Origin of the sequence: Flavobacterium sp. 9AF (assembly GCF_902506265.1) — a bacterium.
Lineage (GTDB): Bacteria > Bacteroidota > Bacteroidia > Flavobacteriales > Flavobacteriaceae > Flavobacterium.
In genome coordinates, this window is the sequence record NZ_LR733556.1 from 814,581 (window position 1) to 872,251 (window position 57,671).

At 29.4% G+C, this 57,671-nt stretch carries 63 protein-coding genes (1 of these 63 only partly in view); 26 read left to right on the forward strand and 37 right to left on the reverse strand.

Annotated elements, in window-relative coordinates; genetic code table 11:
- Positions 1-203: 203 nt before the first annotated feature.
- Genes HALO113_RS03810 through HALO113_RS03820 form a run of 3 tightly spaced genes read left to right on the forward strand, consistent with a single transcriptional unit; the run spans position 204 to position 1,409 of the window.
- Complete coding sequence (locus tag HALO113_RS03810) at positions 204-530, forward strand: pentapeptide repeat-containing protein (RefSeq protein WP_159777759.1); 327 nt, start codon at positions 204-206, stop codon at positions 528-530.
- 50 nt (positions 531-580) lie between these two features.
- A complete protein-coding gene (locus HALO113_RS03815) occupies positions 581-1,138 on the forward strand; it encodes a DUF4256 domain-containing protein (protein ID WP_159777760.1) in 558 nt (185 codons plus the stop codon).
- Positions 1,139-1,160: 22 nt separating this feature from the next.
- On the forward strand, positions 1,161-1,409 hold the full coding sequence (locus tag HALO113_RS03820; RefSeq protein ID WP_159777761.1) for a hypothetical protein: 249 nt from the start codon (positions 1,161-1,163) through the stop codon (positions 1,407-1,409).
- A 291-nt stretch (positions 1,410-1,700) separates the two neighbouring features.
- Here the strand turns inward: HALO113_RS03820 and fabV are convergent, their stop codons facing one another.
- The 9 genes from fabV to HALO113_RS03865 form a co-directional block, all read right to left on the reverse strand.
- Positions 1,701-2,891, reverse strand: coding sequence for an enoyl-ACP reductase FabV (fabV, locus tag HALO113_RS03825; protein ID WP_159777762.1), 1,191 nt, complete (start codon positions 2,889-2,891; stop codon positions 1,701-1,703).
- Between the two features lie 2 nt (positions 2,892-2,893).
- Entirely contained in the window at positions 2,894-3,424 is a 531-nt protein-coding gene (locus HALO113_RS03830) for a tetratricopeptide repeat protein (protein ID WP_159777763.1), read from the reverse strand.
- Between the two features lie 7 nt (positions 3,425-3,431).
- On the reverse strand, positions 3,432-5,084 hold the full coding sequence (gene recN, locus HALO113_RS03835; RefSeq protein WP_159777764.1) for a DNA repair protein RecN: 1,653 nt from the start codon (positions 5,082-5,084) through the stop codon (positions 3,432-3,434).
- 26 nt (positions 5,085-5,110) lie between these two features.
- Positions 5,111-6,004, reverse strand: coding sequence for a DUF4835 family protein (locus HALO113_RS03840; RefSeq protein ID WP_159777765.1), 894 nt, complete (start codon positions 6,002-6,004; stop codon positions 5,111-5,113).
- On the reverse strand, positions 5,994-7,211 hold the full coding sequence (gene coaBC / locus HALO113_RS03845; protein ID WP_159777766.1) for a bifunctional phosphopantothenoylcysteine decarboxylase/phosphopantothenate--cysteine ligase CoaBC: 1,218 nt from the start codon (positions 7,209-7,211) through the stop codon (positions 5,994-5,996). Before coaBC ends, HALO113_RS03840 begins: the two co-directional genes overlap by 11 nt.
- A gap of 3 nt (positions 7,212-7,214) precedes the next feature.
- Positions 7,215-7,529: a DNA-directed RNA polymerase subunit omega gene (locus HALO113_RS03850; RefSeq protein ID WP_159777767.1), complete on the reverse strand. Its 315-nt coding sequence runs from the start codon at positions 7,527-7,529 to the stop codon at positions 7,215-7,217.
- A 7-nt stretch (positions 7,530-7,536) separates the two neighbouring features.
- Positions 7,537-8,343, reverse strand: coding sequence for an outer membrane protein assembly factor BamD (locus HALO113_RS03855; protein WP_159777768.1), 807 nt, complete (start codon positions 8,341-8,343; stop codon positions 7,537-7,539).
- Positions 8,344-8,436: 93 nt separating this feature from the next.
- On the reverse strand, positions 8,437-9,315 hold the full coding sequence (gene dapA, locus HALO113_RS03860; protein ID WP_159777769.1) for a 4-hydroxy-tetrahydrodipicolinate synthase: 879 nt from the start codon (positions 9,313-9,315) through the stop codon (positions 8,437-8,439).
- A gap of 2 nt (positions 9,316-9,317) precedes the next feature.
- A complete protein-coding gene (locus HALO113_RS03865; RefSeq protein ID WP_159777770.1) occupies positions 9,318-9,833 on the reverse strand; it encodes a hypothetical protein in 516 nt (171 codons plus the stop codon).
- A gap of 49 nt (positions 9,834-9,882) precedes the next feature.
- Between HALO113_RS03865 and HALO113_RS03870 the strand changes: the two genes are divergently transcribed.
- Complete coding sequence (locus HALO113_RS03870) at positions 9,883-10,665, forward strand: 5'-nucleotidase C-terminal domain-containing protein (RefSeq protein ID WP_159777771.1); 783 nt, start codon at positions 9,883-9,885, stop codon at positions 10,663-10,665.
- 11 nt (positions 10,666-10,676) lie between these two features.
- Positions 10,677-11,594, forward strand: coding sequence for a bifunctional UDP-sugar hydrolase/5'-nucleotidase (locus tag HALO113_RS03875; protein ID WP_159777772.1), 918 nt, complete (start codon positions 10,677-10,679; stop codon positions 11,592-11,594).
- 4 nt (positions 11,595-11,598) lie between these two features.
- Here the strand turns inward: HALO113_RS03875 and HALO113_RS03880 are convergent, their stop codons facing one another.
- From HALO113_RS03880 to rpsF, 6 genes are all read right to left on the reverse strand, one after another.
- Positions 11,599-12,294, reverse strand: a complete 696-nt coding sequence (locus HALO113_RS03880) for a hypothetical protein (RefSeq protein ID WP_159777773.1) — start codon at positions 12,292-12,294, stop codon at positions 11,599-11,601.
- Positions 12,281-14,287, reverse strand: coding sequence for an NAD-dependent DNA ligase LigA (gene ligA, locus HALO113_RS03885; RefSeq protein ID WP_159777774.1), 2,007 nt, complete (start codon positions 14,285-14,287; stop codon positions 12,281-12,283). The genes HALO113_RS03880 and ligA overlap by 14 nt, the downstream gene beginning before the upstream one ends.
- A gap of 6 nt (positions 14,288-14,293) precedes the next feature.
- Positions 14,294-14,767 carry a DUF6495 family protein gene (locus HALO113_RS03890; protein ID WP_159777775.1) on the reverse strand — a complete coding sequence of 158 codons (474 nt, stop codon included), beginning with the start codon at positions 14,765-14,767 and terminating at the stop codon, positions 14,294-14,296.
- 62 nt (positions 14,768-14,829) lie between these two features.
- Complete coding sequence (gene rplI / locus HALO113_RS03895; RefSeq protein WP_159777776.1) at positions 14,830-15,273, reverse strand: 50S ribosomal protein L9; 444 nt, start codon at positions 15,271-15,273, stop codon at positions 14,830-14,832.
- Positions 15,274-15,337: 64 nt separating this feature from the next.
- Entirely contained in the window at positions 15,338-15,634 is a 297-nt protein-coding gene (gene rpsR / locus HALO113_RS03900; protein WP_159777777.1) for a 30S ribosomal protein S18, read from the reverse strand.
- 2 nt (positions 15,635-15,636) lie between these two features.
- On the reverse strand, positions 15,637-15,978 hold the full coding sequence (rpsF, locus tag HALO113_RS03905) for a 30S ribosomal protein S6 (RefSeq protein WP_159777778.1): 342 nt from the start codon (positions 15,976-15,978) through the stop codon (positions 15,637-15,639).
- Between the two features lie 149 nt (positions 15,979-16,127).
- Between rpsF and HALO113_RS03910 the strand changes: the two genes are divergently transcribed.
- Positions 16,128-16,823: a LytTR family DNA-binding domain-containing protein gene (locus HALO113_RS03910; RefSeq protein ID WP_159777779.1), complete on the forward strand. Its 696-nt coding sequence runs from the start codon at positions 16,128-16,130 to the stop codon at positions 16,821-16,823.
- On the opposite strand, the gene priA is transcribed toward HALO113_RS03910, so the two are convergent.
- The 3 genes from priA to gap all read right to left on the reverse strand — a co-directional run bounded on the left by priA (position 16,820) and on the right by gap (position 21,937).
- On the reverse strand, positions 16,820-19,270 hold the full coding sequence (gene priA, locus HALO113_RS03915) for a primosomal protein N' (RefSeq protein WP_159777780.1): 2,451 nt from the start codon (positions 19,268-19,270) through the stop codon (positions 16,820-16,822). The genes HALO113_RS03910 and priA overlap by 4 nt on opposite strands.
- Positions 19,271-19,456: 186 nt before the next feature.
- Entirely contained in the window at positions 19,457-20,836 is a 1,380-nt protein-coding gene (locus HALO113_RS03920) for a tetratricopeptide repeat protein (protein WP_159777781.1), read from the reverse strand.
- A 90-nt stretch (positions 20,837-20,926) separates the two neighbouring features.
- On the reverse strand, positions 20,927-21,937 hold the full coding sequence (gene gap / locus HALO113_RS03925) for a type I glyceraldehyde-3-phosphate dehydrogenase (protein WP_159777782.1): 1,011 nt from the start codon (positions 21,935-21,937) through the stop codon (positions 20,927-20,929).
- A 101-nt stretch (positions 21,938-22,038) separates the two neighbouring features.
- Between gap and HALO113_RS03930 the strand changes: the two genes are divergently transcribed.
- From HALO113_RS03930 to HALO113_RS03955, 6 genes are all read left to right on the forward strand, one after another.
- Positions 22,039-23,901: a DUF4139 domain-containing protein gene (locus HALO113_RS03930; RefSeq protein WP_159777783.1), complete on the forward strand. Its 1,863-nt coding sequence runs from the start codon at positions 22,039-22,041 to the stop codon at positions 23,899-23,901.
- An 87-nt stretch (positions 23,902-23,988) separates the two neighbouring features.
- A complete protein-coding gene (locus HALO113_RS03935) occupies positions 23,989-24,522 on the forward strand; it encodes an RNA polymerase sigma factor (RefSeq protein WP_159777784.1) in 534 nt (177 codons plus the stop codon).
- Between the two features lie 2 nt (positions 24,523-24,524).
- Entirely contained in the window at positions 24,525-25,442 is a 918-nt protein-coding gene (locus tag HALO113_RS03940) for a hypothetical protein (protein ID WP_159777785.1), read from the forward strand.
- A gap of 2 nt (positions 25,443-25,444) precedes the next feature.
- Positions 25,445-26,623 (forward strand): hypothetical protein, encoded by a 1,179-nt coding sequence (locus HALO113_RS03945; RefSeq protein ID WP_159777786.1) that lies wholly within the window; start codon positions 25,445-25,447, stop codon positions 26,621-26,623.
- Positions 26,613-26,960: a hypothetical protein gene (locus HALO113_RS03950; RefSeq protein WP_159777787.1), complete on the forward strand. Its 348-nt coding sequence runs from the start codon at positions 26,613-26,615 to the stop codon at positions 26,958-26,960. Before HALO113_RS03945 ends, HALO113_RS03950 begins: the two co-directional genes overlap by 11 nt.
- 44 nt (positions 26,961-27,004) lie before the next feature.
- Positions 27,005-27,457: a heme-binding domain-containing protein gene (locus tag HALO113_RS03955; RefSeq protein ID WP_159777788.1), complete on the forward strand. Its 453-nt coding sequence runs from the start codon at positions 27,005-27,007 to the stop codon at positions 27,455-27,457.
- A gap of 101 nt (positions 27,458-27,558) precedes the next feature.
- Here HALO113_RS03955 and HALO113_RS03960 read toward each other — a convergent pair whose 3' ends face one another.
- On the reverse strand, positions 27,559-29,193 hold the full coding sequence (locus tag HALO113_RS03960; protein ID WP_159777789.1) for an ABC-F family ATP-binding cassette domain-containing protein: 1,635 nt from the start codon (positions 29,191-29,193) through the stop codon (positions 27,559-27,561).
- A gap of 221 nt (positions 29,194-29,414) precedes the next feature.
- Here HALO113_RS03960 and HALO113_RS03965 point away from each other — a divergent pair, with 221 nt between their 5' ends.
- Positions 29,415-30,659, forward strand: a complete 1,245-nt coding sequence (locus tag HALO113_RS03965) for an MFS transporter (RefSeq protein WP_236554585.1) — start codon at positions 29,415-29,417, stop codon at positions 30,657-30,659.
- Between the two features lie 93 nt (positions 30,660-30,752).
- Positions 30,753-31,412 carry a YceI family protein gene (locus HALO113_RS03970; RefSeq protein WP_159777791.1) on the forward strand — a complete coding sequence of 220 codons (660 nt, stop codon included), beginning with the start codon at positions 30,753-30,755 and terminating at the stop codon, positions 31,410-31,412.
- Between the two features lie 70 nt (positions 31,413-31,482).
- On the opposite strand, the gene HALO113_RS03975 is transcribed toward HALO113_RS03970, so the two are convergent.
- From HALO113_RS03975 to HALO113_RS04025, 11 genes are all read right to left on the reverse strand, one after another.
- Positions 31,483-32,097, reverse strand: a complete 615-nt coding sequence (locus HALO113_RS03975; protein ID WP_159777792.1) for a DEAD/DEAH box helicase — start codon at positions 32,095-32,097, stop codon at positions 31,483-31,485.
- Between the two features lie 50 nt (positions 32,098-32,147).
- The gene (locus HALO113_RS03980; protein WP_159777793.1) at positions 32,148-33,311 is read right to left on the reverse strand and encodes a sigma-54 dependent transcriptional regulator; all 1,164 of its coding nucleotides are present in this window, start codon (positions 33,309-33,311) and stop codon (positions 32,148-32,150) included.
- Positions 33,312-33,515: 204 nt separating this feature from the next.
- Complete coding sequence (locus HALO113_RS03985; protein WP_159777794.1) at positions 33,516-34,343, reverse strand: mechanosensitive ion channel family protein; 828 nt, start codon at positions 34,341-34,343, stop codon at positions 33,516-33,518.
- A 1-nt stretch (position 34,344) separates the two neighbouring features.
- The gene (locus tag HALO113_RS03990) at positions 34,345-34,734 is read right to left on the reverse strand and encodes a hypothetical protein (RefSeq protein ID WP_159777795.1); all 390 of its coding nucleotides are present in this window, start codon (positions 34,732-34,734) and stop codon (positions 34,345-34,347) included.
- A gap of 3 nt (positions 34,735-34,737) precedes the next feature.
- Positions 34,738-36,045 (reverse strand): ABC transporter permease, encoded by a 1,308-nt coding sequence (locus HALO113_RS03995; RefSeq protein WP_159777796.1) that lies wholly within the window; start codon positions 36,043-36,045, stop codon positions 34,738-34,740.
- A gap of 26 nt (positions 36,046-36,071) precedes the next feature.
- Positions 36,072-36,995, reverse strand: coding sequence for an ABC transporter ATP-binding protein (locus HALO113_RS04000; RefSeq protein ID WP_159777797.1), 924 nt, complete (start codon positions 36,993-36,995; stop codon positions 36,072-36,074).
- A 10-nt stretch (positions 36,996-37,005) separates the two neighbouring features.
- A complete protein-coding gene (locus HALO113_RS04005) occupies positions 37,006-37,503 on the reverse strand; it encodes a hypothetical protein (protein WP_159777798.1) in 498 nt (165 codons plus the stop codon).
- Between the two features lie 153 nt (positions 37,504-37,656).
- Positions 37,657-38,772, reverse strand: a complete 1,116-nt coding sequence (dnaJ, locus tag HALO113_RS04010) for a molecular chaperone DnaJ (RefSeq protein ID WP_159777799.1) — start codon at positions 38,770-38,772, stop codon at positions 37,657-37,659.
- Between the two features lie 64 nt (positions 38,773-38,836).
- The gene (locus HALO113_RS04015) at positions 38,837-39,370 is read right to left on the reverse strand and encodes a nucleotide exchange factor GrpE (RefSeq protein WP_159777800.1); all 534 of its coding nucleotides are present in this window, start codon (positions 39,368-39,370) and stop codon (positions 38,837-38,839) included.
- Positions 39,371-39,587: 217 nt separating this feature from the next.
- Entirely contained in the window at positions 39,588-40,496 is a 909-nt protein-coding gene (locus tag HALO113_RS04020; RefSeq protein ID WP_159777801.1) for a TIGR01777 family oxidoreductase, read from the reverse strand.
- 88 nt (positions 40,497-40,584) lie between these two features.
- Positions 40,585-41,040 (reverse strand): DUF4442 domain-containing protein, encoded by a 456-nt coding sequence (locus HALO113_RS04025; protein ID WP_159777802.1) that lies wholly within the window; start codon positions 41,038-41,040, stop codon positions 40,585-40,587.
- Between the two features lie 187 nt (positions 41,041-41,227).
- Here HALO113_RS04025 and HALO113_RS04030 point away from each other — a divergent pair, with 187 nt between their 5' ends.
- The 5 genes from HALO113_RS04030 (at position 41,228) to HALO113_RS04050 (ending at position 45,559) form a co-directional block, all read left to right on the forward strand.
- Complete coding sequence (locus tag HALO113_RS04030) at positions 41,228-41,683, forward strand: DUF4870 domain-containing protein (protein WP_159777803.1); 456 nt, start codon at positions 41,228-41,230, stop codon at positions 41,681-41,683.
- A 104-nt stretch (positions 41,684-41,787) separates the two neighbouring features.
- Positions 41,788-42,126 carry a PadR family transcriptional regulator gene (locus HALO113_RS04035; RefSeq protein WP_159777804.1) on the forward strand — a complete coding sequence of 113 codons (339 nt, stop codon included), beginning with the start codon at positions 41,788-41,790 and terminating at the stop codon, positions 42,124-42,126.
- 2 nt (positions 42,127-42,128) lie between these two features.
- Positions 42,129-43,826, forward strand: a complete 1,698-nt coding sequence (locus HALO113_RS04040) for a PspC domain-containing protein (RefSeq protein ID WP_159777805.1) — start codon at positions 42,129-42,131, stop codon at positions 43,824-43,826.
- 35 nt (positions 43,827-43,861) lie between these two features.
- Positions 43,862-44,602: a head GIN domain-containing protein gene (locus tag HALO113_RS04045; protein ID WP_159777806.1), complete on the forward strand. Its 741-nt coding sequence runs from the start codon at positions 43,862-43,864 to the stop codon at positions 44,600-44,602.
- Between the two features lie 123 nt (positions 44,603-44,725).
- Positions 44,726-45,559 carry a GIN domain-containing protein gene (locus HALO113_RS04050; RefSeq protein ID WP_159777807.1) on the forward strand — a complete coding sequence of 278 codons (834 nt, stop codon included), beginning with the start codon at positions 44,726-44,728 and terminating at the stop codon, positions 45,557-45,559.
- A gap of 8 nt (positions 45,560-45,567) precedes the next feature.
- Here the strand turns inward: HALO113_RS04050 and HALO113_RS04055 are convergent, their stop codons facing one another.
- Together HALO113_RS04055 and HALO113_RS04060 are read right to left on the reverse strand one after the other, a co-directional pair.
- A complete protein-coding gene (locus HALO113_RS04055) occupies positions 45,568-46,368 on the reverse strand; it encodes a glutaminyl-peptide cyclotransferase (RefSeq protein ID WP_159777808.1) in 801 nt (266 codons plus the stop codon).
- Between the two features lie 65 nt (positions 46,369-46,433).
- Complete coding sequence (locus HALO113_RS04060; protein ID WP_159777809.1) at positions 46,434-46,667, reverse strand: hypothetical protein; 234 nt, start codon at positions 46,665-46,667, stop codon at positions 46,434-46,436.
- A gap of 222 nt (positions 46,668-46,889) precedes the next feature.
- Between HALO113_RS04060 and HALO113_RS04065 the strand changes: the two genes are divergently transcribed.
- Positions 46,890-47,114 carry a helix-turn-helix domain-containing protein gene (locus HALO113_RS04065; protein ID WP_159777810.1) on the forward strand — a complete coding sequence of 75 codons (225 nt, stop codon included), beginning with the start codon at positions 46,890-46,892 and terminating at the stop codon, positions 47,112-47,114.
- 54 nt (positions 47,115-47,168) lie between these two features.
- On the opposite strand, the gene trxB is transcribed toward HALO113_RS04065, so the two are convergent.
- Together trxB and hisS are read right to left on the reverse strand one after the other, a co-directional pair.
- Entirely contained in the window at positions 47,169-48,119 is a 951-nt protein-coding gene (gene trxB / locus HALO113_RS04070; RefSeq protein WP_159777811.1) for a thioredoxin-disulfide reductase, read from the reverse strand.
- Positions 48,120-48,209: 90 nt separating this feature from the next.
- Positions 48,210-49,883, reverse strand: a complete 1,674-nt coding sequence (hisS, locus tag HALO113_RS04075; RefSeq protein WP_159779550.1) for a histidine--tRNA ligase — start codon at positions 49,881-49,883, stop codon at positions 48,210-48,212.
- Positions 49,884-50,090: 207 nt separating this feature from the next.
- Here hisS and HALO113_RS04080 point away from each other — a divergent pair, with 207 nt between their 5' ends.
- Positions 50,091-51,332 carry an ABC transporter permease gene (locus HALO113_RS04080; protein WP_159777812.1) on the forward strand — a complete coding sequence of 414 codons (1,242 nt, stop codon included), beginning with the start codon at positions 50,091-50,093 and terminating at the stop codon, positions 51,330-51,332.
- Positions 51,333-51,336: 4 nt separating this feature from the next.
- On the opposite strand, the gene prmC is transcribed toward HALO113_RS04080, so the two are convergent.
- Positions 51,337-52,188 carry a peptide chain release factor N(5)-glutamine methyltransferase gene (gene prmC / locus HALO113_RS04085; RefSeq protein ID WP_159777813.1) on the reverse strand — a complete coding sequence of 284 codons (852 nt, stop codon included), beginning with the start codon at positions 52,186-52,188 and terminating at the stop codon, positions 51,337-51,339.
- Between the two features lie 11 nt (positions 52,189-52,199).
- Positions 52,200-52,682 (reverse strand): GNAT family N-acetyltransferase, encoded by a 483-nt coding sequence (locus tag HALO113_RS04090; protein ID WP_159777814.1) that lies wholly within the window; start codon positions 52,680-52,682, stop codon positions 52,200-52,202.
- A gap of 81 nt (positions 52,683-52,763) precedes the next feature.
- On the opposite strand from HALO113_RS04090, the gene ribD reads away from it, so the two are divergent.
- Genes ribD through HALO113_RS04110 form a run of 4 tightly spaced genes read left to right on the forward strand, consistent with a single transcriptional unit; the run spans position 52,764 to position 55,897 of the window.
- A complete protein-coding gene (ribD, locus tag HALO113_RS04095; protein WP_159777815.1) occupies positions 52,764-53,825 on the forward strand; it encodes a bifunctional diaminohydroxyphosphoribosylaminopyrimidine deaminase/5-amino-6-(5-phosphoribosylamino)uracil reductase RibD in 1,062 nt (353 codons plus the stop codon).
- On the forward strand, positions 53,818-54,423 hold the full coding sequence (locus tag HALO113_RS04100; RefSeq protein WP_159777816.1) for an HAD family phosphatase: 606 nt from the start codon (positions 53,818-53,820) through the stop codon (positions 54,421-54,423). The genes ribD and HALO113_RS04100 overlap by 8 nt, the downstream gene beginning before the upstream one ends.
- Entirely contained in the window at positions 54,423-55,280 is an 858-nt protein-coding gene (locus tag HALO113_RS04105; RefSeq protein ID WP_159777817.1) for an EamA family transporter, read from the forward strand. Before HALO113_RS04100 ends, HALO113_RS04105 begins: the two co-directional genes overlap by 1 nt.
- Positions 55,280-55,897 (forward strand): YigZ family protein, encoded by a 618-nt coding sequence (locus HALO113_RS04110; RefSeq protein ID WP_159777818.1) that lies wholly within the window; start codon positions 55,280-55,282, stop codon positions 55,895-55,897. The genes HALO113_RS04105 and HALO113_RS04110 overlap by 1 nt, the downstream gene beginning before the upstream one ends.
- Before the next feature lie 14 nt (positions 55,898-55,911).
- Here the strand turns inward: HALO113_RS04110 and HALO113_RS04115 are convergent, their stop codons facing one another.
- Positions 55,912-56,313, reverse strand: coding sequence for a thioesterase family protein (locus HALO113_RS04115; RefSeq protein ID WP_159777819.1), 402 nt, complete (start codon positions 56,311-56,313; stop codon positions 55,912-55,914).
- A 199-nt stretch (positions 56,314-56,512) separates the two neighbouring features.
- On the opposite strand from HALO113_RS04115, the gene dnaA reads away from it, so the two are divergent.
- Positions 56,513-57,671, forward strand: the 5' portion of a protein-coding gene (dnaA, locus tag HALO113_RS04120; protein WP_159777820.1) for a chromosomal replication initiator protein DnaA. The gene runs 269 nt beyond the window's last position; the window shows 1,159 of its 1,428 coding nt (coding positions 1-1,159); its start codon is at positions 56,513-56,515; its stop codon lies beyond the right edge, outside the window.

Below are 57,671 nucleotides of genomic sequence, written 5' to 3' on the forward strand. Positions count from 1 at the left end.
CAACATTGCATATACTCAATAGCGGCTTTCGGGCATAACTAAAAGTCGCTATTGTACTTGAAAAGTTTAGTGATTAATCATTTTTTTGGTAAATTTTACCGCTACTGCTACAAGCTGCCTAACGTTAGCCGTCAGTATGCAGAACCGTAAAAAACCGATAGGCAAACCTACAAAAAACAGAAATTAAAAACGTAAATTTTGCTATGACTGATCAAGTGATTTATAATTTTAATTTTACAAATTGTCTTCTAGATTACACCAAATTTTATGCATTAAAATTAAAACAAATTCAATTTACAGGATGTAGCTTAGTCGCTGCCGATTTCATGCAAACCGATTTAACAGAAGCCTTATTTGACAATTGCGATTTAAGAAGAACTGTTTTTATACAAACTAATTTAACCAAAGCTGATTTTACTACAAGCTTTAATTATGCTTTTGATCCAGAAGCAAACAAAATAAAAAAAGCGAAATTTTCTTTAGAAGGCCTACCTGGTTTATTATCAAAATATAACATCATTATAAAATAAGACTCCTACAAATTAATTATCTTTATTCTTGAAAAAACACTTTTGTATTTATGATAAAAAATAAAGAAAAATATAATGAAAGAGAATTTATAAGTATTTTAAAACAACGATTTGAAAATAACATTTCTCGTCATAAAGATATGGAATGGAGATTAATACAAGAAAGACTGGAAAGCAACCCAGAAAAACTGTATGGCTTATATCAAATGGAAATTTCAGGTGGTGAACCAGATGTAGTTGCTTTTGACATTTCAACTAACGAGTATAGTTTCTTTGACTGTTCGGAAGAGAGTCCTAAAGGCAGAAGAAGCCTTTGTTATGATCAGGAAGCATTAGATGAAAGAAAAGAAAATAAACCAAAAGATAGCGCTATGAATAGGGCTAAAGCGTTGGGAATTGAAATATTAGATGAAAAACAATATCATTTTTTACAAAAATTAGGCAATTTTGACCAAAAAACTTCTAGTTGGTTAAAGACTCCAAAAGAAATCAGAAAATTAGGAGGAGCTATTTTTGCCGATTTTCGTTATAACCAAGTATTCATTTACCATAATGGCGCCCAATCATATTATGCAGTAAGGGGTTTTAGAGGTTGCTTAAAAATATAATTAAATTTTAATCAATATATAAATGACATTAACCGATTGGATTGGGTTTACAGGCGTTAGCATCCTATTAATTGCCTATTTTTTAAATCTTAAAAATCTTCTTAAAAAAGAAAGTATAATCTACTTATCGTTAAACTTTCTAGGTGCAAGTTTAGCTTGTTTAGCCTCTATATTTTTACAGTATGTTCCATTTATAATTTTAGAAGCCTCTTGGATGTTAGTTTCGCTTTTAGGTATATATCAGTATTTTCAAAAGCTGAAAAAAATATAATCAATCCTATCAAAATGTATTAGCTTTTGCTTTTTAAACACAAAATCCCAAGTAAAATACTTAGGATTCATGTTTCTCATTACTGTACTGTCTGTTTGTTTATAATGAAAATGAAATTTTAGATATAACTAACTCTCTAAAATAATATTTTTCAGTTTTTGTTTCATATAATATTTTATAACGTAATAAAACATAAAATATTTTATAAAATTTAAAAAAAAGAGTTTACTAAGCAATAAAAAAGAGTTACAAGAAATATCCTGCAACTCCTTAAACATTATTATATATAATTTATTCTATACTAGGCACTTGAACCATTTCATCAACATCAGCAAGATAATCAACTCCATCAAATCCGAATCCAAATAAATTTAAAAAATCTTGTTTATAGCCAGCTAAATCACCTAATTCGACTAAAGTTTCTGTTGTAGATTCATCCCATAGTTTAGCAATTTGAGATTGAACGTCCTCTCTCATTTCCCAGTCATCAATACGAATTCTTCCTTTATCATCTGTAGGTATGGTTTCACCACTATATAATCTATCTGCATACAAACGTTGAATTTGTTCAATACAACCTTCATGAATACCCTCAGCTTTCATTATTTTGTATAAAAGAGAAATATACAAAGGAATAACCGGTATAGCAGAACTTGCTTGAGTTACCAATGCTTTATTTACAGAAACATATGCTTTACCGTGAATATCTTTTAACTTATCCGATATTTCAAAAGCAGTAGCTTCTAAATGATCTTTTGCACGACCAATAGTTCCTTTTCTATAAACTGCTTCAGTCACTTCTGGACCAATGTATGAATAAGCGATAGTCTTTGCATTTTCAGCTAAAACATCTGCCTTTTTTAAAGCATCCATCCACATAGACCAATCTTCACCACCCATTACAACTACGGTATTAGCAATATCTTCTTCATTTGCAGGTTCGATAGACACTTCACTCACTTTCCCAGTGTGGAAATCTACAGTTTTATTAGTAAATTTATTTCCAATAGGCTTTAAGGTAGAACGATGTAAAACACCTGTTTCGGGATGCAATCTTACTGGAGAAGCTAAGCTATAAATAATTAAATCAACTTGACCTAAATCGGATTTAATCATATCGACAACTTGTTGTTTTACTTCGTTAGAAAACGCATCTCCGTTTATACTTTTTGCATATAATCCAGCTTTATGAGCTTCCTTTTCGAAAGCGGCAGAATTATACCAACCTGGAGAAGCCGTTTTACCTTCCATAGGTGGTTTTTCAAAAAAAACACCAATTGTAGAAGCATTTGAACCAAATGCACTTGTTATTCTTGAAGCCAAACCAAAGCCTGTAGATGCCCCAATAACCAATACTCTTTTTGGACCGTTTATTTCACCTTTAGATTTTACATAAGCAATTTGATTTTTCACATTTTGTTCACAGCCTACTGGATGAGCTGTCAAACAAATGAATCCTCTCATTCTAGGTTCTATTACCATTTTTATATTTTTTTTTTGAATTTAATTTTTATTTTATCAAAAATAGACATTTTATTAGAAAGTCTTTGTGTGTTGATCTTCATATTTTCAATAAACTGCGGATTGAAAGCTAGTTTACTTGCTTTTTGATAATAGGTATAAGCTACAACATAATCCGATTCTAATTCGTAAATTCGTCCTAACTCACTGTAAAAATTACAATAATCAATATTTTCTAAGGTTTTAAAAGTAAAATCGATATGTTCTTTAGCTTCTTTAAATCTGTTCAAATCTACTAATAAATAAGCATAATTAAGATAAGTAGCAGGATAATTGGGATCAAACTTTATAGCTAATTTATAATGATAAATTGCTTTTTCATGATTACTTAATTTGTTATAATGTATCCAACCCAAATGATTATGAGCTTTTCCAAAATCGGGACATTGTTCTAAAATTTCCTCTAATAACTCTTTGGCTTCAGAAACTTTGCCTTCTCCAATTAAACCATCTGCTTTAATGAAGAGATTTTCATATAAGCTTAAATTTTCCATAAGAATTTTAATTTAATAATTCCTTAGCATGACTTATAGCCGAATCGGAAATATTTTTACCAGATAGCATTTCTGCAATTTCAACTATTCTTTCTTGCTCATTAAGTAATTTCAACTCAGAAAGTGTATCATTAGCTACATTATATTTAAAAACTTTATAATGTTGATTTCCTTTAGCTGCAATTTGAGGCAAATGAGTAATGGCAAAGACCTGCATATTTTGGCTCATATCTTTCATTATTTCTCCCATCTTTATGGCTATTTCTCCAGAAACACCTGTATCAATCTCATCAAAGATAATAGATGGTAATTTGGAATAATTTGCCAATACCGCTTTTACAGCTAACATAATTCTCGACATTTCTCCTCCAGAAGCCATTTTTTTTATGGGGCCAATTTGCATTCCTTTATTAGCAGAAAACAAAAGTGAAACCAAATCTTTACCGAATTTAGTAAAGTTATCGGTAGGCTGAACATCAAAAACAATTTGAGCATCAGGCATACCCAATTGTGCTAATATATTTTGGATTTGTTTCGTTAATAAAGGTATTGCTTCTAAACGGGCATTTGTAATTAAAGTCGCAACTTGATTTACTTTTTCAATTATATCTAGTTGTTCTTTTTGTTTATTCGTTATTTCATTATCTAAATCATCAAAACGCACTGATTTACCATCAAGTACATTTTGAATCTGCAAAAGTTCTTCTACAGTTGCAACATTATGTTTCTTTTGCAAATTATAAATACTTTGTAACTTAGTATTTACAAATTCTAATCGCTCTGGATCATTTACAATTTTTTCAGCGTTCGAAAAACATTCGTTACTGATATCTTGCAATTCAATAGCAACACTTACAAGTCTTTCATAAAAACTAGAATAATCTTTTGAAAAAGGAGCAATTTTCTGTAACGTTTGTTTCATCTCATTTAGAGTGACCAATGTTCCTAATTGCTCTTCATTAGCAATACTTAAAACTTTATCTAGATTCTCTTTTATAAACTCAACATTACTTAACTGATCTAATTCGGTTTCTAACTCAATTTGTTCACCTTCTTTTAATTTAGCAGTTAATAATTCTTCTAAAAGATAATTATTATATTCTTGTTCTTTCGCTAGCGTTTCTTTTTCCGTTAGCAGTTTAGCTAACTCTTTTTTAGATTTATTTAAAATTTCTAACCCTTTTCTGTAGCTTTCAAGACGTTTGTTGTTTTTTGCAACGGCATCAATTATTTCAAATTGATATTCTTCATTTAATAATTCTCTTGTTTCATGTTGAGAATGAATATCAATTAAAAAAACACCTAATTGTTGTAATTCATTTAGATTAACTGGACTATCATTAATAAAAGCTCTCGATTTACCAGAAGGCAAGATTTCTCTTCTAATAATGGTTTGAACTTCATAATCAAGATCATTCTCAGTAAAAAAAACTTCAAGATTATAATTAGCCAATGAAAAACTTGCTTCAATGACACATTTTTGTTCTTTATCTTTTAATACATTTAAATCGGCTCTATTACCTAGAACAAGTCCAAGTGCTCCTAATAGAATAGATTTACCAGCACCAGTTTCTCCAGTAATAATAGAAAATTGATTAGAAAAATTAACATCTAATGATTCTATCAATGCATAATTTTTTATCGAAAGAGATAAAAGCATAATTTTAAAGACTGGTTTTAAAGAAATTATCTTATTTTATTCCATTTTATAGAATTTAAAGGAGAAATTCGATTTAAATTTTCCAATAAATTAGCATTATTTGTTTGCGGTCCACCAGTAAATATTTGAACGATTTCATCGGTTTTAGCGTCAAAAAATGTTCTAGTTAATAATGCATTAGGTCTGGCTTTTTGAATTTGAGCCAATATTTCTATAGATTCTGCAACACCTTCTTTACCTTTTTTTAGATCATCTGCCATTAAATCTAAACCTTGTAAATGATATTTATTTAAGGATTTTCTATAAGGTGCATAAGTATTAGACAAGATATCAGAAATTAAAAAATAACGATTATTATTATTTCCTTCAGATTGAGACCATCCTTTATATCCACTAGATTGAGAGAAATTCATAATATTAGAAGCGATTCCAAAATATTTGGTTCCACCTAATTCGCTAAAAGTATCCATATCGGCACCAATAATAATATTGGCATAAAAAGCTAGTACAGCAGTTAGATTGGAACTGAATGTATTTTGATCGTAAATAAGTTGTTCAAATTCCACATAACGAAAGGCAAAATCTTTATCATTCAAATTTAAAACAGGTGAACTATAACTTGAATTAAATATCAATCTAGAAGATTGAATTTGTAAAGTAGCTACCACATTGTTAGAGTTAAATTCAGATACATTTATAAAAAAATTACAAGCAATTTTTTCATGTTGTTGATATTCTCTATCAGTCCATTTTGTAGTATTTAGAAATTCTGAAACCTGTTTTTCTAAATTCTTAAAAATTTGAGGGTTAACATCAGTCATTCTCTCAGCATTAACAGAAACTGTAGCATTTAGTTCTTGAGACAATCCAAATTGAAATGAAACTATTAAAATAAATATTGTTAGCCATTTATGCATCATAATGTTGAATAATTTTGTTAATAATATCTTGAGCTACAGCTTCTTTAGTTTTTAAATCCATTGGTTCAACCACAAAATTTTTATCAATAAAAGTAACTTTATTCGTACTATGACCAAAACCTGCTCCTTTATCATTTAATGAATTTAAAACTATCAAATCTAAGTTTTTTTTCTGAATTTTTTGCTTAGCATGCTCAATTTCATTTTCTGTTTCCAAAGCAAAACCTATTAAAAACTGATTTTTTTTTATTTTTCCCAATGAAGCTAAAATATCTTTTGTTTTTTCTAGCTCTATAACAAACGTTTCATCCTGCTTTTTTATTTTTTGACTTGCTATAATTTTTGGTTTATAATCAGCCACAGCTGCTGCTGCAATTGCGACCTCAACGCTATCAAAATATTTAAAACAAGCTTCATACATATCTTCAGCCGATTTGACGCGAATCAAATTAATAGAAGGATGATTCATCTCTAAATGTGTTGGTCCAGAAACCAAAATAACTTCTGCTCCATGATTTGCCGCAATTTTAGCGATGTCAAATCCCATTTTACCAGAAGAATGATTTCCAATAAATCGAACAGGATCTATCGCTTCATAAGTAGGACCAGCTGTGATTAAAACTTTTTTCCCAGTAAGTGGTAGTTTTGATAGCAAATCTTTTTCTAAGAAACTTATAATATTTTCTGGTTCAGCCATTCTACCTTCTCCCGATAGTCCACTGGCCAATTCACCTTTTTCAGCAGGTATAATAATATTACCAAATTGCTTCAATTTATAAAAACTATCTAAAGTAGAAGGATGTTTATACATATCAAAATCCATTGCTGGAGCAAAATAAACTGGGCATTTTGCAGACAAATAAGTTGCAATCAACAAATTATCGCAATTACCATTTGCCATTTTAGATAATGTATTCGCTGTAGCTGGAGCAATAATAAAGTAATCTGCCCACAAAGCTAATTCCACGTGGTTATTCCAAACACCATTATCTTGATCTTCATCAAAAAAAGAAGAATATACTGGGTTTTTAGAAAGCGTGGATAAAGTTAAAGGGGTAACAAAATCTTTTGAAGCAGGTGTCATAATAACTTGTACCTGAGCACCTGCTTTAATAAAAAGTCTAACTAAATGTGCTGTTTTATAAGCGGCTATTCCACCAGAAACGCCTAGTAAGATTTTTTTACCACTTAATACAGAACTATTCATTTATTATTTTGCTTCTCTATGATAGATTTTGCTTTCTAACCATTCTTGTACAGCTAATGCATGAGGTTTAGGCAATTTTTCATAGAATTTAGAAACTTCAATTTGTTCTTTGTTCTCAAAAATTTCTTCTAAACTATCATTATAAGTAGCAAATTCTTCTAATTTTTCAATTAACTCTTTCTTAATTTCAGAATTAATTTGACTAGCTCTTTTAGCCATAATTGTAATGGCTTCATAAATATTACCCGTTGGCTCTTCAATTACATTTTTATTATACGTAATTGTGTTCACTGGAGCAGTCGTTTTTTTTAAATCCATGATTTAATTATTTAGAAAATTGTTGTAATTCTTTATCTATTGTAGCTAACATTTGGTCAGCTTTATCTTTAAATTGAGAATCTGATTTAAATTTTGTAAAACTATTATAGGCAGTTTTAGCTAAAATTAAACGATCCTCTTTTTTATTTTGCACACTATTTATTGCTAACTTGTAGGCAGTACTAAACTTTAAAAACAAAGCCTCTTCTTTAAATGGTGTACCTGGATAATCTGCAATAAAATTGTCTAAAGCTGTCATTGCTGCATTATATTCTAATCGATAATCTGAAATAGTATAATATTGTTTCGCTATTTCGAAAGCTTTTTTCTCTAATTTTTCTCTAAGTTCCTTTACATATTCATTTGCTTTAGGCAAATATTCCGAATTTGGATAAGTATCAATAAAACTTTGCAATTTGGTTAAAGCTTTATCTGTATCGGTTTGATCTAAACTATATTTGGGAGACAACCTATAAAAACATTCTGCAGATAGAAATGCTGCCTCTTCTCTTTTTTCACTTCTTGGATAATTAGAAGCAAAACTTTCAAATTGATAACCTGCTAAATAATATTGCTTCGTATTATAATATGCCATTGAAAACATATAAAACAAACGTTCTGCATTAGGTTTTCCTCTATAAGCTGGAACAATTTGTTCATAAATCCTTAATGCTTTTGCATATTTCCCTTTATCATACATTTCATTAGCTATTTTATTTTTAAATGCTAAATCTTCACTTTTTATTGCTTTTTGATATTCACTACAAGAAGCAAGCATGATAACAATAAGGAGAAAACTAATAATTTTATTCATCGATTCTTTTTTATACCTTTTTAAATTGTTTTATGGCATCTAAAAAAGCAACTGCAAATTTAGACATTATTTAAATATTACGAAAATCTTTTTTTAGCTATTTTTCACTGTAAATTGACGAAGCTTCTCCGCTAAAATTTCATCTGTATTTACTAAAGGCAAACGTAACGCATTACTTATTAAACCTCTGGTTTTTAATATTTCTTTTATCCCCGCAGGATTACCTTGTTCAAAAATCATATCAATGGAATCTGCCAATAAGTAATGTAATTTATAAGCTTCCTTTACCTTTTGTTGCAACCCTAAACGCACCATTTCAGAGAATTCTTTTGGAAAACCTTGCCCTATAACTGAAATTACACCTGAACCACCCGCTAAAACCATTGGTAAAGTAATCATATCGTCTCCCGAAATTACTAAGAAATCATCTGGTTTATTCTGAATTAAACGCATTGCTTGCACTATATCTCCAGCGGCTTCTTTAATAGCAATAATGTTTTTAAATTCTTTAGCTAATCGTAAAACTGTTGAAGGCAATACATTGCTTGCTGTCCTTCCTGGTACATTATATAAAATGATCGGCAACGGAGACGCTTCTGCTATAGCTTTAAAATGTTGGTATATACCTTCCTGAGTAGGTTTATTATAGTAGGGAGACACCGAAAGAATTGCATCAAATTTTGAAAAATCCCTCGTTTTTAATTCCTCAATTACTTTTGTTGTATTATTTCCACCTACACCAAGTACTAAAGGAAGTCTTCCCGCATTTGCTTCTACTACCGTATTTATAACTAATTCTTTTTCATCGACAGTTAAGGTTGCTGTTTCAGCCGTTGTTCCTAATACAACCAAATATTCCACACCACCCTCTATCATGAAAGCCACTATTTTTCTCAACCCCTCAACATCAACACTATAATCTTCTTTAAATGGAGTTACAAGTGCAATACCTGTGCCTACAAATTTTTTCATTTTTATATTTTATTAAGTATTTTTAAATATTTAAACATTTCTGATATAAATTCAGGATAATTCTTAACCTCTGATTTAATCAATAAATGATTTCCAACACTCTTATTAGAGGAAAATCCAACTTTAAACTTGGCTTTTGAAGATAAGGATACAAATTTTAAGGGTAATTTCTCTTCGTCATAAAAATTAATCAACAAATCAAAAGGATAAGAGATAAAATCTTTTACTTCTACCACATTAATTTCTCCTGATAGACTAATATCTTTATGTGAGAAACTTAAGTGAGACAAACTATTTTTATGACCAATCTTATCATTATAATACAAAATTTGTATGTCTTTAAAATCGTTCTTTCTCGATTTAATTTCCGTCAATAATTTCTCAGAATCAAAGAAATAGGTTGAGTCAATTATTATTCCGATAGTATTAATCTTATCATTTGATGCATCAGTTAATTTTATTAACCTTTTATTAATATTTTTTTTTAACGAAATATCCTTTATAATTCTAGAAAACATAGTAATTTTACGTGTTTGACAAAAATAAATATTTAAACCTATTTAAAGGATGGTAAATGTAAAAAAGAAAAGAATAAATAGTAGCTATTTTGTTATATTATTAACATTAATAACTTTCTATTCTTGTAAAACTAATAAAAACAATGTTTACGAAATTGAAGGAAAACGAATTAATATAAATGAAGCTTTCATTTCAGATAACAAAATTGAAAATTTCATAGCTCCTTATAGACAACATATCAATAATGATTTAGATAGTGTTCTTGCATTTTGCCCTATAACACAAGAAAAAGCGAATGGTAAATGGCAAACAAATATTGGCAATTTATTTGCAGAAACCACATTATCATTAAGTAATCCCATTTTTCTAAAAAGAGAGAAAAAAAACATTGATTTTTGTCTTTTAAATCACGGAGGAATTCGTTCTATCATACCTCAAGGAAACGTAACTACAAGAACAGCATTTGAAATAATGCCCTTTGAGAACAGCGTTATGATTGTAGGTTTAACTGGTAAAGAAGTTAAAGCATTAGCTGAATATTTTATCAAAGAAAAAAAACCGCATCCATTAGCAGGATTAACTATTTTTACTAATAACGAAGAGAATCAAATAATTGATGTATTAGTCAATCAAAAAGCTATAGATGATGCAAAAATATACTATGTAGCCACTTCAGATTATTTAGCTAATGGAGGCGACAACATGAATTTCTTTAGAGATAGTAATATTAAATATGATTTAGATTACAAATTAAGAAATTTATTTATTGATTATTTTAAAAAAACAGATACAATACCTAATATAATTACCGAGAGGGTAATTATTAAATAAAGTTAGAAATTATGGAAAGAAGAGATTTTTTACAAAAAACAGTAGCGAGTTCTGCTTTATTATCATTAGGAGGACTTTCTTTAAGTAGTTTTACAACTTTGGAAACAAAAAAAATTACTATTTTACATACAAATGATGTTCATAGCCATATTGATCCCTTTCCTGCGGATCATCCTAGAAATCCAAATATGGGAGGTGCAGCAAGAAGAGCATCAATTATAGAACAAATTCGTAAAGAAGAAAAAAATGTTTTACTATTAGATGCTGGAGATATTTTTCAAGGCACACCCTATTTTAACTATTATGGTGGAGAACTTGAATTCAAGTTAATGAGTATGATGCAATATGATTTAGCCACTATGGGTAATCATGATTTTGACAATGGCATTGATGGCTTTTACGCACAACTAGGTCATGCTAATTTTGATTTTGTTTCTGCTAATTATGATTTTAAAAATACTGTTTTAGACGGCATTGTCAAACCTTATAAAATCATTAATAAAGACGGTATTAAAATAGGTATTTTTGGTTTAGGTGTTGAACTTGAAGGTCTAGTGGATAAGAAATTATATAAAGAAACAGTATATCATAATCCTATTGAAGTAGCTCAAAGCATTACCAAAACTTTAAAACAAGATAAAAAATGTGACTTGGTAATCTGTCTATCTCATATTGGTTTTAAATATAAAAATGAACCAGAAAGAGTTTGTGATATTACTTTAGCTCAACAAACCAAAGACATTGATTTAATTATTGGAGGTCATACTCATACCTTTTTAGACAAACCCGTTTTGGAAAAAAATTTAGATGGTAAAGAAGTTTTAATTAATCAGGTTGGCTGTTATGGAATCAATTTAGGAAGAATAGATTTTTATTTATCAGATGATATTAAATACGACCAAACCACTAGAAATATTATTTTAAAATAAATAACTATTTTAAATACCTTCTTCTTAGCGAAGTTCTTTCTAAAAAGTACATTACATAAAAATAATAAGATATTGTTTGAGATAATGTATTTACTAGTTTTAAAACGACTAAATTAAATTGTTTATCTAACATAAAAAAAACATCAGATAAAATAAAAGCAACGACAGTAAATGCTAAATATGCATTTTTTCTGTAAGTAGAGTATAAAAAAACCAAAACGGTAAGCAAAGTCATTATAAATAATTCTAGGGCAAATAGTAATATAAAAACAAACTCTTTTTTAGATTTATATTCAATTAAATTAAGAATACTATAAATCAAGTAAATCATGGTTAACATAACTATTATCAAAGATAAATCTATCTTTTTTATTTGCCTTACTTGTAATAATAGCTGAAAATCTTTGTAAATAAAAAAAATTAAAATCAGGTAAGGCATCAAAAACAAAAAAAGCCCAAAAAAATAGTAATCATCAATATTTATTAGATATAAAATATCTCCAAAAAAGAAGATAACTAATGACAACACAAATAAATCATCACTTTTTCTTCTAATTTGCGTATAATAATAAAACACTATAGCAGGAATTATTATTGGTTTACTGAGCAAAACAAACAAATCATTATTTACACATGATGCAACAACATATATTATTGCTGCAACAATGTATAATATAAGAGAAGCGTTAAATTTTGGCATCAATCATTTTATTAAATTCATACTCATCTAATATTGGAATATTTAATTGAGTCGCTTTTTCTAATTTTGAAGGCCCCATATTGGCTCCAGCTATAACAAAATTTGTTTTGGAAGAAATGGAACTCCCTACTTTTCCCCCATTATCTTCAATTACTTTCTTTAAATCATCTCTAGAATAGGTTTCAAAAACCCCTGAAACAACAAATATTTTACCATTAAGAATATTTGAAACAATAGTATTTTGTGTTTCATCTCTTCGCAATTGAACACCATATTCTTTTAGTCTTTCAATTATTTTTCTATTTTCTTGATTATCAAAGAACTGAACCACACTTTGAGCAATCTTATCGCCAATTTCATCTACTAATACCAAATCCATTATTGAGGCATTAGCAAGATTATCAATAGATTTATAATGCTTAGCTAATTTTTTTGCTACAGTTTCCCCTACATATCTTATTCCTAATGCATAAAGTACATTTTCAAAAGGTATCTTTTTAGAATTTTCAATCCCTTTAATTAAATTATCAGCAGATTTTTCAGCCATTCGTTCTAATGGAATAATTTGCTCTTTTGATAATTCATATAAATCAGCATAATTAGAAACCAAATCAGCATTATACAATAAAGCAACTGTTTCACCACCTAACCCATCTATGTCCATTGCTTTTCTAGAAATAAAATGCTGAATTCTTCCTATAATTTGAGGAGGACAACCATAATAATTAGGGCAATAATGATTAGCCTCACCCTCAATTCTTACTAATTCTGTATTGCATTCAGGGCAATGAGAAATATATTCTGTAGGTTGACTATTTTCTTGTCTTTCATTTAAATTAACTCCAATAATTTTAGGTATAATTTCTCCACCTTTTTCCACAAAAACAACATCTCCAATTCTAATATCTAATTTTTCAATCTGATCAGCATTATGCAATGAAGCTCTTTTTACAATAGTACCAGCTAACTGTACAGGTTCTAAATTTGCGACAGGTGTAATAGCTCCTGTTCTTCCAACTTGATATGAAATGGAATTTAGAATCGTAGTTACTTGTTCCGCTTTAAATTTATAAGCCATAGCCCAACGAGGTGATTTAGAGGTATATCCTAATTCTTCTTGGTATTGAATTTGGTTCACTTTTACAACAACTCCATCCGTTTCGTAAGGTAAATTATGTCTATGTGTATCCCAGTAATTAATAAATTCAAAGACTTCATCAATATTATATACTAATTTCGATTCTTGAGGCACTTTAAAACCCCATTCTCTGGCTTTTTGAAGTCCTTCATACTGGTTCATAATAGGCAAACTCGAACCTACTAATGTATATAATAAACAATCCAGCGGTCTTTTAGCTACTTCAGCACTATCTTGCAACTTTAAACTCCCTGAAGCCGTATTTCTTGGATTGGAATAAGGTGTTTCACCTATTTCAATTAATTCTTGATTCATTTTTTCAAATCCCGCAAAGGGCAAAATAATTTCACCTCGAATTTCAAATTTATCAGGATAATCACCTTTTAGGTGTATAGGCACCGATTTTATAGTTTTAATATTGCTTGTTACATCATCTCCTTGAAAACCATCCCCTCTAGTAACAGCTTTCTTTAACTTTCCATTTTCATACAATATACTGATTGAAGCACCATCATATTTAAGTTCGCAAGTAAATTCTAATTGAACATTTCCAAGTATTTTTTGACATCTTTTTTCCCAATCTAATAAATCCTCTTTTGAGTAGGAATTATCTAATGAATACATCCTATATTCATGTTGAACAGTTTCAAAATTTTTAGTAATTGCTCCACCTACTCTTACAGTAGGGGAATTTTCATCATAAAATTCTGGATGTTGGGCTTCTAAATCTTGCAATTGCTTTAATTTAGTATCAAATTCAAAATCCGTTATTGTAGGTTTATCTAATACATAATAATTATAATTATGCTGATTCAATTCCTCTCTAAGAGCTTGCAATGTTTCTAAAACATTCATAAAAAACTATTGATTTAAAAGATGGTCTAATTTTGTAAACAAATCCCCTTTACTTATGATTCCTCCTTGTTTTATAATTGAAAATAAAGCTCCATTTCTATCTTCAGAAATATCCTTTTTTCCTCTCTTAATTTCAATATCATCAGAAAATATATTGTCACTCAACCAATTGATACCATCAGAAGTTAAAAAATCTACATTTTCAACATTACTATTAATCACATAAGAATACATTACATTTTCTACACATTTAAATAAGAAAATATAATTTTTAGAAAAATGATCAATATAATTTACATTGGAAATTGCTTTATCCCAAATCATATCTGAAAAGACGTCTATTTCTTGTTCAGCAATTTCAGGCTTATTCCTTTTTAAATCATCCCACTCCATTTTATCAATTGATTGTGTTGCTAAAAAAGTAACAAATTCAGGATGGAGTTCTTCTAACTGTTCTTTAGTAAGTCTAATGTACTTCATGCTGTAAATATAAAAAAAAAGCCCTCCAATTTTTGAAGGGCTTTAAATTATTTAATAAAAAATTAAGCTTTTTCAGCAACAATTTCGTAAGGTAATTCAACAATTACATTTCTGTGTAGTCTTACATTTGCTGTGTATTTACCAACACGTTTAACAATACCACTTGTAATGAATTTTTTATCAATTGAATGACCATTAGCTTGTAAAGCATCTGCAATATTTGTATTAGTTACAGAACCAAATAATTTATCACCACCAGCTTTTGCACTAATTTTAATTTCAAGAGCTTTTAACGCTTCTGCAATTTTATTTGCATCGTCAACTAATTTTTGCTCTTTATGTGCTTTTTGTTTTAAATTTTCAGCTAAAACTTTTTTAGCTGAAGGAGTAGCTAAAATTGCAAATCCTTGAGGAATAAGATAATTACGACCATAACCATTTTTTACAGTTACTACATCATCTTTAAATCCTAAATTTTGAACGTCTTGTTTTAAGATAAGTTCCATGTTGTTGTCCTTTTTTTTAGAAGTTAGGTTCCGAATGAATCGGAAACCAACAACTTATTTATAATTATTTTAATAAATCGGCCACGTAAGGCATTAAAGCTAAGTGACGTGCTCTCTTAACTGCAATAGACACTTTTCTTTGATATTTTAAAGAAGTACCTGTTAAACGTCTTGGTAAAATTTTACCTTGCTCATTAACAAATTTTAATAAGAAATCAGGATCTTTATAATCAACATATTTAATACCTGATTTTTTAAAACGACAGTATTTCTTTTGTTTGTTAGTTTCTATGTTTAAAGGAGTAAGATATCTGATATCTCCTTCTTTCTTTCCTTTTGCAGATTGCTCTAAAGTTGACATAATTAGTTAGATTTAGATTTTAATTTAGCTCTTCTTCTTTCTGCCCAAGAAATTGCATGTTTGTCTAAAGTAACAGTTAAGAAACGCATTACTCTTTCATCACGACGGAATTCAGTTTCAAAACTTGCAATTATTTCTCCTGGTGCTTTAAATTCAAATAAGTGATAAAATCCACTTTTCTTGTGTTGGATTTCATAAGCTAATTTTTTCAAGCCCCAATCTTCTTTCGATACCATCTCAGCCCCTTTAGAAGTAAGAAAATCTTCAAATTTACTTACTGTTTCCTTTATCTGTTGCTCAGATAAAACGGGATTCAAGATGAAAACAGCTTCATAATGATTCATAATAATTATATTTAATTTATTTTAAATTGGGTGCAAAAATATAAAATTTATTTTAAATAACAACATATAAGCGACTAATTGTATTTTATTTACGTTTTTATTTGTTCTATTAATTTTTTTGGCATACTTTTAACTTTAAATTTAGATATATGAAGTTGAATTGTATAGTCGTTGATGATAGTGCGATACAAAGAATGACCATAACCAAACTAGTGAATGAATCTACTAACTTACATTTAGTTGGTGATTTTGCAAATGCATTAGAAACAAAGAACTCCCTAAATAATAACAATGTAGATTTAATTTTTCTAGACATTGAAATGCCTTTAATCAGTGGTTTCGATTTATTAGATGGTTTAAAAGTAAAACCTCAAATAATCTTTATTACCTCTAAAGCAGATTATGCTGTTAAAGCATTTGATTATGAAGCTACTGATTTCCTTCAAAAACCTATCTCTAAAGATCGTTTTTTAAAAGCAGTTAAGAAAGCTTTAGAATTACATCAGTTAAGAAATGATTCACATGAAGAATTAGGTGAAGCCATCATTATAAAAAGTAATTTAAAAAAGCTAAAAGTTTTTACCCATAAAATAAAATGGATTGAAGCTTATGGAGATTATATTAAAGTAGTTACTGATGAAGAGAGTCATTTAGTATTATCTACAATGAAATCATTTGAAAATGAGTTACCTCAGGGAAAATTTATTAGAGTTCATAAATCTTACATCGTTAATCTAGACCGTGTAGAAAAATTCAATAGCAAATTTGCAGAGATTGAAGGTCAAAAAATTCCAATTAGTAGAAACAAAAAAGATGTTATTAGTAAAGCTATTGAAGCTATTTAATAGTTATCCACATTAATTATTATTTTAACTGTACGATATTGCGAAATCGCATCAAAACTTTGAATTATTTTTTCAATAGTTTTTTTGGTTTTGCCCAAATGGTTAGCAGTCGGAATTTTAATAATTATAGTGCGTATATATTCATTCCTAATTTTACTTACAACGGGTTCTTCTGGTCCTAATACTGGAATTTGTAACTGCTGAACAAGAACATTATACAACCATAGTGATGCTTCTTTTAATTTCTCATAATCTTTATTCTTTAGTGTAAGCTTTATTAATCTATAAAAAGGAGGATATTTAAAATTCTGTCTTTCATAAATTTGTTCTTTATACATTGCTCTATAATCATTATTTACCACTTGTTGTATTGTATTATGATAGGGATTATAAGTTTGTATCACAACAATTCCTTTTTTTTCTTTTCTACCAGCTCTTCCTGCTACCTGAGTCATCATCTGAAAGGCTCTTTCGTAAGCCCTAAAATTAGGCTGATTCAACATATTGTCTGCATTTAATATACCAACTAATGTTACATTATCAAAATGTAACCCCTTTGCCAACATTTGTGTACCAATTAGAATATTATATTCTTTATTTCTAAATGCATCTATTATTCTTTCATAACCATATTTACCTCTTGTCGTATCTTGATCCATTCGTCCAATAGCTTTATCAGGAAAGAATGTCTTTAGTTCAATTTCAATTTGTTCTGTTCCAAAGCCTTTTGTTGTCAATTCAGTTGATTGACAATGATGGCAATGTGTAGGTTTTGCAATAGCATAACTACAATAATGGCAGCGCAATTGATTCTTAATTTTATAAAAAGTTAAACTTACATCGCAATTTGGACAATGTGGAACGTGACCACATGTTAAGCATTCAACAAATGGTGAATAGCCTCTCCTATTTTGAAATAAAATAACTTGTTCACCTATAGATAATTTTTCATTTATAAGTTCTAGCAGTTCATCTGAAAAATGACCTTGCATTCTTTTTCTAAAATATTTATCCTTTAAATCTATCAATTTAATTTCTGGAAGTGAAACATTACCATATCTTTCAAACAATTCAACCAAACCATATTTATTATTTTGTACATTATAATACGATTCTAAACTAGGTGTAGCACTTCCTAACAACACTTTTGCCTGATGTTGTTTTGCCAATACTATTGCTGCATCTCTTGCATGATATCTTGGAGCTGGGTCTTGTTGTTTAAAAGTTTGTTCATGTTCTTCATCAATTATAACTAAGCCTAAATTTGAGAAAGGTAAAAATAAAGCACTTCGAACTCCAATAACAATTCTTGCTTTTTCAGAAACATGTAATACATTATTCCACACTTCTATTCTTTCATTAGCACTATATTTGGAATGAAAAACTGCTATTTGATTACCAAAATAAGCTGTTAACCTTTGCACCAATTGTGTGGTCAAAGCTATTTCAGGCAATAAAAATAATATTTGCTTATTAGAAAAAAGATATTCTTCAATTAATTTTATATATATTTCCGTTTTTCCAGATGAGGTTACTCCGTGTAGTAAGGTAATATCAAATCTCTCATAACTCATTTTTATTTCACTCAATGCTTTTTCTTGCACATCACTCAAGTCAAAATGAGAATCAGAATCTTTTTCAAAAATAACTCTATCTTGATTCAAATAATATTCTTCAAAAACGCCTTTATCTATTAATGATTTTAGAACAGAAGAAGAAGAATTTGAAAATTCTAATAAATGTTTTACAGAAATATCTTTTTTTTCCTCTGCCCGTAATTGAAAATAATTTAATACTAAATCATTTTGCTTTTTTGCCTTACTAATAATTGTTAACAATTCTTGCAATCTTTCTTCTTGTAAAAATTCATCAAAAATTTTAACATATTTAATCAACTTAGGCTTATAACTTTCTTTTAAATCTTCATGAATAACTAAAATTCCCTTAGACACCATCTCATTAATAATAGGAAAAATATTTTTTTTTCCCAATAATTTGATAATTTCGTCTATAGTAATTGAAGATTGTAATTGTAAAGCTTCATAAATTAAATATTCTTCATCTTTAAATTCAAGAACATTAATATTTGAATCTATTCTTTGAGATATGCTTGTTTCATTTTCTAATATAAATCCAGAAGGTAAGGCACATTTAAAAACTTCACCCAGTGAACACATATAATAATCTGCAACCCATTGCCAATGTTCTAATTGAAATAAATTAACAATTGGTTTTTCATCTATAATAGATTCAATCTCTCTTGCTGAGTATAATGTAGGTGGAGTATTATTTTTACTAAATACTAATGAAGTATAAATATTTTTTTTCCCAAAAGGAACCGCTACTCTTGACCCTATTTTTATAAAATTAAATTCTGCTTCTGAAACTTCATAAGTAAATTTTTTTTTTACAGCTATAGGTAAAATAACATCTATAAAATATCGCATTAACAAATATAAATAAAAAAGGAATAGTAAAAAGTAAAAATTGTCTTTCAAGTATTTAAAAAAAATCTTATTGATAAGAAAATACATATAAAAACAAAAAACCCTTATCGAATTGATAAGGGTTTTCAAAAGAAAGGCGACGACATACTCTCCCACAAGATTGCAGTACCATCTGCGCAGTCGGGCTTAACTTCTCTGTTCGGAATGGGAAGCGTTAAAAGAAGTTTTTATATTTTCAATCAACTCAATTAAATTAAAATTGATACTTTCAACTAAAACTTTATCCGATTCTAATCGATTAATTTCTAAAATATCATTAATAAAAGTTAAAAGGTATTTACCTGAAAATTCTAGCGATTTAAGATAGTTTAATTGGGTAGCTTTTGGTTTCTCGTTTAGAAGAAGGTATGTAATTCCATTAATGGCATTAAGAGGAGTGCGTAGTTCATGACTTACAGTCGCTAGAAATTCTGATCTGGCTTTACTAGCTCTTTCCGCTTTGTTTTTTTCAATAACTAGTTCTCTGTTTTTTTCTTTTAGAAGTTTGTTTGTACTAATTCTAATTTTATTATTTTTATATAAAGACAAACTAAGTAAAGAAAGAATTGAAATTAGTGCAATACTAAGAATACTGATTAGTTTGTTAAAACGCAAAGAACGTTGCTGTATTTTTTTGTCTTTATCGAGTTGTTCAATGGTTTTTAATTGTTTGTCAAATTGAATCTTATCAAAAGTATCTTCTGTTAAAGAATGGTTATAATCATTACCAATGGAATCAACAATTTTAACATATTCTTCTAGTACTTTATGAGATTTAGTAACATCATTATTTAATTTATATGCAAGACTGAGTTGTTTTAAAATTTTCTTTTGAAGTTGTATGTTTTTAGAATTTTCTTGGTGTGTTTCTAAAGCTAGTTTATAATTATTAATAGCTTCATCATATTGTTCTTTAATGAATTTGATTTCTCCAATTTGATAATAAGCTTCAATTTTTGTTTCTAAAAAGTTATCTTGATGAATAGAATTAATAATTGAGTTAAAAATAGATATGGCTTTGTAGTAATTTTTTTTATTTTTCTGTATTAACCCCTTTTGAAGGTTTATCAATTGAATAGCATCGGTATAATTGAGTGCTTCATAAATATCAGTAGCTTTTCTAAAATAAATTTCTGAAAGCTCTATTTTGTTTTTTTCTAAGTAACATTTGCCTAAACCATAATATGCTAAAGCTAAATTTGATTTCGGCTCATTGGTTTTATATAAATTGATGCTTCTAATGAAGTTTTCGATGGCTAAGTCCGTTTTTTCGAGATCGTAATAGATATTGCCTAAAATTAAATAACAATCGGGGAGCTTGTTATTAAGCTTTTTTTTCTTTGCAAATTCAATTGCTTTTTCAGTATAAGCGATTGCTTTATTATAAGAATGTTTGTCTTCTTTATTAAAAGAAGCAATTTCAAGATAATAATCTACACTATCATTTAGTTGGGTAGTCTCTTTTAGGATAGATTGGGAGTGGCTAAAAGTACAAAATAAAAAAAAAGCAAATATGTAGCTTTTCATTAAAATCTTATTTAAAGTTCAGACAAACAGTTCCCAACAAAAATATGTTTTTTTTCTTTCGAAAGCTATTTTTACAATAAGATATTTCTGTTAATGTTTTTGTTTTTGTATAATTAATTCTATTAAATTGATTAATCTAGATGAATAACCTATCTCATTATCATACCAGCCTACAATTTTTATCATTTTATCAATAACAGAAGTCAATTGGGCATCAAATAAACATGAATTCCTATTGCCAATTATATCCACTGAAACTATAGGATCTTCTGTGTAATCTAAAATTCCTTTTAGATGCGATTCAGAAGCTTTCTTAAATGCGGTATTAATTTCTTCAATACTAACCTCTTTTTTTACATTCACAGTGATGTCTGTTAAAGAGCCATCAGGGACAGGAACACGTATTCCACAACCACCAATTTTTCCTTCTAGTTCAGGAAAGATTTTGGTCAAAGCTTTAGCGGCACCAGTTGTAGTAGGCACAATAGATTGGGAAGCACCTCTAGCTCTTCTTAAATCTTTGTGAGGTTGATCGTGTAAGCTTTGGTCTGTAGTGAAAGAATGTACTGTGGTAATGTAAGCCTGTTCAATTTCACAAAGTTCTTGAAGCACTTTTATCATAGGTGCCGCATTATTTGTTGTACAACTTGCATTAGAAATAATTACTTCAGAGCCATCTAAAATGTTTTCATTTACCCCAAGTACTACCGTTTTTATAATGTCGTCTTCAGGAGGAACTGAAAGAATTACTTTTTTAGCACCAGCTAAAATATGTTGGTTAAGCGTTTCCCATGTTTTAAATTTACCTGTAGATTCAATTACAAAATCAATAGCTAAGGATTTCCAATCTAAATTTTTGATTTCCTTTTCATGAAAAAATAAATATTCTTTTTCATTGATGAATATCGCTTTTTCATCATACGTTACTCTTTCTTGTAATACCCCATGAATACTATCATATTTAATTAAATGACTCATGGTCTTATTGTCAGCAATATCATTTATAGCGACAACTTCTATATTAGGATGGTTTAATAATAATCGGAAAACATTTCTACCAATTCTTCCGAAACCATTGATTGCAATTCTTGTCTTTTTCATCGAGGAAAATTAGGTTACAAAAGTAAGTATTTATTATATTTGTTTAAATAGCAAATTCATATAATTTGTTTAATTTATAATCTTAATTTACACAATTTTTAATGACTAATAAAAGAAAAAAAGCGCTACAAATTATTTATTTCTTATTTGTATCCATAACGATGCTTTCTCAAACAAAAACAAAACAAATAAATTCTAAAATTGAGAAAGTAATTGTATTTACCCAAGGGGCTCAAATTAGTAGAAAAGCGAAGGCAAGTTTCGAATCTGGAAAAACAGAACTTGTTTTTCAAGGAATTTCACCTAAAATCGACAAACAAAGTTTGCAAGTAAAAGGGAAAGGTAGTTTTACTATTTTATCAGTTATACATCAAAATAATTTTTTGAACACACAACAACATAGGGCTGAAATAAGCAAATTAGAAGTTGAAAAAAGAGATTGGGAACAGAAAAAAACAACGGAATCTAACATTTTGTCGATTCTTCAAAATGAAGAGGCTATTTTATCAAAAAATCAAATTATTGGTGGTACCAATTCGGGTTTAAAAACTACCGATTTGAAAGAAGCTGTTGATTTTCATAGACAACGCTTAATTGAATTAGTAAAACAGAAAACTGAAATAAAACAAAAGATAATTGGGATTGATACTACTTTAGTTAAGTTAGAAAAGCAATTAAAAGCCTTAAATAAATCTGATGAAAATGCAACGAGTGATATTGTAGTTACCGTTTCAGCAGCTAATGCAGTAACAAATGCTTCTTTTGATATTGATTATTATGTGTTAGATGCAGGTTGGTATTCAAACTATGATTTAAGAGTAGAAGATGTAAATAATCCTATAGATTTATTGTTTAAAGCCAATATTTTCCAGTCTTCTGGAGAAGATTGGAAAGATGTAGATATGTCTATTTCTAGTGGAAATCCAACAGAAAGTGGTATTGCACCTACTATTTCACCTTGGTATTTGAATTTAAATCAGCGAAGAATAACAAATGCTGTTCAAACCTATGGGCAATTAGTTGGAAATACTATTTCTGGTACTGTTTCAGATGATTTAGGTCCTTTGGCTGGTGCTAATGTGATTGTGAGAGGAACTTCAATAGGTACGACTACCGATTTTAATGGAAATTATACCCTAAAAGTGCCCAATACGAATAGTGAATTAATTTTTAGTTATATTGGTATGCAAGAAAAAATTGTTCCTGCTAATAGTAATCATATTAATGTAGTTTTGGATCAAAGTGTTGCTCTATTAGAAGTAGTAGTTGTAGCGGGATATTCCTCAAAAAAATCAAGAAAAAAACACCAAGAAGAAGATTCAAGTATTCCTATGGAAACAACAGTGGCTTATCAACCGACTACTATTTCTTATGAAATTAAAGACCCTTACACAGTACTAAGTGACGGAAAAATATATACTGCTGAAATAAAAACATTTCATTTGCCCGCAAAGTATCAATATTTGAGTATACCAAAATTAGATGCAAGTGCATATTTAACTGCTAAAATAACGGATTGGCAAGATTTAAACTTATTTGATGGCGAATTGAATTTGTTTTTTGAAGGAGCTTATTTAGGAAAGTCTTTACTATACTTACAAAATGCGTCTGATACTTTAGAAGTTTCCTTAGGAAAAGACAAAGGAATTAGTGTTGTCAGAAAGCAATTGAAAGAATTTAAAGCGAAACAGTTTTTAAGTAGCTATAAAACAGAAAGTAGAGCATTTGAAATTTCAATTAAAAATAATAAACCGTATCCTATTGAAATTGTTGTTATGGATCAATTACCAATAAGTAATACTAAAGAAATTACCGTTCAAGAAGAAGAATACAAAGAAGGAACTTTAGCTGAGGAAACAAAAATTATTACTTGGAAATTAGAGTTGCTCTCTAAAACTGAAAAGAAACTCAACATAAAGTATAAAGTAAAAAGTCCTAAAGATGCTTCCCTAATTTTGGATTAAAGATTTGACTAGTCATAAAAAAATTTACATAGGTTCCCAACCTTTGATATCAATTTGTGCTCTATATAGTAAAGCAAACCCATTGTGATGGATGAAAAAATAATACAAGCCTGCAGAAAACAACACCGTGAAGCGCAACGAAAACTGTATGAATATATGGCTCCAAAGCTATATTATACCTGTAAACGCTATCTTAAAAAAGAGGAAGAAATAGAAGAAGTTTTAGCCGATGGATTTTATATCATTTTTACTAAAATAGACCAATTAAAAGAAAATTACGCTTTTGAAGCTTGGGCTCGTAAAATTGTGGTGAACCAATGTTTGTTACAACTCAAAAAGAACCTTAATTTCAATCTGTATTTAGAAGATGTGAATTACAAATCCCAACCTTTAGCTGAAGAAGTTACCCAACTAGAAGAAGCCGATTTATTAAATCTATTAAACTACATTCCAGAAGGTTGTAGAACGATTTTTACTCTTTTTGTAATTGAAGGATTTTCACACAAGGAAATTGCATTACAACTAGGCATTTCTGAAGGTACTTCAAAATCACAATTGAATGCTTCAAAAACGAAGTTAAAAGAATTGGTAAACACTTTTTACTATCAAAAAGCAAAATAATCATGGGAACAGAAGATAAATTATATAAAAAAATACAACAAGCTGCAGAAAATACTCCTTCAGATACTTTTCCTAGCTTGGAAAAAGTATGGACGCGTGTTGAAGAAAAATTACAAAACAACAACCTTAAAAAAGAAAAAAACAACTGGAAAAAAATAAGTATTGCAGCTTCCATCATCATTGTTTTTACTGTTCTTTTCAATCTTAATAAAAAAGAACCTATACAAACAATTGACAAAAATACTATTACACTAACGGATACCTTAAAAAAAGAAGAAATAATCCAAAAAGAAGAAGTAATGGCATTCTTTTCCGACTCTGTAAAAAAAAGTAAAGAAGACACTTTGGTAGCTTTTCAAAAAAAGAGTATCCCTATAAAATCATTACCTCTTTTAAGCTTGCAAAAAGACAGTATTTCTTTTCCAGTTGAAGAAGTACAACTTATTACTAACACTAATTCTTTAGGATTTATTTCTGTAACAGATTCTCTTTCAATCCAACCTAATTATCAATATAATTCCTATTCAGCAACCCTTGGGAACAGAAAAATGGAATATTCTAATTTTTCTGCCAAGGGTATTGCAAATGAAAATCCGATTCAAACGATAAAAAAAACAAACCCTTTAGTTATTATTGATGGAAAAGTGGATAGCTTACATCATTTGAAAACATTAGATGCAGAAAATGTCGATTCTATTTATGTACTAACCAATCCTTTGTATATTATTAATGGAGTAGAATATTCTGAAGCCTCTTTATTCGGACAAAACCCTAATAGTCCTTATAACCCATTGGATAAACAAAAAATTATTTCAACCACTATTTTATATAAGGAAGAAGGTGAAAAAATATATGGAAAAAAAGGAAAAGAAGGTGTTGTTATTATTACAACTAAAAATGGTAAACCTAATCAAAAATAATTATGAAACATCTTATAACTATCCTAGTATTTTTACTAATGGGAAAATCTTTTGCACAAGATAGCATTACTAAACCAACAGTCGTAAAAATTAGATGTCAAGGAACAATCAGTCCAAATTCTGGTCCCTTATACATCATAAATGGACATGTAGCTAATTCCTCTATCATACAAAAAATTGAGTCAGAAAACATCGAAAAAATTGACATTTTAAAAGATGAAAAAGCAACTTCTATTTATGGAACTAAAGGGCAAAATGGAGTTATTCTTATTACCACAAAAAACATTTCTGATAATGAATTAGGAAAACTTTATAAATCTCATGTTCCAGAATTTTTACAAAATACAGGAAAAGAATTTTTACTTTCTGGTACTATCTTAGATTGTGAAAAACTGAAAATTTCAGAAGTATCTATCACTAATTTAAACACCAAAGAGCAAGTCTCATCTGATTTTGAAGGGAAATTTAAAATAAAGACACATAAAAATGATATTTTACTTTTTGAAAAAGAATCTTATATTTCTCAAAAAATCACTATTAAAAAACAAAAAAACTTAAAGATTTCATTGAAAGCAAACCCAAAAAAAGAGATTATTTTATTAAAAAAACCGATACTTTATCTTTATCCTACTCAAGAAACGGAAGTTACGGTACAATTTCATTTTAACGGGACATTAAAAACTACCTATCCTAAATATGACGAAAACTGGAAAGTAATCGCTTCTCCAAACGGACAATTATATGATACGAAAACCAAACGAACTTACACTTCTCTATTTTGGGACGGTGAAATTGAACTTTCAAAATCACATTATCAATACAATGAAGGATTTGTAATTGCAAAAGAAAATTTGACGCCCTTCTTAATTGAAAAATTGGAACATATTGGTTTAAACCATCAGGAAACGAATGATTTTATTCAGTTTTGGTTGCCCATTTTAGAGCAAAATCAATTTAATTTCATTCATTTTTTAGTAAATGACGCCTGTAATGAAGTTGCTGTAAATACAGTGCATCCACAACCAGAAACCAGCATTCGAGTGTATATGGAATTTTTTGGTGTAAACCAATTACAACCGATACCCGAACAAAAATTACCAAAAACAGCACGCAAAGGTTTCACCTTAGTAGAATGGGGCGGAACGGATGTTTCTCAAAAAATTAAAAAAAATGAATTATAAAATTATTGCTTTTCTGCTTTTCTTTTACTGGCAAACTTTTGCCCAAGAAAAAACAACACAAAAAGAAATAAAAATTGAAGTTAATGCGAAAACAAAAACCATCTATATTTTGGGTGGTATTGCTTCTTCGATTACTAAAGAAGATTTAGCCTTTTCAAAAAAATACAATATTCAATATTACGATTTTGGATGTGTAGCACCTTCAAATTTTGAAAAATATGAAAAGGCAAATGCACAAGTTTTTGAAAATCTTACAGCAAACTTTGGAAAACAGTGGGAAAATGAAATAAAAAACTCGGCTATGGGTTTTTTAGAATGGAAAAAAAGAAAAAAATAGCTATAAAACTTAAAAATTATTACTTTTAGACTAAATTTAATAATATGAAAAAAATACTTTTATTCTTGCTCGTGGTTTTTATTGTCATTCAATTCTTTCAAATTGATAAAACAAACCCACCAGTTGATCAAAAACAAGATTTTATAACGATGTACAAGCCTGCTGATGAAATCGCATCCAAAATTAAGGCTTCTTGTTACGATTGCCATTCAAACGAAAGTATATATCCTTGGTATTCCAATATTCAACCTGTAGGTTGGTTTTTAAAGCATCATATTGATGATGGAAAAAAACATCTAAATTTCTCTGAATTTGGAAGTTACTCTCCAAAAAAACAAGCACATAAACTAGAAGAATCATATGAACTTATTGAAAAAGGTGAAATGCCACTTTCGAGCTATACCCTGATTCATAAAGACGCTGTTTTAACAGAAGCAGAACAAGCTACACTTATTGCCTATTTTAAAGAAATTGAGAACACTATAAGAACTCAATAAATAGGGGCATTTTTAGGAATAGAATAAAAAAACATCAAGAAAATTCTTGATGTTTTTTTATTTTTAAATAGGTGAAGCAAGAAAATCTTACTTATTTAAAATTACTTCTCTATCTCTTTTAAAGAATCCATTTTTTTGATTTCCAAGAAGCCTTTCAAATCTTCAAAATGTTCTTTTACTCTTTTATTTCCAAATTCAAATACTTTCGTAGCCAAACCATCTAAGAAATCACGATCGTGGGAAACTAGAATTAAAGTTCCGTCAAAATCACGTAACGCATCTTTGATAATATCTTTGGTTTTCATATCCAAATGGTTAGAAGGCTCATCCAAGATTAATAAGTTTACCGGTTCTAACAACAATTTAATCATAGCCAAACGTGTTTTTTCTCCTCCAGAAAGCACTTTTACTTTCTTTTGAATATCGTCACCTTGGAACATAAAAGCGCCTAAAATATTTTTAATTTGGGTACGAATGTCACCCACTGCAATGCGATCAATGGTTTCAAAAATAGTAGCTTCTCCATCTAATAAAGCCGCTTGATTTTGAGCAAAATATCCAATTTGAGCGTTATGACCAATTTCCACACTACCACTATCTATACCTATCTCTTTCATTATGGCTTTGATCATGGTCGATTTTCCTTCACCATTTTTACCCACAAAAGCTACTTTTTGACCTCTTTCGATTACAATATTCGCATCTTTAAAGATCACTTTATCGCCATAACTTTTGTGCAAATCTTTTACCACAACAGGATATTGACCCGAACGTACCGAAGGTGGGAACTTCAACTTTAAAGCAGAATTATCCACTTCGTCTACTTCTACTAAAACTAGTTTTTCTAGCATACGCACACGCGATTGTACTTGTTCTGTTTTAGAAAAAGTCCCTCTAAAACGCTCAATAAAAGCCTGATTCTCAGCAATAAATTTTTGTTGTTCTTCGTATGCTTTTTGTTGGTGTGCACGACGGTCTTTTCGTAATTCTAAATAATGCGAATATTTCGCTTTATAATCATAAATACGCCCCATGGTTACTTCAATAGTACGGTTCGTAATATTGTCCACAAAAGCTCTATCGTGTGAAATTACCATAACCGCTTTGGCTTGGTTTACCAAAAAGTCTTCCAACCATTGAATACTATCCATATCCAAATGATTTGTAGGCTCATCTAATAAAATTAAATCCGGTTTTCTCAATAGAATTTTTGCAAGTTCAATACGCATTCTCCAACCTCCAGAAAATTCACTTGTAGGTCTGTCGAAATCTTCTCTAGCAAAACCTAACCCTTTTAAAACTTTTTCAACCTCAGCTTCATAATTGACTTCTTCAATAGCATAAAATTTCTCAGAAAGTTCGGAAACCTTTTCAATTAACTTCATGTACGCGTCACTTTCGTAATCGGTACGAATGGTTAACTGCTCATTGATGTCATCGATTTCTGCCTTCATTTTAAAAATTTCAGCAAAAGCCTTCGAAGTTTCTTCTCTAACCGTACATTGATCATCAGTTAATAAATGCTGCGGCAAATATGCAATAACCGTTTCTTTGGGAGCAGAAATAGCTCCTCTAGTCGGTTTATTTTCTCCAGCAACAATTTTTAATAAAGTGGATTTACCGGCTCCATTCTTACCCATTAATGCTATTTTGTCGGTTTCATTAATGGCAAAAGTTACTTCACTAAAAAGTGTGGTTCCACCAAATTCTACCGCGATGTCATTTACTGTAATCATTATAAAAAAGTTAAAAGTCGAAAGTTAAAAGTCAAAAGACAAGTAACTATAATTTTTGAAGGTGCAAATATAGAGTATAAAACGAATAACCCAATTCAGAAAAATGAAAAATAGAATTAAAAATACAAGTTGATAATTTGATTCTTAATTTTTTAGTAATAATTCAATTCCTAACATAAAAATGCTTTGATGAAAACCTTAGAAAACAAAATAGTTTAATTTTGTATCACAAAAATAAAGGTATGCCATTAATCGATTATAGTTTTCTTTCTAAAATTTTGCCAAAAGCTAAAATTAAAAAATCTTACACCAAGGCAAAAACTGATTATTTATTACGCATTAAGATTGCAATGGCTTTATTTTTCTTTGGAAAAGGTTTTTGTTTTGCGACTTGGGCAAGTAGAATTCCAGATTTAAAAAACACCTTACAATTAAATGAAGCGGAACTAGGCACTATTCTTTTCTTTCTTCCAATTGGACAATTAGTTGCCATGCCATTTTCAGGTAGAATTGTAAGCAAATTTGGCAGTAATGCCGTTACCATTTATGGCACGCTTTTATATGCTTTATTCTTAATCTTTTTAGGATTGGCAAATACGAGTTGGCAATTAGCCTTAGCACTTTTTTTATTTGGAATTTCTGGTAATGTTTGTAACATTGCCAGTAACACACAAGGAGTGGTTACCCAACAACTATTTGAAAAACCAGTGATGGGCTTTTTTCATGGCTCTTGGAGTTTGGCTGGTTTTTGTGGTGCATTGGTTTCTTTAGGGGTTATTTATCTTAATCTTTCTCCATTTATACATTTTATTTTGGCTTTTGTTTTTGTGATGATATTGGTTGTACTAAATGCAAACTATTTGGTAAAAACCAAAATAAAGAAAACAAAAGTTACCGAGAAAAAGCGATTTTTTCAATTTCCAGAAAAGATATTAGTTTGGCTAGGAGTCATTAGTTTCTGTTGTATGGCTAGTGAAGGTATTATGTTTGATTGGAGCGGTGTCTATTTTAAAGATATTGTTAATGCTCCAGGCGCTTTGGTTACATTAGGCTATACCAGTTTTATGATTACCATGGCAACAGGTCGCTTTTTAAGTGATGTTTTAGTAAGTAAATATGGTCCGAGAAAAGTTATTCTTTCCAGTGGAGTTGTTATTACAACAGGTTTATACCTTGCGGTTTTATTCCCCTATTTAATACCTTGTACAATAGCCTTTATGCTAGTAGGTTTTGGTGTATCCAATGTCGTTCCGATTGTTTTTAATGAGACTGGAAAAATCAAATCGGTTGCCACAGAAACAGCCTTGACCATTATTTCCAGCATTAGTTTCCTCGGTTTCTTAATTGGTCCACCTTTAATAGGGTATATTGCTGAAGCTACATCCTTACAATATTCTTTTGCAACTGTAGGTGTTTTAGGCATTTTCATTACTATTCTAACGTATAAACAAGGGCTCTTTAAATAAGTAACACTTTTTAATGTAGGTTTAACAAGACTATCTTGTCGCACGATAATTTTCTTCCTATCTTTGATATAGAATTTTAACAAAATCAAACTTATGAAAACGAGGATTTACAAACAACAATTAAAGATGATGAATAAAAAAATAGCTATAGTTACTTTTTCCTTAGCTTTAGCTTTTACAAGTTGTAAAAAAGAAGATAAACAAGAAGAAACTCCTGTAGAGGAAGTAAAAACAGAAGCAACAAGTGGTTTACAAATTATTTCAGATTCCACAAAAGTAGGTTGGACTGCTTATAAAACTACTGAAAAAGTAGCTGTTGGTGGGAGTTTCAAACAAATCGAATTGAAAAACACTCAAAATGGTACTACTCCTGAAAGCGTTTTAGAAGGAGCATCCTTCTCTATTCCTGTGAGTAGTTTGTTTACCAATAATGAAGATAGAGATGCAAAATTAAAAACTATTTTCTTCGCGGCATTGAAAAATACCGAAATGATTGGCGGTGCTTTTAATTTTAGAGATGGTAAATGTTTACTAACTTTAACTTTAAATGATGTAACCAAACAATTAGAAGTTCCTTATACTTTTGAAAATAAGAAATTTGCCATAGCAACCTCTATTAATTTAGATGATTTTGGTGGACAAGCGGCAATACAAGCTATTAATAAAGCTTGTTTTGAATTACACAAAGGAGCAGATGGTGTAAGTAAGACTTGGAGTGAAGTAGCGATAAGCGGTTCGGTTCAATTTGAATAATTAGGATACAACAGTAGTATAGAAAAAAGCCAAGCAAATGCTTGGCTTTACTATTTCTATTCATTTTTAGCTATTCCATTTCCAAGAAAATTGGTTCACGTTCTTCATCGTTTAAAGCTACCGCTTCTACCCTTTCCGTAATTTGAGAACAAAAATACAAGCGTTGACCTTTTTCAATACTTCCAAGCAAACGCAATATTTTATTTTCATAACGATTTCTAAGCAATACATCTACATCATCAAAAGCGATAATTTGCAATTTATTAACATTAAATCCAGCTCCTGAGAACATTTCGTTTAAACGATTAGGTGTCCCAATTAATACATCAATCCCCAATGAAATTTGATTTTTGTCATCATCAAAATCCGTTTTATCATGTGTATAATATAGGCGTAATTTATTGTATTTATTAAGTTGTTCAAACAATTCGTATAAAGCTAAAACTTGTGGTTTATCTTCCACCATAATTAAAGCTCTAGGTGATTCTTCAAAAGGTTCTTTCAGCTTATGAATTATATTTAAAATTAATGCTGTGGTTTTTCCTGAATTTTTATTCCCTTGAATTACTGCATCTACACCACTTTTAATGTAGGAAAAAGTTTCTTCTTGCAATTCTGTTGCTTCGGTAAAACCATTCTCAATTAAGGCTTTTTGCAGATTAATATTTATCTTTTTTAAATTCATTATCATTTAGTTTGGGTAAAAGGACTTTTATATTTTAGCTTTTACCAAAATTATTTACTAGCAAATAGTTTGACATCTTGTTCCGAAATTTCGTTTCCTCCCAAAATAATTAATCGCTCTACCACATTTCTTAATTCTCTAATGTTTCCTGTCCAATCGTATTCTTGCAATAATTTAACAGCCGATTTAGAAAAACTTTTAACACTATTTCCTTGTTCTTGCGCTATTTTATTTGCGAAATGCTCTAATAACTCAGGTATGTCGTCTCTTCTATCATTTAATGCGGGTACCTTTATTAGAATGACAGCTAAACGATGGTATAAATCCTCTCTAAAACGCCCTTCTTCTATTTCTTTTTTTAGATTTTTATTAGTAGCTGCAACCACACGCACATCTACTTTTATATCTTTATCAGCTCCAACTCTTTGAATTAAATTCTCTTGTAAAGCTCTAAGTACTTTCGCTTGTGCCGGTAAGCTCATGTCACCAATTTCATCTAAGAAAATAGTTCCCCCATTAGCCGCTTCAAATTTACCCGCTCTATCTTTTACTGCAGAAGTAAAAGCACCTTTAACATGCCCAAACAACTCACTTTCAATCAACTCAGATGGAATAGCGGCACAATTTACTTCAATAATGGGCTGGTTTGATCGTTCACTTTTTTCATGTAATTGATGTGCTACTAATTCTTTTCCTGTACCATTAGGTCCGGTAATTAAAACACGTGCATCTGTGGGTGCTACCTTATCAATCATGGTACGAATATGGTTGATAGCTTCACTTTGACCTATCATTTCGTAGTTCTTGCTAACCTTCTTCTTTAGAATTTTATTTTCGACTACTAATTTCTTTTTGTCTAAAGCATTTCGAACTGTATTTAATAATCGGTTTAAATCAGGTGGTTTAGAAATATAATCAAAAGCGCCTAAACGCATGGTATTTACAGCCGTCTCCAAATCACCATGCCCTGAAATCATAACCATTGGAATTTCTGGCTTTATTTTTTTTACAGCTTCTAATACTTCTACTCCATCCATTTTTGGCATTTTAATATCGCAAAGTACTAAATCGTAATCGTCATTTTTTATTTTCTCTGTTCCTTGCACTCCATCTTCCGCTTCTTCCACTTGATAGCTATCATTTTCTTCTGCAAGTATTTTTACTAATACCCTTCTGATAGCTGCTTCGTCTTCAATAACTAATATTTTTGGCATATTGTTGTTATAATTAGTAACTTATTTTCTTCTATTGGCTTCAAAGTTAAGCAAAAATCCAAACATTTCCTTTTTTAACCCTGATAGGAATGTAAATCCTGTTATTGCCCTATTGAAATATCTTTAATTGATTTTTAGCTGGCAATAACAGATTGAAATGAATAGCAGGAATTACAAAAACAAATTGTCCCAAGCCATTCGTTTCTATTCTTTAATAATTCTAATATCTCTTTGTGGAAACGGTATAATTATATTGTTTTGTCTAAAAATTGCTTCAATTCTAAATCGTAAATCGCTTTTAATTTTGGGACTTTGCATGCCATCTGACACATAAAAATAAAGTGAAAAATTGAGTGATGAATCTCCAAAATCTTCAAATAAAACAAGAGGTTCTGGTTCATTTAATACATTATCTGCGTTTTGAGCACATTGCAACAATAGTGTACGAACTAATTCCACATCGCTTCCATAAGCGACTCCTACATCTACTTGTTCTCGATTTGTAAAACTATTTTGAGTCCAGTTAAACAGTGTATCCATCATAAATTTATGGTTAGGGATAACCATTACTCGATCATTTCTGGTAACCACTCTTGTAGTTCGTAATTTAATTTCTAAAACTTTACCCACTTTATCATCTACCTCAACTATATCTCCCACGTGTAAAGATTGGTCTAAAATAATTAATACACCAGAAATGATATCCTGAAATAATTGTTGCAAGGCAAAACCTAAACCTACTAATAAAGCTGCAGAAGCTGTTAAAAGTACGCTCATATTTACTCCCGATACATCTAAAGCAAAAATGACCGCAAAAATAAAAACGATATATCTAATGAATTGAAAGAAACCTATAAATCTATTTTTGTCTTCTAAGGGCAATTTTTTAGTTACGATTATTCGAACTAATTTTAAAAGCAAACTTGTAATTAGTAAGACAATTAACAATAATGCAACAGTTCCTATAGTAATATCTATGGAATCTGTATCGATAAGTTTAAAATTTATTATTTCTTTAAAAGTTTCAAACATTTTATTTTTTTCTAACCCCTACTCCGAAATAGGTTGTTGAATTATAGGTGTATTCATGCTTTTCAACAAAAACTAAACCCGATTCACGAACGGTATTTCCTTTTTTAATTCCTATTATAGCATTACAACATTTTTCAATAGCCATTTTTTTTAACAATAAGATTACATCTTTATCATTATCCAAATTAGCACCATGAACTTCAATTAGTCCAATTTTTTCATATTCAAAATTAATGGGTTCTCCTTCAAAATACAAATCTACAATAGTATCTTTAGTAGTACAGTTTATCGTTTCATCTTGAAGAGGTGTAAAAATTTCTTTTGGATAGTAACCAATGCAAGAATAACTAACAACAATAATCGTGGCTAATACAATAATTCTTTTTAACATTTTTTAATATTTTATCCATTTCAACATTTCTTTCCAAGTAGGTTTTTTACCATACATTAAAATACCTACGCGATAGATTTTAGCTGCAAACCATACTACAAATGTAAAAGTTCCAAACAAAATAACTATTGACAAAACTAATTGCCACCATGGCACACCAAAAGGAATTCGCATTAACATTACAATAGGTGACGTAAACGGAATGATGGAAAAAACGGTTGCAATGGTACCATGAGGATCATTAATAACTGTAAAAAAACCGATATAAACACCTAAAATTAAAGGAAGAATAATAGGTAATAAAAACTGTTGTGAATCAGTTTCTGAATCTACTGCTGCACCAATAGCAGCATATAATGAACTATACAAAAAGTAACCTCCTATAAAATAAAGTATAAAGCATACTAACATTAATGCTAAAGGTAGATTAACGATTTCTGTTACATAAGATTGAAATTTCAGCATTCCAGAGGATTGTTCAGCGGCTTGCATCATTTCTGGAGAAAGAGAAGCTGTGGAGCCTAATTGTAAACCAAAAAAAGTTTGTGCTACGAAAGCCAATAATAGTCCTACAATAATCCAAATTAAAAATTGTAAAATTCCAGCTAGTGAATTCCCTATGATTTTTCCCATCATTAATTGGAAAGGTTTCACAGATGAAATGATAATTTCGATAATTCGATTTGTTTTTTCTTCGATCACACTTCGCATCACAAAGTTTCCATAAATAACAATAAACATCATGATTAAATATCCCATTAGACCACCTATAGCGATTTTAATCTCATTTAATCCTTTTAAGCTTTCTTCTCCAGAAAACTTAGACAACTTAAGTGTGGAATCTATTTTAGCTTCTTCAATTCTTTTTTCATCTAAACCTCTTCTCTTTAATTCGTCAGAAGTTAAAACCGAATCTACTATTTTTTCTACCTGACTAATAAAACTTATACTAGCACTGTTTTCTGAAATGTATTCAACTTTATCTTTAATCGATTGAATGGAATCTACTTTTGGTATGTATAATAGCCCTTCATAATTTTTTGCTGCCGAATCCTTGGCAATTTTAAAAGGCATTTTAGAGATATCAGTATAATGAAAATCTTTATTATTTTTAAAATTAGATTTTATAAAACCGCTTTCATCATGAATAGCTATTTCTGTTGCTTTATCTTTATTCATTGTAGATAGATAACCAACTAATACAGCAATCCCTACAAATAACATTGGGCTTAAAAAAGTCATTACAATAAATGATTTGTTTCTCACTTTTGCAATGAATTCCCTTTTTATAATTAAGAATAATTTGTTCATTTTGTTCTTAGTTTAGTGAGTTAAATTTATTGTTTTGAGACGGTTTGAATAAAAATATCATTAACACTTGGGATTTTTTCAACAAAATGTGTTACTTGACCAAAACTGGTTAATACTGCTAATAAATCATTAGAAGTATGATTTCCTATTTTAATTTCTAGTTGAATATCATCATTTAATGACTTAAAATGAGTTTGTCCCACTTCGAATTTTTGTGTTAATTGATACATTAACCCTTCTATATTATTAGTTAAAATACCTATTTGAAATGTATTACTTCTATATTGTTGTTTTACATCATTAAGTTTACCTTCTATTAATTTATTGGATTTATGAATTAAAGCAATATAATTACACATTTCTTCAACACTTTCCATTCTATGGGTTGAAAAAATTATAGAAGTCCCCTTTTTATTTAACTCAATAATTTCATCTTTAATTAAATTTGCATTTACAGGATCAAAACCCGAGAAAGGTTCGTCGAGAATTAGCAATTTTGGTTGATGCAAAACAGTTACTACAAATTGTATCTTTTGCGCCATTCCTTTAGATAATTCTTGAATTTTTTTGTTCCACCAATCTTCTATACCAAACTTTTCAAACCAGTATTTCAATTGTTTTTTCGCTTCTTGTTGAGATAAGCCTTTCAATTGAGCTAAATATAAACATTGCTCGCCTACTTTCATGGTTTTATACAAACCTCTTTCTTCTGGTAAATATCCAATGTATTTAACATGTTCAGGTTGTAGTGGTTTACCATCTAAAAACACTTTTCCAGAATCGGGCATGGTAATTTGATTGATAATTCTAATAAGTGTAGTTTTCCCAGCACCATTTGGTCCTAACAGACCATAAATACTTCCAGATGGGACATTCAGAGAAACATTATTTAAAGCAGTATAGTTGCCGTATTGTTTGACAACATTTGAAACTTCTAGAATTGAATTCATATATTTTTTATTAAGCACTAGCAGCAGCTGCCATATTTTTTAAAGTGATAATACAATGTATTAAGCTAAGATATAAAACTTCTTTATGATTACTAATTAAATTAGTACTTTCCGTGATTGTATAATTAGATTTCCAAGTTTTCCAATCGTATTTACATTTAATAATTAAAATTTCGTTACCGGTTTCATTATATAAAACATAATTTGATTTCCAGATACTTTGCAATCTTAATGTTACGATTTTAACATGATTATTATCATTCCATTTAATAGTAATATTTCCGTTCCATCTAAAGTTAAATTCTAGAATAACTTGGTTAAAACTTACTATTTTAAAATTAGATTTCCACATACTTGGTTTATCAAGCAGGTAGTTTTTTTTATTATTAATATCAAAACTTGGATGGGTTGAATTTAACCACCCGATATAATTCATTTTGGCTAAAATAGAGTTATTAAGTATAAGATTATATTTCTTAAAACCTTCTGTAGTAACTAAATATTCCATTTAATACTTTTATACAATCAATTAGTAGAAAAAATCTAGGATTGTTACAAAAAACCCATCCCTTTTTTACGAAGGATGGGAAAAATTGCTATGAAAAAGAAAAATTCACTTCCTATAAGAAAGTGAATTCCAAATGTATATATTTTTATTTAATTATGAAAACATATCTTTTACTTTTTCAAAAAAAGATTTATCCGTTTTTTGAGGCGAAGGTTTGAAATTTTCATCGTGTAACATATTTTCAAAAAATGCCTTTTGCTCTTTATTTAAAGATTTAGGTGTCCAAACATTAACATGAACTAACAAGTCTCCATTTCCATATCCATTTAAACTTGGAATACCCTTACCTTTTAATCTTAAAATTTTACCCGATTGAATACCATCTTCTAATTTTATTCTTACTTTTCCTCCAACAGCTTCAATTTCTTTAGAGATACCAAGAGCTGCCTCAGGGAAACTAATATATAAATCATAATGAAGATTTTCACCTTCCCTTTTCAAGAACTCATGTTCAATTTCTTCAATAGCAACAATTAAATCGCCAGGTAAACTATTATTTCCTGGAGCTTCATTTCCTTTATTAGAAACTTTTAATTGCATTCCATCTACCACTCCTGCTGGAATTTTAATTGAAACTGTATCGTCTTCCATAATCATTCCATGAGCATCTGCTCCAGATGGTTTTGAGTCTAAAATTTGACCAGAACCTCCACAAGTAGTACACGTGGATGCTGTTTGCATTCTGCCTAGAATAGTATTTGTAACTCGCATAATTTGCCCACTTCCATTACAAGTAGAACAAGTTTTGTAAGTAACCCCTTTTGCTTGAACTTTCCTTTTTACTTTTACTTTTTTCTCTACACCATTAACAATGTCCTCAAGAGTTAATTTTACTTTAATTCTTAAATTGCTTCCTTTAACTCTTCTTTGGCCACCACCGCCAAAGCCACTACCAAAGCCACCACCAAATGCACTTCCGAAAATATCTCCAAATTGACTAAAAATATCATCCATATTCATGTGACCTCCACCAAATCCTCCAGCACCATCAAAAGCAGCATGGCCATATTGATCGTAACGTGCTTTTTTGTCAGGATCGCTAAGCACTTCATAAGCTTCTGCAGCTAATTTAAAATTTTCTTCTGCAGTTTTGTCACCTGGATTTTTGTCTGGATGGTATTGAATTGCTTTTTTTCGGTAAGCTTTTTTAATTTCTTCAGCCGATGCACCTTTACTTATTCCTAATATTTCGTAAAAATCTTTTTTCATAAAATTTCTAAAATTCCTAATTATAAAACTTAATCTATAATAAAAAAAGTTCTAAAAAGGGTTGTTAATTACCAATAACTACTTTAGGAAAACGGATGATTTTGTCTCCTAATTTATATCCTTTTTCTATTACATCTACTATTTTCCCTTTTAAGTCCTCTGTAGGAGCTGGAATTTGAGTAATTGCTTCAGCAAAATCTGCATTAAAATCGTCACCTGCTTTAATATCTACTATTTCTAATCCTTTTGAAATTAAAGTAGTTTTCAGTTTTTCATGAATTAATTCTACACCTTTAACTAAAGCTTCGTCTTCAGATTTTGAAATTTGTTCCCAAGCTCTATCAAAGTCATCCAAAACTGGCAACATCGATTGAAGTACTTCTTGATTTGCCGTTTTAAATAAATCAATTCGTTCTTTTGCAGTCCTTTTTTTAAAGTTTTCAAACTCAGCAAATAGACGCAAAAATTTATCTTTTTCTTTTGCTAAATCTTCTTGAAGTTGCTCTTCAACCGTTAATTGTACGGAAGTATTTTCTTCTTGAACAGTCTCCTTTTCTACGCTTTCTTTTTCGATATTTTCAGTATTATCCTGACTCATAATCTATTTTTCTTTTAGATAAATTTTATTTACAATAGTAAGCAAATGTACTGCCAAAAAATAAAAAATGTCAAATTGTCATTATATTGTATAACTATTTCTTTTAAGTAAAAGGTATTTTATCGAATATTTAATTAGTAAATACCTTTTATTTAAACCATAAAGAATAGTTAAAAGAATAAGACAACTTAACAGAAATGAAATCTTTATAAAAAAATTATTTTTTTAAAAGATTTTGCAGTGCTTTTTCTAAAGAAGCAAATTTGAATTGAAACCCTTTTTCTAGAATTTTTCTGGCACTCACATTTTGACTTGATAATAAAATTTGGTGCATTTCTCCTAACATTAATTTCAAAATAAATCCAGGTATATTAGGCATAAAATAAGGCACATCTAAGGTTTTAACAATTGCCTTTGTTAATCCTTCATTAGAAACTGGATAGGGAGAAACTGCATTATAAACACCTTCTAATCTATGCAACATAATGAAATAATACAAACTAGCTAAATCATGATTATGAATCCAAGATTGATATTGTTTTCCATTACCAAATGCAGCTCCTAAACCATACTTAATAGGTGTAACCATTTTTTGTAGCGCACCTCCTTCTTTGGCTAAAACAATTCCAGTTCTAATTTTAGAAACTCTGATTGAAAGTCTTTTAAATTGATCTACTTCTTCTTCCCATTTTAAAACCACATCACCTAAAAAAGATTCATCTACTCCCTCTTCATCTTCTTTATAAACTTTATCATAACTGCTAGGGTAAATCCCAACGGCCGATGCGGATATAATTTGTTGTATTTGATTGTAATTTTTTTGTAAAGTTTGAAATAATAACCGAGTAGAAAGAACTCTACTATTTATAATTTCTTCTTTATAACTTTTTGTCCAACGCTCAGAAACCGATGCCCCTGCTAAATGATATATAACATCTACGTCTTCAAAAGCATTTTTATCAATTTCTCCTTTATATGGATTCCAATAAAAACCTTTATAATTTCTTTCATCAACTAGTTTAGACTTAGAAGTGGACAAATAATGCACACTTACTCCATTTTGAAGTAATAAGTTTGTTAATTCCTTTCCTATTAAACCTGTTGCACCCGTAATCAAAACTTTCATACTTATCTCTTTTTAACAAAAATACAAAGTATAAATGGTAGAATAGTATTTATTAACTAACCTTAACAACTGTAGATAATTGAGCTTATTAATTTCTTACTTTTATAGTCCATTCAAACAACATTTCCGAAACTTGTTCTCCTTTCTCATTTGTTCCAATGGAAGTAACCCATATAGTTTGACCTTCTTTTGTTTGGACAGCCTTTTGAATTGTTTCTTTTATATTATCACCTTGTTTACATGTAAAAGTAATTCTTCCTGTAGCCTTTTTGGTAAAAGTAGCTTTATTATTTGCTACTAACATAGAAATATTAGCACCACTTTCTTTTATTTGATACATTACCAATGCTCCTGTAGTAAACTCTGCTGCCATGGCTTGAACTGCAAAATACATCGATTTAAAAGGGTTTTGGTTAAACCATCTATGTTTTACAGTAACTGAACATTCTTCTTGACTAATATTTTTTACTCTCACACCACACCAATAAGCTGATGGAAGTTTAAAAAACATAAAAGCATTTAATTTTGAAGGTGTAAATTTCATAATTTTTTAATTTTTTGTAAAAATACAAAAAATACTATGCATTCATACTATTTTGTTAAATGTTAATTTTTTGTTAAAAATAAGTACTATGCGTAACATAATACTAGTTTTTAGACTTATCTTTGTATAAGAAATTAATAGCTATTAAATAGTTCTTTTAATCATCAATCATCAAAACCAAAAAATTATGGAAACATCTAACGAAAAAAGTATAGGTTCATTAATTCACTTAAGCACTTTAAGTCAATACATTATTCCTTTAGGAAATTATATTATACCACTAGTTTTGTGGTCTTCTAAAAAAGATAAATCTGCATTTGTAGATTTTAACGGAAAACAAGCTTTAAATTTTCAATTGAGTATGTTGTTATATAGCTTAATTGCAATTATTATAGCTGTACCTACTTGCTTATTTTGGTTTATTACACTAATTGAAAAATTAGAAATAAATGGACATCATGTAACGGTTAAAGAAATTATCACAACACAAAATATTACAGGTATGGTCATTTTAGGATTAGTGGCTTTAACCATAGCCCTTTTTTTAAAATTAAGTGAATTCTTTCTAATTATATATGCTTCATTTAAAAGTGCAAATGGCGAATATTACAATTATCCTTTGACCATTAAATTCATTAAATAGTTTCAATCATCAAATCAATCAATCAATCAATCAATCAATCAATTGAATTTAACAATTCAAAAAAAATCAAAAAATGAACAGTTTAATTAAAAAACAAAAGCATTATGAATATTGAAAACACAAAAGCTCAAATGAGAAAAGGTGTTTTAGAGTTCTGTATCCTTTCCGTATTAAAAGAAAATGATGCATATACTTCTGAAATTCTAGAAACACTAAAAAATGCAAAACTACTAGTAGTAGAAGGTACAGTTTACCCTTTATTAACTAGATTAAAAAACGATGGTTTACTTAATTATCGTTGGGAAGAATCTACTTCTGGTCCACCAAGAAAATATTATGGTTTAACCGAATTGGGTCAAGAATTTTTAAGCGAATTAAACAGCACTTGGACAGAATTATCTGATGCAGTGAATATCATAACACAACCTAGCCAAAAACAATAATCATGAATAAGACAATAAGTATCAATTTAGGAGGTTTCTTTTTTCATATTGATGAAGATGCGTATCAAAAATTATCACGTTATTTTGATGCAGTGAAACGATCACTTTCTCCAGAAGGAAGAGATGAAATTATAAAAGATATAGAAAGCAGAATAGCTGAACTTTTTCAAGAAAGAATTAAAACGGAGAAGCAAGTAATTGGTTTAACCGAGTTAGACGAAATAATTGCTATTATGGGACAACCTGAAGATTATAAGATAGATGAAGAAACAACTTACTCTTCTCAATCTTCATATTCTGGAACAACTTATCATGCAAGATCTAAACGTTTATATAGAGACAAAGAAAATGCCATTTTAGGTGGTGTTGCAGCGGGTTTTGGTCATTACTTTAATATTGATCCACTTTGGATTCGTTTAGGTATAGTTTTAATTGTAATTGCTGGTGTGGGAAGTCCTATTTTAATCTATTTATTATTATGGATTATAGTTCCTGAAGCAGTAACTACCTCTCAAAAATTAGAAATGAGAGGTGAACCTATAACTATTTCAAATATTGAAAAAAAAGTCAAAGAAGGAATCCATGAAATTAGTGATAAAATTAATAATTTAGATCATCAAAAAATAGCAAATACCGCTAAGTCTGGAGCACAACAAATAGGCAATACTTTAAGTGATTTGTTTTTAAGTTTCTTTAAAGTTATGATAAAAATAATTGGCATTTTTATTATTTTCTTCTCAGCTATGTCATTATTAGGAGTACTCATAGGATCTTTATTTATGATTTTCTCATCATCATTACCTAATTCGTACATTTTTAATAATATACATACTCCATTGGATTTTGATGTTCCTATGTGGATACAGGGAGTACTTTTACTTCTTAGTGTAGGAATACCTTTATTTTTCTTACTTATACTGGGTCTAAAATTATTGGTTACGAATATGAAATCTATTGGTAACAATATAAAATATTCTTTGTTAGCTATCTGGATAGTAGCAATTATAGGAATAACTTATTTAGGTGTACAACAAGCTACAGCTATAGGTTTTGAAGGGAAAACAGTGAAAAAGGAACAACTTTTTGTACAACCAAATGACACTATCTATGTAAGAATGCAGTACAACAATTATTATGCTAAAAGTATTAATGAAAGAGCATATAATAAATATACTCATGACGAAAACAATAATGAAATCATATATTCTACGAAAGTGCGTGTGCATTTCTTAAAAACAGATGAAAATCAACCTTTTTTACAAGTAGAACGTTCTGCCACGGGGAAATCACATAAAGAAGCTACTAGTCGTTCAGAAAAAATACGATATAATTTTGATATTCAAGGAAATAAAATTACTTTAGATAATTATTTCACCACAGCATTTGGAAATAAATTTAGAGATCAGGAAGTTAATGTTTATATCTATTTACCTAATGGAATTTATTTAAAACCAGATGACAGCATACAAGATTATGATTGGTCTGATAATGATATTTTCAATTTACATTATAGTTCCGATAATTATATTTATGAAGTGAAAGACAATAAAATAGTATGTACTAATTGTCCTTCTGAAGAAAATGAAAATGAAGATGAAGATGTTGAGGATTTTGATGAGGATGAAATATCCATTCATTTAAACAATAATGAAGTTAAAATCAACGCTTCAAAAGACAACATACAAATAGAAGCAAAATAAAAACATTTTAAATAAACAAATAAAAAACCAAAATCATGACAAAATTCATTTTACAAATAACAAAAATGATTGTAACAATTCTTGCAGTCTTGTTATTACAATCTTGCATGAATTCCAATTGGAATAGAGAAACCCTTAAAGGAAATGGAACAGTAGTAGAAGTTAACCGAACCATTGACATGCCTTTTAATGCAATTGCTGCACAAACTGGTTTAGAAGTTATTATAAGACAAGATAATAATGTTAGCGTTAAAGTGGAAGCAGATGAAAATCTTCAAGACCATATTTTTACAGAAGTTAAAGATGGTGAATTAAAGATACATACAGATGTTAACATCTTAAATTGTAAAGCAAAAAAAATCTATGTTTGTTTACCAAATTTGAATAAAATTTCTTCATCAAGTGGAGCTAGTGTAAGCAGTGAGAAAGAATTGAATTTTGAAAATCTAGAATTAGAATCAAGTAGTGGTAGTTTAATTGACATAGTAATAAAAAGCAATACTTTATCTTGCGAAAGTAGTAGCGGAAGCAGTATAACTGCTAAAGGAACTGCAAAATCAATTAACACAGAATCATCTAGTGGTAGTTCTATCAATCTGGAAAAATTAATTGCAGAAAATGGTCAATCAAGTTCATCAAGCGGCAGCACAACGCATGTTAATGTAACCAATGAGTTAAAGGCAGAAGCATCTAGTGGTAGTAGTATTAGCGTAGCCTCAAAACCGAATTCTTTAATTAAAGACGAAAATTCAGGTGGAAGTGTCGATATAAAATAATTTATTCAATAACTAAAAAAACATCAGCCTATAAGCTGATGTTTTTTTTATATTTGCCTTGTATTGCTTCAATTTTTTTGGAATGATTATTGAGCAGTTTAACCTATATAATTATCATAATAAATGAAAAAAATAACTTTTTTACTTTTAGTATTATTCGCTTCTAACATTGGTTTTTCCCAAAAAAAAGACAAAATTAAAGGTTCTAAGATTATTACTCATACTATAAAACAAGTTGAGACATTTCAAAATATTGAAATAGAAGACAATGTAGAAATCTACTTAGTTAAAGCAGATACACCATCTATAGAAATCGAAGCCGATGACAATTTACACGATGTTGTTAATTTTGCTGTTACAGGAAATACACTTCGCATTACTACTTTAAAAACAGTGAGTGGAGCAAAAAAATTTGATTTAAGAATTAATTACGCATCTGATTTAAAACTTATTACAGTAAAAAATGAGGCAAAATTACATGCTTTAAATGCATTACAATTAGATACGATTACAATCAAAAATTTTGACTCATCCCAATCTTTTTTAAATGTAAATTCTAACGCTTTTACCTTAATTTTAAATGATAAATCGGAAGCCGAATTAAATGTAAAAGCTCAAAATACAGTTTTAGAAGTAAGCAAAAATGCTGAATTAAAAGCTTTAGTTGCTTCACCCGAAGTAAAAATAGATTTATATGAAAAAGCTGAAGTAAAAATTGAAGGCGATGCTGCCAATGCTAAAATAAGATTAGACAACAATGCTTATTTATTAGCCAACAAATTTACTGCAGCAGTAATGGATTTAACAGTTGAAAATTATGCCAAATGCGAAGTAAATGTAACAAAAGAATTGGCCTTATCCGCTTCAGGAAAAACACAAGTTGAATTATATGGAGAACCCAAAATTGAAATGAGAAAGTTTACCAATTCAACTACATTGTATAAAAAGGAATTGTAAATGCTATTCTAAAATTTCAATTTCAAAAATAACAGGCACATTTTTCCCGTTATATAGAACGTATTCTTTTTAGAATTATATGCAATCCCATTCATTTCCATAGAACCTGAAAATCTATTTTTAACATCAAAATATAAACTAGATAAATCTATTGATTTTACTACTTTTCCAGTATTAATGTCTATTTTCAAAATTCTATTTTCAGTGTAAACATTAGAATAAACAAAACCATTAATGTATTCTAACTCATTTAATCTATAAACTGGGTTTCCATATTCAGTAACTTTAATCTTTTTTGTAGGTTTTTGAGTATTTACATCTAAAAATGTCAATACATCTGTCCCATCACTCATAATTAAAGTTGAATCACCTAAATTTGTTAAACCCCAACCTTCGTTGTTTTCAAATTTAAAAGTACTTAATTGTTGATATGTTTCCGCATCATATACAAAACCCATTTTATTCAAATAAGTTAATTGAAAAATTTTATTATTTGCCTTTGCAATACCTTCACCAAAATAAATGCTTTTATCTAGTTCAGCTTTTACATCAATTTTGCCAGTTTCAAGACTTAATATCCCAAAAAGAGATCTAGTATTTGCCACACTCTCAGGAGCACCAGTGCTTTCAAATAAATTTCCTCCATCAAAAAACAAACCTTCAGTAAAAGAATTGGTATCATGAGGATAAGTGTTTTTGATAACATATTGTTTTATAGAAATAATAGATTCTTGGGAATTATTTTCTTCCTTTTCTTTACAAGAAATAAAAAACAAAAAAAATAAAATAGATAAAAAACTGAATTTCATTACAAAAAAAATTAAAAATTAAAAGTTCGGATAAATATCCGAACTTAATTAATCAAAGATATAAATTAGTTATGATGAACACAACCAGCAAGACCATTATACGTCCAACCTCTACCAAACAAAAATGAACAACTTGATTGTGATAATTCATAACCAAGAGGAATCGGTTGAAATAATTTAGGAGTATTTGTAATTGTATCTTCTATTCCTTGACTCACATCTTCACCAGAGACGATGTTTTTTTGTTCCATCGTTGTCAATACAGATACACCTTTCAAATTTAAAATTGATTTTTTCATTTTTTAAAAATTAATAAAATTAAAATTGGTCCAAACATTTATAGTCACTTGAACTTCTGACTATTCCTGCGCAAGAATATCTTTTAGTGATCATAAAATATTTATAAATCACATTTATTTTGAATTAACTATAACTAAATATTAACCCAAAAATAAAAAAAGAAATTTAAAAAATGACAAATATGTAATTATTTTTTCATTAAAGTAATTTGAAATTGCGAAATGGCTAAGCAATTTCAAGATAAAGAACTTTTACAAAAAATTATTCTCAATATCAAACAATTGAGAAAGTCTAACAATGTGACTTTAGAGACATTCTATTTTGATACTGGAATTCATTTAGCAAGAATAGAACAAGGAAAAACCAATATAACAGTTTCAACATTATCAAAAATTTGTAGCTATTTTAACATCTCTCTTTCTGAATTTTTTAAAAAGATAGAATAAAAAAAGGTCATTCAAAAGAATGACCTTTTTTTATTCTATCTTTTAATTCCAATTTTATGAATGTTTAGCAGCTAAATAACGTTCCGCATCTAACGCAGCCATACAACCAGTTCCTGCTGCTGTAATTGCTTGTCGATAGACGTGATCTGCAGCATCACCACCTACAAACACACCAGCCACATTTGTTTTGGCTGTTCCAGGAATATTTTTAATGTATCCCGTTTCATCTAAATCTAAATAATCTGCAAAAATATCGGTGTTGGGTTTATGACCTATAGCCACAAAGAAACCCGTTGCAGGTATTTCAATTGCCTCTCCTGTAGTTCTGTTTTTTGCTCTTACACCCGTTACTACTTGTCCATCACCTAAGACTTCTTCAGTCTCTGTATGCATTAAAATTTCAATATTAGGTGTTTTTCTAACCCTTTCTTCCATAATACGAGAAGCTCTAAATTGATCGCTTCTCACTAACATGGTTACTTTTTTACAAATATTTGATAAATAATGGGCTTCTTCACAAGCGCTATCTCCTGCACCCACAATTACTACTTCCTGATTTCTGTAGAAAAAGCCATCACAAACCGCACAAGCTGAAACACCACCGCCTAATTGCAAATATTTTTGTTCAGAAGGTAATCCTAAATATTTAGCCGAAGCACCTGTTGAAATAATAACGGTTTCTGCATGAATTTCAATCGTATCGTTAACCCATACTTTATGAATTTCTCCAGAAAAATCAACTTTAGTTACCCAACCATCTCTTATATCTGTTCCAAAACGTTTTGCCTGTTCTTGTAATTGTATCATCATTTCTGGTCCAGTAACTCCATCTGGATAACCCGGGAAATTTTCCACTTCGTTTGTTGTTGTTAATTGCCCACCAGGTTGTTGCCCTTGATATAACACAGGAAACATATTGGCTCTAGCCGCATAAATCGCTGCAGTATATCCTGCTGGTCCAGAACCTATAATTAAACATTTTACTTTTTCTATTGTATCTGACATGATTTATTTTTTTATTGAAGCCCAAAATTAAGCATTTTGAGCCAAATGAAATGTTATATTACTTACAAAATAACTATTTGACAATAAGGTTTATTTATTCTCTTTTAATTGATTTAATAATTCTTCAAAAGACACTTTTTGTTGCGATCCTGTAGCCAAATCTTTAATACCAAACTGATTGTTTTTTATTTCTTCTTCACCAACTAAAATAGCATAAGGAATTCCTCTTTTATCAGCATGTTGAAATTGTTTACCAATTTTTGTTGCATCTGGATACATTTCAACTTTAACTCCTGCTTGTCTTAGTTTTGCAATAGCTTTCATCGCATATTTAGCTTCTTCTAAACCAAAATTTAAAAATAAGGCTTTTGAAGTTGCAGTAACAGTTTCAGGAAATAAATTCAGTTCTTCGATGACCAAAGCGATTCGGTCTAAGCCAAATGAAATTCCTACACCACTCATGTTTTTTAAACCAAAAATACCTGTCAAATCATCATAACGACCACCACCACCAATAGAACCCATAGCCACACCTTTGGGAGCTGCCACTTCAAAAATAGCACCTGTATAATAATTTAAACCTCGTGCTAAGGTAACGTCTAAATCTAATGTAGCGGTTTGTAAACCGATTTCGTTAATATTATCGCAAATAAATAGTAATTCTTCTACTCCTTTCATTCCTTCTTCTGAAGTAACTAACAAATCCGCTAACTTCGCAATTTTCTCAGCGATTGTTCCCGTAAAACTAAATAAAGGTTGCACTTTAGTAATCGCTTCTTCAGCAATTCCTTTTTCAAGCATTTCTTTTTTAACACCCTCTTCCCCTATTTTATCTAATTTATCTAAAGCAACTGTAAAATCGATTAATTTATCCGAAGCGCCAATAACCTCAGCAATTCCTGATAATATTTTACGATTGTTGATTTTAATAGTTACACCCTTTAATCCTAATTGACTAAAAACGGAATCGTATAATTGTACCAATTCTACTTCTTGCCAAAGCGAATTAGAACCTACTACATCCGCATCACATTGATAAAACTCTCTAAAACGACCTTTTTGAGGACGATCTGCTCTCCAAACCGGTTGAATTTGATACCTTTTAAACGGAAACTCAATTTCATTTTGGTGTTGCACCACATATCTTGCGAAAGGAACGGTTAAATCGTAACGCAATGCTTTTTCAGAAATTAATGATGTCGCTTTTTTGGAATTTAGAGCTTCTAAACTATTAATATATTTGCTATATACATTTTTAAAAATATCTCTTTTAAATTGTAAAGTAACTTCATTAAAGCTATCATGCTTTTTATATTTACTAAAAAAATCAAAAATTTCATTTTTATTTTCTGTAAAGCATTCTGATAATATTTCTTTTTCATCAAAAGTCAATCCAGAATATATTGATAAAAATCTTTTTAAAGTTTCTTCAAACTCATTAAAATTATTATTATTTCTTATAATTATTCCGAAGCCTTCTAAAATTTCAAAAAAATGAACACTAAATTTACCTGAATCAATTACATTAGAACGTAAATCATCTAAATAATCCCCTGAATTTAATATTTTAAAAATCAAGCGATCGCCTTCTTCTCCATATTTTCCCATTAAGGTTTCCGAATTTTCGAAAGAAGGCGTTTCTATAGGTTGGAAACCAAATTTTTCGAAATTGGTTTTTATCGTACTGAAAATATAATTGCGTTTTGCGACTTCAATAGGAGAAAAATCGCGCGTTCCTTTTGGTATACTTGGTTTCTGAGCCATTTTTATGAATGTGTCAATTTGATAATGTGTCAATGTGCCAATTGAAAAATGCACCGAATAAATAGTAACATTTTCTTTTGAACATCTAAAATGCAAATATCGAATTTATTACTGATTCAGAAAAATTATATAAATAATTACTATTAACTTTTTACTATTTACTAAAAAAATGTAACAAAATTTACTTTCTAAAGTCTAATTGTCATTATGGTAGGATTATTTAAAGAAAACACTAGGATAGCAATAGATTCTATAAAGAGTCAAGTATTGCGTACAGCTTTAACTGTTTTAATTATTATGATAGGAATTACCTTTTTAGTAGGTATTCTTACCTTGACAAAAGCTTTAGAAAATAATATTTTTGGAAATTTTGCTTCAATGGGAGCCAATACGTTTTCTATTAGCAGGTATGATTTTTCTGGTCAAATCAACCGAAATAATGTGGAGCAAAAAGTGAATCCTATTATTAGTTATCCACAAGCTAAGGCATTTAAAGATAAATATGATTTCCCATCCACTTCCACTTCTTTATCGTTTACTGCTGCATCAGCCATCGAGGTAAAATATCAAGGAGAAAAAACAGATCCAGAAATTTCTATTTTAGGTGTAGATGAAAATTTTTGTCCTAATAAAGGTCTAGAAGTTGTAAAAGGAAGAAATTTTAATTCTTTCGATATTACCAACAATAATTATGTATGTATTTTAGGTTCTGATTTTGAAAAAGGTCTTTTTAAAGACAAAAACCCATTAGATCGAATTATTTCCATCAGAGGAGCTAAATTTAAAGTTATTGGTGTTTTAAAAGAAAAAGGCTCTACTTTTGGAAACAGTCAGGATTTACGCGTTTTAATTCCAACTCAAATTGCTCGTTCCATTTTTTCGGCACCCAACATTAATTATGATTTAAATATAAAAGTAAATAATGAAGCCTTATTAGATGAAGCGGTTAATGATGCCATTGTGACTATGCGTTTGATACGAAAATTAAATCCTATACAAAAAGAAGATTTTGGTATTTCTCGTAGTGATGATTTAATTCAAACTTTAGGTTCAAACTTAGCTGTAATTAATTTGGTTGCAGTCATTATTGGAGCCATTACAGTTTTTGGTTCCACCATAGCCTTAATGAATATCATGCTCGTTTCGGTTAGTGAACGTACACGAGAAATTGGAATAAGAAAATCATTAGGAGCAAAAAGAAGTACTATAGCTTGGCAGTTTTTTACCGAAACTTTTATTATTAGTCAAATAGGTGGTTTTCTAGGAATACTTTTTGGTATTATTCTAGGAACAGTAATTGCATTATTTGCAGGTTTTTCTTTTGTAGTACCTTGGTTAGCGATGTTTGCTGCTTTTATAACAACCTTAATAGTTACCATTATTTCAGGTTTATATCCAGCAATTAAAGCCTCTAAACTAGATCCGGTAGAAGCACTTCGTTATGAATAAAATTTTATGGTAATGAACAACGAATCATACGATCATTACCATAAATATCTTTCTTCAATTCGATATTTATAAAACCTAATTTTTCTAATAATTGCACAGTTTCAAGACCAAGATATTGATTAATTTCAAAAAAAACATAGCCGTTAGTATTCAATGATTTAAGCGCCAATTGCGCAATTTTTCTATAAAACAACAAAGCATCAGTATCTTCCACAAAAAGAGCCATATGAGGCTCATAATCTAAAACATTTTTCTTTATTTCTTCTTTTTCAAGATGTCTTACATAGGGTGGATTAGATACAATAATATCATATCTTGCATCTAAAGTTTCCGTTTGTAAAATATCTTTATGTATAAAATGAATCGCAGTTTGGTTTAAAATTGCATTTTTTTTAGCAACCGCTAATGCATCAGTAGAAACATCAATAGCTACAACTTTTGCATTAGAAATATTTTTCTTTAACGAAATAGGAATGCATCCAGAACCCGTTCCTATATCTAAAATAGCAATTTCTTGAGAAGATTTGTTTTGTGATTCAATAATCCATAGCACTAGTTCTTCCGTTTCAGGTCTTGGAATTAAGGTATTTTCATTAACCAAAAAACGCAATCCATAAAATTCGGTTTCCCCTATAATATATTGAATTGGTTTTTCTTTCTTTAATTGAATTAAAATAGCATTCCAATTTTGTAATTTATCCTCAGTCAATTCCAAATCAGGTTGTAATGCCAAATCCACTCGCTTCATTTGATGCAAATGTTCTAAAATGATAAAAAAGAAACTCTCGATTTCCATTTTATCAAATAAAGGTTCTAAATTTAAAGTAAACTCTTTTCTATAATCTTTTAAAAGCATTTTCTTAATTTCTATAGTTGCAAATCTTTAGTCATCCATACCTCACAACTGCTATGACCAGTACAACCCATAGGCTGATCTATTGATTGAAAACCTAAATTTGAATACAATTTCTGAGCAGCTTTCATAAAAGAGAGGGTTTCTAGATAACAAAGTGTAAATTGTTGCTCCTTGGCAAAAATCAAACATTTTTCGATTATTTCTTTTGCTAAGCCTGTACCTCTAATTTCAGGAGCAAAATACATTTTTTGTAATTCACAAATATGCGAAGCGCCATTTTCTAATGGAGCTATTCCGCAACCTCCTACAACTTGATTGTCTTTTTCAACTACTAGATAAATTGATCTTTCCTTTTGATACACTTCATACAAAGTATCTAATATAGGATCGGCATAAGCTGTTCCCACTTTTGGAGCATCTAATTCTTCAAAAACATCACGAATTACTTTAGCTATTTGAGCATTATCCTTTTCCTCAATTTCTCTAATCTTCATAGTTAAAAATTTGTGAGGTAAAAGTACATAAATTGGTTTTAACCTAACTAAAAATATACCTTAAAATACTACCTTTGCAATATGAGTACACATGAATTTTACATGAAACGTTGCATTCAACTAGCAAAAAATGGATTAGGTACTACTTATCCTAATCCAATGGTAGGAAGTGTAATTGTACATGATAACAAGATAATTGGAGAAGGTTGGCATAAAAAAGCGGGTGAGCCACATGCTGAGGTGAATGCTATTCATTCTGTAAAAGATAAAACATTACTTTCGAAAGCCACTATTTATGTTAGTTTAGAACCCTGTAGTCATTTTGGAAAAACACCTCCATGTAGTGATTTAATTGTATCTCACAAAATCCCTAATGTTGTTATTGGTACAATTGATCCTTTTGCAAAAGTAGCAGGAAATGGAATAAAAAAATTACGTGAAAACAATTGTCATGTTACTTTAGGTATTTTAGAAAAAGAATGCAACGAATTAAATAAACGTTTTTTTACTTTTCATCAAAAAAAAAGACCCTATATTATTTTAAAATGGGCTGCTAGTAAAGATGGTTTTTTGGCTCCAGATAAATCAGAGAGAGCAACAGCACATAAAGCATTACAACCTATTTGGATTACCAATACGTATTCGAGACAATTAGTTCATAAATGGCGTACAGAAGAAGAAGCAATTCTTGTAGGTACACAAACCGTTTTAGATGACAATCCAAAATTAAATGCTCGCGATTTTAGTGGCCAAAATCCCATTAGACTTATAATAGATAAATCCAATAAAATATCAGAAGATTTTGCTGTAAAAAGCAACGAATTAAAGACTTATTTTTTTACCGAAAATAACATTTTAACAAAAAAAGAAAATATTATTTACGAAAATATTGTTTTTGATACCAATTTTTTACTAAATTTAACAAATCGTCTATATAAAAAAGAGATCCAATCTGTAATCATAGAAGGCGGTTTAAAGACCTTACAATCCTTTATAGATTTGAACTTGTGGGATGAAGCCCGCGTTTTTGAAGGAAATACAGTATTGAATTCTGGAATAAAAGCCCCAGTCCTGAATTCAATTTCTACAAAAACGATGAACATAATGGACGATACTTTAAAAATTTTCAGAAATTATGATTGACACAATTATTTTTGATTTTGGGGATGTTTTCATCAATTTAGACCCTAAAGCAACAGCTAATGCTTTACAAAAACTAGGTCTAAAAGAATGGAATAGAGAATTAGACACTTTAAATAAGAGTTATGAGATTGGGAAAATAGATGAACTAGCTTTTATTGAAGGAATTCAGAAACACACAACATCAACAGATTTAGTTACTATAAGAGAGGCATGGAATGCTATTTTATTAGATTTTCCATTATACCGCTTAGAGTTTTTACAAATGATAAGTTCAAAATACCGCTTATTTTTACTAAGCAATACCGATGCTACACATATTGACAAATTTGAACACAAAGTAGGACAATCCTTTGCTAGAGATTTTTATTCTTGTTTTGAAAAAGTCTATTTCTCTTTTGAAATAGGCCAAAGAAAACCAGATGAAAACACCTACAAATACATCATTAACAATCATAATTTAGTTCCAAAAAAGACTTTATTTGTAGATGACAAATTAGAAAATATTGAAGGCGCAAAAAAAGTAGGTTTACAAACATGGCATTTGAACCCTAAAGAAGAAGACGTAACTTCATTAATTGAAAAACTTAACAATTATTAATGATTCATATAATTTTAGCTGTTTTATTTTCAGTCTTTTTATTTATAGTTTTTAAATATTTTCAAAAATACAATATCAACACTTTACAAGCCATCATTTTTAATTATCTGGTAGCATTTGTAACAGGAATTTCTATAAGTCCTTCTTCAATATCTATTTCTCATATAGGCGAAATACATTGGTTTTCCTATTGCTTATATTTAGGCATTTTATTCATTTCTATTTTTTTTGTTATGGGGCAAACTTCTCAAAAAAATGGTGTATCAGTAGCTTCCGTTGCCAGTAAAATGTCCTTAATAATACCCGTACTTTTTGCGCTTCTTTTTCTTAAAGAAAAAATAGATTTATTTAAAATAATAGGCATACTTATCGCATTAATTGCCGTTTATTTTACCACTAAAAGAAACGATATTAGTTTTGGACCATCTAATTATATTTATCCCATTCTTTTATTTTTTGGCTCAGGTATTATTGACACAAGTATTAATTATATTCAAAAAACACATATAGACTCAGATGATACTGGTTTATTTTCGGCTTTAACTTTTTTAAGTGCTTTTTTAATTGGAATAGGCATCCTTCTATTTCAAAAAACTACAAATACGTTCGAGTTCAAAATAAAAAATCTTGTCGGAGGAATTGCGTTAGGAATACCTAACTATTTTTCTATGTATTTCTTAATTAAAGCTCTACAAAATGATAAAATTTCTAGTGCTACTCTGTTTACCTTAATCAATATTAGCGTAATTTTGCTCACTACTTTAATTGGCATACTTTTATTTAAAGAAAAAATTCAAAAATATAATTATATAGGTATAGCTTTTGCTATTATTGCCTTATTGTTGCTTTCACTATAATGACTCAAATAAAAGACACTTATAAAACATTACAAAATCCTTCTGAAGAAATTCTTTACAAAGAGAAGAATAGTAAATTTTTTGGTTATGCTTTTCCAGTAACTAATGAGAATGAAATAAAAGAGATTGTATCTGAATTAAAAAAACAGCATTATAACGCAAGACATTGGTGTTATGCATATCAAATAGGTACAGAGCACATGTATTATAGAGTAAATGATGATGGAGAACCAAGCAATAGCGCAGGTATGCCTATTTATGGTCAAATTCAATCCTTTGAAGTTACCAATGTATTAATCGTTGTTGTTCGTTATTTTGGTGGAGTAAAACTAGGCGTTGGCGGACTCATTTCAGCATACAAAACTGCAGCACAAATGGCTTTAGAAAACGCTTTTATTATTGAAAAAACAATTGACATTCATTTTCTTATTACTTTCGATTACAAAAACATGAATAAGGTAATGCGAGTTGTAAAAGAACAACAACTCGCTATAATTAGTCAAAAAATGGAAATGAATTGTCAAATTGAAATAGCGACACGCAAACAGAATGAAGAAAAAATAAATCAAATTTTTGAATCATTGTACGAAATAACAATTCAAAAAATTGATTTATAAACTATAACATATTACTACAAAGCTTTAATTTTTTCGCTAACGTAGTCAGGTGGCAAAGAAGGCCTTCCTGTTTTCATATTAACAAAAACCAGCATAGAATAACCCGTTGTTAATAACTCGTTGATATCATTATAAATCTCATACTCAAATTCAATCTTTACAGATGTCTGGCTTTTGAATATCGTTTTAACTGTTAACAGATCATCATAACGTGCGGGTTTCTTATAATTCATAGTTAAAGAAACTACTGGTAGCATAATTCCGTTTTCTTCCATCCATTTATAAGAAACACCTAGATTTCTAAGCCATTCAACCCTTCCCATTTCAAAATACTGAGCATAATTACCATGATAAACCACACCCATTTGATCTGTTTCAGCATATCTTACTCTTACTTTAAATTCATATTCTCTCATTTTAAAAACACAATAAATTAATATTTAATTCCTTCTTCAGGCTTACAATATTTTTTTTGAAAAATCAATAGTGATTTTGTTTTTTTTTACCAAAAATTGTTCACATATTTGTTCTCCCGTTTACAAAGCTATTAACTCATTCATCTTTGTAAGACAACTACTATAAAAGCTAAAGATAATTATAAAAAAAAGCAAATATATGGATAAAACTGCGCAATCAGTATGGAAAAATTGTCTGTTGTTTATAAAAGATAACATCCAGGAACAAGCCTTTAAAACATGGTTTGAACCTATACAGGCAGTTGACCTAAATGATAACGCATTGTCTATCCAAGTACCTAGTAAATTTTTCTATGAATGGTTAGAAGAACACTATGTAAAACTTCTTAAAGTTGCCCTTACCAAAGAACTTGGACAAAGTGCAAAATTATTATACAAAATTAAAATGGAAAATACTTATGGCAATAAGCTTCCATTTACAGAACAAATTCCAAGTAACAATAGACAACCAGTAAAAACACAGGAAGTAGATGTACCAATAGTTCAGAAAAATCCTGAATTAAAAAATCCATTTATTATTCCTGGCATCAGGAATATCAATATAGATTCACAATTAAACGCTAATTATAGTTTTGACAATTTCTTAGAAGGAGATTCAAATAGATTAGCTAGAAGTGCTGGTATGGCAGTTGCTAATAAACCCGGTGGAACCTCATTTAATCCTTTGCTAATTTTTGGAGGAGTAGGATTAGGTAAAACCCACTTAGCTCATGCTATTGGTGTGGAAATAAAAGATAAATTCCCTGAAAAAACAGTTTTATATATTTCTGCAGAAATTTTCACACAACAATATATTGATTCGGTTAAGAAAAACACAAGAAATGATTTTATCCATTTTTATCAATTAATTGACGTTCTTATTATAGATGATGTTCAATTTTTATCAGGAAAATCTGGAACTCAAGATGTATTCTTTCACATATTCAACCATCTACATCAAAACGGAAAGCAAGTTATTTTAACTTCCGACAAAGCTCCTGTGGACATGCAGGATATTGAACAAAGATTACTTTCTAGATTCAAATGGGGATTATCAGCCGAATTACATCAACCTGATTATGAAACACGTATCTCCATATTAAAAAACATTTTGTATAGAGACGGTGTAGAAATGCCTGATGAAATTATCGAATATGTAGCCAAAAACATTAAAAGCAACGTAAGAGAACTTGAAGGCGCTATAATTTCATTAATCGCTCAATCTTCGTTTAATAAAAGAGAAGTGACTATTGAATTAGCTAAACAAATTGTTGAAAAATTTGTTAAGAATGTAAAAAGAGAGATTTCTATTGATTATA

Coding starts and splice junctions, on each gene's coding strand:
- HALO113_RS03935 (WP_159777784.1), top strand. CDS start 23,989: ATGGATGAAAAAATAATACAAGCCTGCAGAAAACAACACCGTGAAGCG.
- HALO113_RS03945 (WP_159777786.1), top strand. CDS start 25,445: ATGAAACATCTTATAACTATCCTAGTATTTTTACTAATGGGAAAATCT.
- HALO113_RS04040 (WP_159777805.1), top strand. CDS start 42,129: ATGAATAAGACAATAAGTATCAATTTAGGAGGTTTCTTTTTTCATATT.
- HALO113_RS04035 (WP_159777804.1), top strand. CDS start 41,788: ATGAATATTGAAAACACAAAAGCTCAAATGAGAAAAGGTGTTTTAGAG.
- rpsR (WP_159777777.1), bottom strand. CDS start 15,634: ATGTCAACTTTAGAGCAATCTGCAAAAGGAAAGAAAGAAGGAGATATC.
- HALO113_RS03880 (WP_159777773.1), bottom strand. CDS start 12,294: ATGCCAAAATTTAACGCTTCTCTTATATTATACATTGTTGCAGCAATA.
- HALO113_RS04105 (WP_159777817.1), top strand. CDS start 54,423: ATGATTCATATAATTTTAGCTGTTTTATTTTCAGTCTTTTTATTTATA.
- HALO113_RS03970 (WP_159777791.1), top strand. CDS start 30,753: ATGAAAACGAGGATTTACAAACAACAATTAAAGATGATGAATAAAAAA.
- HALO113_RS04115 (WP_159777819.1), bottom strand. CDS start 56,313: ATGAGAGAATATGAATTTAAAGTAAGAGTAAGATATGCTGAAACAGAT.
- coaBC (WP_159777766.1), bottom strand. CDS start 7,211: ATGAATAGTTCTGTATTAAGTGGTAAAAAAATCTTACTAGGCGTTTCT.
- HALO113_RS03855 (WP_159777768.1), bottom strand. CDS start 8,343: ATGAATAAAATTATTAGTTTTCTCCTTATTGTTATCATGCTTGCTTCT.
- HALO113_RS03940 (WP_159777785.1), top strand. CDS start 24,525: ATGGGAACAGAAGATAAATTATATAAAAAAATACAACAAGCTGCAGAA.
- HALO113_RS03810 (WP_159777759.1), top strand. CDS start 204: ATGACTGATCAAGTGATTTATAATTTTAATTTTACAAATTGTCTTCTA.
- HALO113_RS03815 (WP_159777760.1), top strand. CDS start 581: ATGATAAAAAATAAAGAAAAATATAATGAAAGAGAATTTATAAGTATT.
- HALO113_RS03890 (WP_159777775.1), bottom strand. CDS start 14,767: ATGAAGTACATTAGACTTACTAAAGAACAGTTAGAAGAACTCCATCCT.
- HALO113_RS04050 (WP_159777807.1), top strand. CDS start 44,726: ATGAAAAAAATAACTTTTTTACTTTTAGTATTATTCGCTTCTAACATT.
- HALO113_RS03975 (WP_159777792.1), bottom strand. CDS start 32,097: ATGAATTTAAAAAAGATAAATATTAATCTGCAAAAAGCCTTAATTGAG.
- recN (WP_159777764.1), bottom strand. CDS start 5,084: ATGCTTTTATCTCTTTCGATAAAAAATTATGCATTGATAGAATCATTA.
- gap (WP_159777782.1), bottom strand. CDS start 21,937: ATGAAAAAGACAAGAATTGCAATCAATGGTTTCGGAAGAATTGGTAGA.
- HALO113_RS03985 (WP_159777794.1), bottom strand. CDS start 34,343: ATGTTTGAAACTTTTAAAGAAATAATAAATTTTAAACTTATCGATACA.
- rplI (WP_159777776.1), bottom strand. CDS start 15,273: ATGGAACTTATCTTAAAACAAGACGTTCAAAATTTAGGATTTAAAGAT.
- HALO113_RS03870 (WP_159777771.1), top strand. CDS start 9,883: ATGGTAAATGTAAAAAAGAAAAGAATAAATAGTAGCTATTTTGTTATA.
- dnaJ (WP_159777799.1), bottom strand. CDS start 38,772: ATGAAAAAAGATTTTTACGAAATATTAGGAATAAGTAAAGGTGCATCG.
- HALO113_RS03990 (WP_159777795.1), bottom strand. CDS start 34,734: ATGTTAAAAAGAATTATTGTATTAGCCACGATTATTGTTGTTAGTTAT.
- HALO113_RS04090 (WP_159777814.1), bottom strand. CDS start 52,682: ATGAAGATTAGAGAAATTGAGGAAAAGGATAATGCTCAAATAGCTAAA.
- prmC (WP_159777813.1), bottom strand. CDS start 52,188: ATGCTTTTAAAAGATTATAGAAAAGAGTTTACTTTAAATTTAGAACCT.
- HALO113_RS03840 (WP_159777765.1), bottom strand. CDS start 6,004: ATGATGCATAAATGGCTAACAATATTTATTTTAATAGTTTCATTTCAA.
- HALO113_RS03955 (WP_159777788.1), top strand. CDS start 27,005: ATGAAAAAAATACTTTTATTCTTGCTCGTGGTTTTTATTGTCATTCAA.
- HALO113_RS03995 (WP_159777796.1), bottom strand. CDS start 36,045: ATGAACAAATTATTCTTAATTATAAAAAGGGAATTCATTGCAAAAGTG.
- HALO113_RS04060 (WP_159777809.1), bottom strand. CDS start 46,667: ATGAAAAAATCAATTTTAAATTTGAAAGGTGTATCTGTATTGACAACG.
- HALO113_RS03920 (WP_159777781.1), bottom strand. CDS start 20,836: ATGAAAAGCTACATATTTGCTTTTTTTTTATTTTGTACTTTTAGCCAC.
- HALO113_RS04030 (WP_159777803.1), top strand. CDS start 41,228: ATGGAAACATCTAACGAAAAAAGTATAGGTTCATTAATTCACTTAAGC.
- HALO113_RS04055 (WP_159777808.1), bottom strand. CDS start 46,368: ATGAAATTCAGTTTTTTATCTATTTTATTTTTTTTGTTTTTTATTTCT.
- HALO113_RS04020 (WP_159777801.1), bottom strand. CDS start 40,496: ATGAAAGTTTTGATTACGGGTGCAACAGGTTTAATAGGAAAGGAATTA.
- dapA (WP_159777769.1), bottom strand. CDS start 9,315: ATGAAAAAATTTGTAGGCACAGGTATTGCACTTGTAACTCCATTTAAA.
- HALO113_RS03875 (WP_159777772.1), top strand. CDS start 10,677: ATGGAAAGAAGAGATTTTTTACAAAAAACAGTAGCGAGTTCTGCTTTA.
- HALO113_RS04015 (WP_159777800.1), bottom strand. CDS start 39,370: ATGAGTCAGGATAATACTGAAAATATCGAAAAAGAAAGCGTAGAAAAG.
- HALO113_RS03930 (WP_159777783.1), top strand. CDS start 22,039: ATGACTAATAAAAGAAAAAAAGCGCTACAAATTATTTATTTCTTATTT.
- HALO113_RS03910 (WP_159777779.1), top strand. CDS start 16,128: ATGAAGTTGAATTGTATAGTCGTTGATGATAGTGCGATACAAAGAATG.
- ligA (WP_159777774.1), bottom strand. CDS start 14,287: ATGAATGTTTTAGAAACATTGCAAGCTCTTAGAGAGGAATTGAATCAG.
- ribD (WP_159777815.1), top strand. CDS start 52,764: ATGAGTACACATGAATTTTACATGAAACGTTGCATTCAACTAGCAAAA.
- HALO113_RS04065 (WP_159777810.1), top strand. CDS start 46,890: ATGGCTAAGCAATTTCAAGATAAAGAACTTTTACAAAAAATTATTCTC.
- HALO113_RS03830 (WP_159777763.1), bottom strand. CDS start 3,424: ATGGAAAATTTAAGCTTATATGAAAATCTCTTCATTAAAGCAGATGGT.
- HALO113_RS04100 (WP_159777816.1), top strand. CDS start 53,818: ATGATTGACACAATTATTTTTGATTTTGGGGATGTTTTCATCAATTTA.
- HALO113_RS03980 (WP_159777793.1), bottom strand. CDS start 33,311: ATGCCAAAAATATTAGTTATTGAAGACGAAGCAGCTATCAGAAGGGTA.
- HALO113_RS04000 (WP_159777797.1), bottom strand. CDS start 36,995: ATGAATTCAATTCTAGAAGTTTCAAATGTTGTCAAACAATACGGCAAC.
- HALO113_RS03865 (WP_159777770.1), bottom strand. CDS start 9,833: ATGTTTTCTAGAATTATAAAGGATATTTCGTTAAAAAAAAATATTAAT.
- priA (WP_159777780.1), bottom strand. CDS start 19,270: ATGCGATATTTTATAGATGTTATTTTACCTATAGCTGTAAAAAAAAAA.
- HALO113_RS04045 (WP_159777806.1), top strand. CDS start 43,862: ATGACAAAATTCATTTTACAAATAACAAAAATGATTGTAACAATTCTT.
- HALO113_RS04110 (WP_159777818.1), top strand. CDS start 55,280: ATGACTCAAATAAAAGACACTTATAAAACATTACAAAATCCTTCTGAA.
- hisS (WP_159779550.1), bottom strand. CDS start 49,883: ATGGCTCAGAAACCAAGTATACCAAAAGGAACGCGCGATTTTTCTCCT.
- fabV (WP_159777762.1), bottom strand. CDS start 2,891: ATGGTAATAGAACCTAGAATGAGAGGATTCATTTGTTTGACAGCTCAT.
- HALO113_RS04005 (WP_159777798.1), bottom strand. CDS start 37,503: ATGGAATATTTAGTTACTACAGAAGGTTTTAAGAAATATAATCTTATA.
- HALO113_RS04080 (WP_159777812.1), top strand. CDS start 50,091: ATGGTAGGATTATTTAAAGAAAACACTAGGATAGCAATAGATTCTATA.
- HALO113_RS03850 (WP_159777767.1), bottom strand. CDS start 7,529: ATGGATTTAAAAAAAACGACTGCTCCAGTGAACACAATTACGTATAAT.
- trxB (WP_159777811.1), bottom strand. CDS start 48,119: ATGTCAGATACAATAGAAAAAGTAAAATGTTTAATTATAGGTTCTGGA.
- HALO113_RS04025 (WP_159777802.1), bottom strand. CDS start 41,040: ATGAAATTTACACCTTCAAAATTAAATGCTTTTATGTTTTTTAAACTT.
- rpsF (WP_159777778.1), bottom strand. CDS start 15,978: ATGAATCATTATGAAGCTGTTTTCATCTTGAATCCCGTTTTATCTGAG.
- HALO113_RS03950 (WP_159777787.1), top strand. CDS start 26,613: ATGAATTATAAAATTATTGCTTTTCTGCTTTTCTTTTACTGGCAAACT.
- HALO113_RS03820 (WP_159777761.1), top strand. CDS start 1,161: ATGACATTAACCGATTGGATTGGGTTTACAGGCGTTAGCATCCTATTA.
- HALO113_RS03960 (WP_159777789.1), bottom strand. CDS start 29,193: ATGATTACAGTAAATGACATCGCGGTAGAATTTGGTGGAACCACACTT.